Source organism: Nocardia sp. (assembly GCF_025465275.1).
Taxonomy (GTDB): Bacteria; Actinomycetota; Actinomycetes; order Mycobacteriales; family Mycobacteriaceae; genus Nocardia.
This window is the reverse complement of record NZ_JAODNK010000133.1, coordinates 1-51,996: the sequence shown is the minus strand read 5'-3', so window position 1 is coordinate 51,996 and position 51,996 is coordinate 1. Positions and strand designations below refer to the sequence as shown.

Below are 51,996 nucleotides of genomic sequence, written 5' to 3'. Positions count from 1 at the left end.
TGCACCACGTCGACGAGTGGGCCAAGGGTGGCAGGACCGATATCGACAACCTCACCCTGGTGTGCGACCACTGCCACGCCCAGGTCCACGACGGGCCCGGCGGGTGGAAAACCGTTGTCATGGGACCCGATTCGGGGTTTCCGGGGCGGACCGGGTGGATCGGGCCACCACACATCAACCCGACCGGGACACCGCAGGTGAACCATATTCACCACCCCCTCGAGCAGAAAGCCGCCGCCCTGGCACGTATCCGAGCCCGCAACGAACGGGAACTCAAACGCTTCCGCCAGTAGGTCTCCACCGACCTGTTCCACCGCCGGACTCCAGCCCGCCGGTGCTACAGGTCGTTGTGCGGGTCGGTTTTTCGGTTCTCGGTGTTGTGGTTCTTGTCTTTTCGGGTTTTGTTCTCGAGAACGGGACCACAGCCAGTCCTGCGGCCGGTACCGCAGGATCCCCCGGTACTGCGGAAGGTAGATCGGGTACCCCTCCTGACGTGCCCAGCACGGCCATCTCGGGCTCTGCCCGCACCCGCGAACCCAACACCTTCTTTCAACGCAAGTAACCCAGGTGCACCGACTTGTCGCGGCATCGAATCCCCCCAAAGCGGGCACCACACAACCCTTCTCCCAGACCACACAGCCGGTGTCTCCACAGCACAACCGGTAGTGGGTCTGCGCCGCTGAGACACCGGCTGTGCGGTTCCCGCGTTTGGGGAAGTTAATGCCCGCCACTGCCAGCCAATAACCCCTTACCAGTAGGTTCGATTAGGGCGGGAGGCGTGGGCCCGCTGTGGGACTCATCCCACCGAACCAGATTGGCGGGGTCGTACCCGGCCTCCTGTGCCGACGATGCGAGATAGCTCGCCTGGTCATATGGCTCGAGCAATCGCCGCCAAGAGTCCCAGTAGAACCGCAGACTTCGCGGATTGTGCAGCACCCGAAGGAAGTTCAGGACGCGGAAACCGGTACTCAGCGAATTGTGCAGCGTCTTAGGGGGATCCGGGCAGCACCTCTGGAGCACAGCGAGCCGTGTCTGATCGAAGGCCAGGCCCTCGGCTTCGGCTTCACGGATCATCCAGCCCAGAGTGATATCGGAGAGCCCGCAGTCGGGATAGCCGCCACCGATATCGCTGTGCACCCCTTCGAACCACACCTGCTTCACCCGGTCGGTGCGGCGGTACTTCTCGCCGATCTCCACGGGGACTTCCCACAGGCACGGCTCGAACGCCCGGCGGCGTTCATTGATGGCGAGGGCCTGCCGGGCGCAATGCACGATGGAGGACAACTGCACATCGTGGAAGCGGTGCCGCCGCGCCGTGATGCCCGGGATGCCCATGGCTCCGACCGTGTCGAAGACACCCAGGAAGTTGATGGTGACCGGATCGGGATAGCAATTGGCACTGCGGAATTCGGCCCAGGCGGGCGGGTCCGGATCGTCGGGATGCGCCTTGCGGGTCTGGTAGATCTTCAGTGCATCCGGGTATTTGCCGTCGATCATGGCGGTGTAGGTGAGGATGCCCAGCCGGTTGATCATCCCGGCCAGGCTGCGGGCGGTGAACGCGCCGCGGCTGAAGCCGAAGATATAGATCTCGTCGCCCGGCTCCCAGTTCAGCGCCAGTTGCCAGTAGGCAGCGGAGAGGTTGGCCTCCAGGCCGGTACCGAAGGCGCCGCCCAGGAGGCGATCGGAGGTGAAGCCGCGGGCTCCGGGCCCGGAGACGTAGTAGACGCGCTGGCCGATATGATTCCCGGCCGCGTCGGCGTCCGCCAGGGATACCGTCTGCGCGATCTTCACGATATTCGACACCGTGGTGGAAGACTCCGCCTTCCAGGTGCCGTCACAGCACACCACCAGTCTTTTCATGAACAGATTCTCCCGCCGCAACCGTTCGATTTCCTGGGTAGTGGACTACTCGACTCGTCGTACGACTATCGCTCATGATTCGTTCACAATTGTCGTGACACCGTGGGCGAATGCTCGACGATCGGATGAACCCCCGCAGCGTATGGGTACTGGTCTGCGAGGACGACGACGAGTTGGGCGAACGCGTCGCGGCCGGGCTGCGGGCCGCCGGATTCATTGTCGATCTGACCCGGAATCTCGCCGACGCCGGCCGTAGTTGCGGCACCCGCCGCTACGACTGCTTGATCGTCGATCGTGGACTGCCCGACGGGGACGGCCTGGATCTGATTCGGCGGCAACGGGAATCGGGGCAGCATATGCCCGCATTGATCATCACCGCTCGCGACAGCCCGGCCGATCGTACCGAGGGATACGCGAGCGGCGCGGACGATTATCTGGCCAAACCGTTCTCGCTCGGCGAGCTGGCCGGGCGGGTGCGGGCACTGTGCGCACGCCACCTGCGACCACCCGCACCGGTGCTGACCATCGGCGATCTGGTGGTGGATCGGCTGCGGCGGCGGGTGCAGCGCAATGGGGTGCTGCTCATCATGACGGCCCGGGAATTCTGTGCGCTGGAACTGCTGGCCGCACGCGCGGGCACCCTGGTCAGTTATGCCGAACTCGCCGAATACTGCAGTGAGACAACAACTGCCGCCACTATCGAGGAAGTGGTGCACCGGCTGGACCGGAAGCTGGGCGAACCTCAGCTCATCCACTCCACGGGCGCGGGATATCTGCTGCACATGTGAATCACCCAGACCCGCGGTCCCCTGTGGGGGTGGATCGCGTACGACCGTCCCGGGCAGGGCACTTCCCCGCTCTGCCCGGGATCGAGTCGATCAGGTCAGGTAGCGGTAGGCCGGCGAGCCCGGGTCCAGGCGTTCGCCGCGGATCGGGGATTCGTCCATCCGCTTCTGCAGCGATTCCAGGCCGTCCGGCGACCCCAATTCGATGCCGACCAGCGCCGCCCCGGTCTCCCGATTGTTGCGCTTGACGTATTCGAAGAGGGTGATGTCGTCGTCGGGACCGAGGATCTCGTCGAGGAAGCGGCGCAGTGCGCCCGGCTCCTGCGGAAAGTCCACCAGGAAATAGTGTTTCAGGCCCTGATGAACAAGCGACCGCTCGATGACCTCGCCGTAGCGGGAGACATCGTTATTGCCACCCGAGAGCAGGCACACCACGGTCGCGCCCGGCGTGAGCTCAACCTCCCGCAGAGCCGCCACCGAGAGCGCGCCCGCCGGTTCGGCGACAATGCCCTCGTTCTGGTACAGCTCCAGCATGGCGGTGCAGATGGCGCCCTCGTCGACGGTCATCATGCGGAAAGCGCCTGCGCCACTACCGGATTCGGTGGTGGTCAGTAAAGGCAGCGACGCGTGCGAACGCACCCCGCCGCCCAGCCGCGATACCGCGGTGTAGGGCACCGCGCCGATGCGGCGCACGGCGGCACCGTCGACGAACGGGTCGATCTCGGGCAGGGTGACCGGCCCCCCGGCGACCAAGGCCGCCGTCATGGAGGCCGCGCCCGCCGGCTCGACACCGAGAATCGCGGTGCGCGGCGAGCGTTCCCGCAGATAGGTGCTGATTCCGGCCAGGCAGCCACCGCCGCCCACCGGCACCACCACCAGGTCGGGGGCGCGATCGAGCTGATCCAGAATCTCGGCGGCAATGGTGCCCTGCCCGGCCGCGGTGCGCGGATCGTCGAAGGGCGGCACCATGGTCGCGCCGGTGCGCGCCACATCATCGACGGCGGCCGTGGCGGCCGCATCGTAGGTATCACCGATGGCGATGAGTTCCACGAATTCGCCGCCGTGCACGCGAATCCGGTCGCGCTTCTGCTTGGGAGTGGTGGTCGGGACGTAGATGCGACCCTTGATCCCCATCGCCTTGCATGCGAAAGCCACACCCTGCGCGTGGTTTCCGGCACTGGCGGCGACCACACCCGCGGCGCGTTCGCCGGCGGTGAGCTGGACGATGAGGTTGTAGGCGCCGCGCAGCTTGTAGGAGCGCACAGCGGTGAGATCTTCCCGCTTCAGGTAGACCTCGGCACCGGTCACGTCCGACAGCCGCGCGATTCGCTGCAGCGGTGTCGGCTCGATAATGTCGGAAATTCGCTTGGCGGCAGCATCGATTTCGTCCGCGCTCAATTGCGGCAACGGACCTGACACTTTCTCTGCAAACGCAAGCGGATCTGACACCCGACACATGCTACTGAGCCGGGAAACAGGACACTCCGCCGACCGGCAAAGCCAGTACGGCGGAGTGCGCCCGGGAGTGTCGTCAGCCGCGAGGTGTGAGAACGAAGAGCGGGATCTCGCGAGTGGTCTTCTTGGTGTAGTTGTCGTAGTCGGGCCACGCCTCGACCGCGCGCTCCCACCAGACCTTCTTCTCGTCGCCGGTGACCTCGCGGGCGTCGTAGTCCTTGACCACTTCGCGATCGCGCAGTTCCACGTGCGGGTCTGCCTTGATGTTCCAGTACCAAACGGGATGCTTCGGAGCGCCTCCCAGCGAGGCGACGACGGCGTACTCACCGCCGTGCTCGACGCGCATGAGCGGGGTCTTGCGGAGTTTGCCGGACTTGGCTCCGAGGGTGGTCAGCAGGATGATCGGCTTACCCTGCAGGGTGTCGCCCTCGGCGCCGTTCGATTCCTCGTACTTGTCTGCCTGACTGCGTGCCCAGTCGGAGGGGCTGGGTTCGTATTCTCCAGTAAGTGGCATGACCGAGCTAACACACCCGGATCTTGTTATGTTCCCGCCAGCAGAGTTCGGTAGACCGAACTTTAGGTCGTCGTATACCCTGAACAGATGGCAGTTGTTCACCCAACACAGGGAGCGCGTACCCGGTCGCACGTGCCGACCGTGAGTATCGCGGGCACCGCCTGGCCGGTGTACAAGCTCGAGGCGCTCGCCGCCGGGCTGATCATTGCGCTGGTATTGCTGCTGATCACCGGTTCCCCGCAGATTGCCGTGCTGGCGGCGGCGACCGTGGTGGCATTGCGCTGGATCGTCGCGGTCGTGCGGCACAGCGCGCGCAGCGTTTTCTGACACAGCGCGCGCAGCCTTATCTGAATCGCGACCACTCGGTCCGTGTCATGCGGGTCAGTTATGCGATTCCTCTATTACCTTGATTCCTATGCGGTCGAAACCGTTCGGAGTGCTACTTCTGTCCGTCGGAACCGCGCTGTGCGCTCTGCCGAGCGCCCATGCCGACATCACTGAGCTGACGGCGCACGAGCAGACCTACACCTCCGCCTTCGGCACCTTCACCGTCGGCGACCACTCGGAAACCATCAACCGGATTGCGCCGCTGAACGAAGTAGGCACCTCGCGCGAGGCGCTCGTCAGCAATATCGCCTACGGCAGGGTCAACGGTTTGGCCGGCGGCCAGCTCAAGACCGGATACCACGTCGGATGCGCGGTCACCCTGCTGAACGGAAATGCCGGGGCGATCCCCCAGGTCTACGTGCCCAGCGGCAATATCCCGCTACCTCCGGGACCGGGCGCCTTACCTTCGACAACGCTGATCGGGCCCAATATTCAGGTGCCGCTGAGCATCAACCTCGCCCCGGGCGAGGTCAAGGACGTTCCGGTAGCGGACAAGGACCTGATTCCGGGCAAGGAAGTCGTGATCGTCATCCGCGATTTCCATATCGCGGTGAACCAGTGCACCGGACCGGTGGCGATCCGCCAGTACACCTATCTCTACGCCAAGTCCGCCGAAGTGGACGACAGCGGCGCGGTTTTCGGCGACCCGACCTGGTTGTGACAGCAGACGACCCGAGGCCCCTCACCTAGCTGGGAGGGGCCTCGTTCATGCCGGGGTGGTTCAGCCCGCTAGGCAGCCGGGGCCGAGCAGTGCCTTCAGGTCGCCCATCAATGCCGAGGACGGCGAAACCCGCAGGTTGTCCGACACTTTCAGGAGTGTGGTGCGCTCCCGGGAACCGACGTGCCGAATGTGTACGTCGGCGGTGCCGGGATGACTGCTCAGTACCCGCTTGAGCGCGCCGATCTTGTCCGGGGTGCACAGCCGGGTCGGAATGATCACCGACATCGGCTTGTCCACGCCGATGGACGAAAGGTCCGGCACGATGAGGTCGTTCGCGATGAGCGAGATGCGGTCGTCGCGGGCGGAGACGCGGGCCTTCACCAGGACGATGGCGTCCTCGGTGACATCCATGCCGTAGACCGAATAGGACTGCGGAAAGAACAGCACCTCGATGCCACCGCTGAGGTCCTCCAGTTGCGCCGACGCCCAGGCCAGGCCGTTCTTATTGACGCGGCGGGTGACGCTGGCGAAGATGCCGCCGATGGTGACCTGCTGGCCGTCCTTGACGTCACCTTCCAGAATGGTCGGGATCTGCGTATCCGACTGTGCCGCAAGCACATGCTCGACGCCGTTGAGCGGATGCCCGGAGACATAGAGGCCCAGCATTTCGCGCTCGAGAGCCAGCTTGTGCTTGGTCTCCCACTCCTCGTCGGGCACCTTCACATTGAAGACGCTGGCCATGGAGTCATCGTCGTCCAAGCCGCCGAACAGGTCGAACTGGCCGATGGCCTCGGCCTTCTTGGTCGACATGACCGCGTCGATGGCATCGGAGTGGATCAGCAGCAGGCCCTTGCGCGGATGCCCGAGCGAGTCGAAAGCGCCTGCCTTGATGAGAGATTCGATGACCTTCTTGGAGCAGGCGGTGGCATCGACCTTGTTCAGGTAGTCGGAGAAGTCGGTGAACTTCGACTTCTCATTGCGCGCGGCAATGATCGAGCCCACCACGGCCGCACCGACATTGCGCACCGCGCCCATGCCGAAGCGGATATCGCCACCGACGGAAGCGAATTCGACCATGGATTCATTGACGTCCGGCGGCAGCACCTGAATGCCGAGGCGACGGCAGTCGGCCAGGTAGATCGCGGCCTTGTCCTTGTCGTCACCGACGGAGGTGAGCAGACCGGCCATGTACTCGGCCGGATAGTTGGCCTTGAGGTAGGCGGTCCAGAAGGAGACCAGGCCGTAGCCGGCGGCGTGCGATTTATTGAACGCGTAACCGGCGAACGGAAGGATGGTGTCCCACAGCGCCTTCACGGCGGGCTTGGAGAAGCCGTTCTCCACCATGCCCGCTTCGAAGCCTTCGAATTCGGCCTCGAGGATGGACGCCTTCTTCTTACCCATGGCGCGGCGCAGAATATCGGCTCGGCCGAGTGAGTACCCGGCGACCTTCTGCGCGATCTGCATGATCTGTTCCTGATACACGATCAGGCCGTAGGTATCGCCGAGGATGACCTTCAGGGGCTCTTCGAGCTCCGGATGGATGGGTTTGACCTCTTGCCGCTTGTTCTTGCGGTCGGCGTAGTCATTGTGGGCGTTCATGCCCATGGGGCCGGGGCGGTACAGCGCGAGCACGGCGACGATATCGTCGAAGCCGGTGGGCTGCATGCGGCGCAGCAGGTCCCGCATGGCGCCACCGTCGAGCTGGAAGACACCGAGAGTGTCACCGCGCGCGAGCAATTCGTAGGTGGCGGCGTCTTCGAGCGGCAGCGTGTCCAGGTCGAGGTCGATGCCGCGGTTGTTCTTCATATTGACCAGCGCGTCACCGATGACGGTGAGGTTGCGCAGGCCCAGGAAGTCCATCTTCAGCAGGCCGATGGCCTCACAGGACGGGTAGTCCCAGCCGGTGATGATGGCGCCGTCCTGCGCGCGCTTCCAGACCGGGATGGCGTCGGTGAGCGGTTCGGACGACATGATGACCGCGCACGCGTGCACACCGGCATTACGGATCAGGCCTTCGAGGCCGCGCGCCGTCTCGTAGATCTTGGCAACGTCCGGATTGGTATTGATGAGCTCGCGGACCTCGGCGGCCTCTTTGTACCGCTCATGCTCGGGATCCATGATGCCGGAGACCGAGATGTCCTTGGCCATGATCGGCGGCGGCAGCGCCTTGGTGATCTGGTCAGCGATGGCGAAACCGGGCTGGCCGAACTGCACACGGGCCGAGTCCTTCAGCGCCGCCTTGGTTTTAATGGTGCCGAAGGTGATGACCTGGGCGACCCGGTCGCTGCCCCACTTCTCGGTGGCGTAGCGGACCATCTCACCGCGGCGGCGATCATCGAAGTCGATATCGATATCGGGCATGGATACGCGCTCGGGGTTCAGGAAGCGCTCGAAGAGCAGCCCGTGCGGGATCGGGTCGATATTGGTGATGCCCATGGAGTAGGCGACCAGCGAACCGGCGGCCGAGCCACGGCCCGGTCCGACGTGGATGCCGACCGAGCGGGCGTAGGTGATGAGGTCGGCGACGATGAGGAAGTAGGCCGGGAAGCCCATTTCGATAATGACGTCGAGTTCGAAGTCCGCGCGCGGCATGTACTCCGGCGGAATACCTCTCGGGAACCGGCGATCCAGGCCCACCATGACCTCGTGCCGCAGCCAGCTGCCCTGGGTCTCCCCCTCGGGCACCGGGAAGATGGGCATGCGGTCGCGGTGCTCCCACACCTCGTCGTAGGACTGCACACGCTCGCCGATGAGGACCGTATTGTCGCAGGCCCCAGGGACTTCCGCGTCCCAGATGGCGCGCATCTCCGCGGCGGACTTGAGGTAGTAGCCGCTGCCGTCGAACTTGAAGCGGGTGGGATCCGACAGCGTCTTACCGGTCTGGATGCACAGCAGCGCTTCGTGGTTGGCGGAGTCGGTTTCGTGCACGTAGTGGCAGTCATTGGTGGCGATCGGCGGGATGCCCAGCTCGCGGCCGACCATGAGCAGGCCCTCGCGCACGCGGGTCTCGATGGAGAGGCCGTGGTCCATGAGTTCGAGGAAGAAGTTCTCCGGGCCGAAGATCTCCTGCCACTTCGCCGCGGCCTCCAGCGCCTCGCGCTCCTGGCCCAGGCGCAGACGGGTCTGCACCTCGCCGGAGGGGCAGCCGGTGGTGGCGATAATGCCCGCCGCGTGCTCGGCGATGATGTCGGCGTCCATACGCGCCCACTTGCCGAGCTGGCCCTCGATGGAGGCCAGCGAGGACAGCTTGAACAGGTTCCGCAGACCGGTCGCGTTCTCCGCGACCATGGTCATATGGGTGTAGGCACCCGAACCGGAGATATCGTCGCTCTTCTGCGACGGGTCGCCCCAGCGCACACGCTTGGTGTTGAACCGCGACTCCGGCGCGATGTAGGCCTCGATGCCGATGATCGGCTTGATGCCCTGCTTCTTGGCGGAGTTGTAGAACTCCGAAGCGCCGTACATGTTTCCGTGGTCGGTCATGCCGACGGCGGTCATGTCCAGCCGTTGCGCCTCTTTGAACAGTGGCGTGATCTTCGCCGCGCCATCGAGCATCGAGTACTCGGTGTGGTTATGGAGGTGAACGAATGATCCCGACACGAAGACACATGTTAGGTCCTGGCACCGACAACAGCTTCCGCGGGCGGCGTGGCGGGTTTGCGTGTCGTGGTGGATTTCACTGCGAGCGCTGTGAAACCGGCTCGGGATCAAGCGTTTCGAGAGGGTCACCGGCCTGGGCGCGGGACAGTACCACAGCGGCAAGACACATGGTGACCACAGCGATCAGGACAAATACGGTGCCGATCGGTCCGCTCCGCAGACGCTCATCGAGCACGGTGATGCCGACAAAAGCTGCGACCAGAGGTTCGGCGACTGTAAAGGCGGGGAGGCAGGCCGCCAGCGAACCTGCCTGATAACCGACCTGCTGGAGATAGACGCCGCAGAGTCCGGTGGCGATCAGCAGGTACAGCTCCCAGCTGGTGAGGGCATGGCCGACGCTCCGCTCGAACAGCTGGGTCACGTACTCGGTGAGCGCCGCCGAGACGCCGACCAGGGTGCCGCCCGCCGCACCCAGCATCAGTGCTCGAAGCGCAGAGGTTTTCGCCATGCGGGAGACCACCAGCGCCGCCGCGACCAGGAGAAAGATCACCAGCAGCGGCAGCACCCAGCGGTGCAGTCGCGCATGGGTGAGGCCCGGGGTGGGATCGCCCACAATAAGGAAGACGGCCAGCGCCATCGACAGCGCCAGTGCTGTCAACCACATGGCCGGGGTGGTCTTGCGGCCGCTGAAGCGCGCGGCCAGCGGCAGCGCGAATACCAGCGCGCTCACCAGGATCGGCTGCACGATGAGCACCGACCCCATGGCCAGCGCCGCGACCTGGAAGGCGAATCCGCCTCCGTCGCCGATCATTCCGGCCCACCACCGCGGACTGCGAATGAGCGAGCGCATGAGGGCGTCGCCGTCGGGCACTTCGGAGGCGGCCTGCTGCTGCGCCACCGCGGAGACCGCGAACAACAGGGCCGCCACGAAGGCACAGATCACAGCACCGAGAGGTAGTCCAGACACGACCCCAGTCTGCCGCGCCCCCGGCTCAGGCCGCGCGGCGGCTCGGTACTGCGATGGTTCGGCGCGCCGCGCGGGCGCCCCGGACAGCCAGCGGCAGTATCCAGGCCGCGGCGATCTGGTCGGAGGTGAGGGCGGCCAGCGACAGCCGATTATGGACGAAACCGACGGAAAGTCCCTGCTGAGGGTCAGCCCAGCCGAAGGAACCGCCAAGACCGATATGGCCGAAACCGGCGCGGGCGCCGGGCATCGGCAGTGAGTGGTAGCCCATATGCCAGAGCATGGGGAAATAGAAGAGCGCGTGATCGAGACGGTAGGTCTCGATGTGGCGCATGGTCTTGATGGTCTGCGGCGACAGGAAACGGTGGCCGTTGCTCATGCCGCCATTGGCCAGCGCGCCGTAGAGGGTGGCCAGACCGCTGGCGGTACAGACGCCATTGCCCGCGGGGAGCTCGGTCTCCAGAATCGGCGGATTGTCGCCGTCGACGAATTCTTCGAGGCCGGGCAGGAAGAGGGCACGGGTTGCCGCACCGAGAGCGCCGGGGAGACCGTAGGCGCGGCCCAGGAACAACGAGACATAGGTGGTGCCCACTGCGGCAAGTCGGGTGCCCTGTAGTTCGGCCGCAGTGGTGACGGCCCCGGCCGGCGGGCGGCCCAGATGGATGCCGTCGGTGCCGAGCGGTTCGGCGATCTCGGTGCGGAACAGTTCGGCCATGCCCCGGCCGGTGACGGCGCGGGCCAGACCCGCGAGCAGCCAGCCGAAGGTCAGGGCGTGATAGGTCGGAATGTTGAGCAGGTGATCGGGTTTCGCGGCGGCGAGGCGCTGCTCCATCAGGCGGTGATCGAGAATGTCGTCCAGGCCGCGGGCGATCTCGGGCAGGCCGGACAGGCCCGCGCGGTGGGACAGCAGCTGCCGCACCGTGATTCGCTCCTTGCCATTGGCCGCGAATTCGGGCCAGTAGGCGGCGACCGGGGTGTCGTAGTCGATGAGGCCGCGGTCGGCGAGACGGTGAATGACCGTGGCCGCAATGCCTTTGGTGGCGGAGAAGACGACGGCGCCGGTATCGGCGCCCCAGGCGGCGGCAGGCGTAGCGTCACCGATCCAGGCATCGACCAGCGGCTCGCCGTGCAGGTGCACCGAGAGCGCACCTCCGGCGCCCGGGTGACCGCCCATCAATCGCGCGAAAGTACGTACCAGGGGCCCGAATTCGGGGGTCGCGAACCCGCCCACACCGGTGGGTAGATCCGCGAGCGCCGGGGCGGTAGCGACATTGCTCACGGATCCAAGGTACGAGGCGCGCATGACAGAGGGCAATGGGATGAACGCGAGAGTTACCAGCCATGGCCCAGAGGTTATTTACGGTGTCGAATCGGTAATGCCAGTGTTACCCGCGCGTACTCTCGGAGGATGCGTGTGGTGCGGTCGCTTTCGCTGGGCCTGTTCGTTGTCGTCGTCCTCGTGGTGGCGGGCTGCTCGAGCACCGGGCCGGCGCAGACATACGTGACCGGGGACTGGCACGGGAATATCGAATTCCCTGGTCAGCCACTGGCGGTGGGCATCAACTTCACCACCGATGGCAAGGGTTCGATCGAGGTCCCGGTCCAGGGTATTGCGGACAAGCAACTGAGCGCGGTCCGCAATGAGGTGGATCGAGTCGAGTTCTCGATCCCGGAATTTCCCGGCCAACCGACGTTCGAGGGGAAGTACGACAAGGCCTCGGACAGCATCAAGGGCGACTTCACGCAATCCGGAAAGACCGTGCCGCTGAATCTGACCCGCGGGCAGGCGGCGACCCCGGCGCGGCCGCAGGAGCCCAAGCCGCCGTGGCCGTACAAGTCCGAGGACGTCAGCTACCACAGCGGGAACATCACCATTGCGGGCACGCTGACCGAACCACAGACCGGCGGGCCGCATCCGGCGGTGCTGCTCATCACCGGCAGCGGGGCGCAGGATCGCAATGAGGAAATCCTGGGGCACAAGTCGTTCCTACTGTGGGCGGACACCCTGACCCGCGCCGGATATGCGGTGCTGCGCACCGACGATCGTGGTGTCGGCGGTACCGGCGGGGATCTCGCCGATTCCAGCTATCAGGATCTGACCGGCGATATCGGCGCCGGTGTGGCCTTCCTGCACGGGCGTTCGGAAATCGATGGCAAACGCATCGGTTTGCTGGGGCACAGTGAGGGCGGATACCTTGCGCCGCTGTATGCCTCGCAGCCCGACAGCGGTGTGGCCTTCGCGATTCTGCAGGCCGGTCCGGCGGTGACCGGTGCGGATGTACTGCTCGAACAGAATCGGCTGATCCTGACCGCATCGGGTGCGCCGCCCGAGCAGGTGGCCGCGCAGGTCGGCTATATCTCGGGGCTGACCAGTGTTATTCGCAATGGTGATCTCGCTGCCGCGAAAGTCTATGCGCAACAGCACAATGACAGCCTGCCCGCCGATCAGCGTGCCTCGGGCGAAACCATCGACGCCATGGTGACGCCGTATATGGCCGCGCTCATCAATTACGATCCGGCCCCGGCGCTTTCGGCGCTGCGCGTTCCGGTGCTCGCCATGTTCGGCACCAAGGATCTACAGGTTCCGGCGGCACAGAGCGAAGGGCCGATGCGCAGTCTGCTGGCCGCCGATCCGGATGCCACCGTGCAAGTCTTCGACGGACTCAATCACCTCATGCAGCCCGCGACCACGGGACTGCCGAGTGAGTACGGCACCATCGAGACGACCATCGATCCGCAGGTGCTGGACTACGTCGCCGCGTGGCTGACCAAGCGCTTCCCGACGCACTAGTCGCTGGCGCACAGGATAATTCATGGAAAGAGTCGTGACGTGGGAATCTACGAAAACCAGGTGCTGCCCCGAATCATCGATGTGTCGTGCGGCGCCAAGTTCCTGGATCCGGTGCGGGAACGCGCCTGCGCCGGCCTGAACGGGCGCGTGGTGGAGATCGGATTCGGGTCCGGGCGCAATGTGCCGTTCTATCCCGCCGAGGTGAAATCGGTGAGCGCGGTCGAACCGGTGGGTCTCGGCTGGCGAATGGCAAGCGAGCGGATCGCCGCGTCCACGGTTCCGGTCGAGCGCTCGGGATTGGACGGGCAGGCATTGCCGTTCGCGGACAATAGTTTCGAATCGGCGCTGTCCACCTGGACGCTGTGCACCATCCCCGATGTGCGCGCGGCACTGTCCGAGATTCGCCGAGTCCTGGCGCCGGGCGGGACATTTCATTTCGTCGAACACGGGCTCGCGCCGGATCCCGGGGTGCAGGTGTGGCAGCACCGGTTGAATCCGGTCCAGAAGACGCTGTTCGGCGGCTGCCATCTGGATCGCGATATTCGCGGGCTGATCGAGGATGCCGGTTTCGAAGTTCGTGCGGTCGATCAGTTCTACGAGAAGGGGACACCGAGGTTCATGGGTGCGCTGTCACTGGGCGTGGCCGCTTCGGCGTGAAAGGCCAACGCCCAGTGCAGCACCGAGTGATTACCGCTGCGGCCAGCCACCGTACGGAACGGTGATCAGCTCCATATAGTGGCCGTTGGGATCCTGGAAATAGACGCCGCGGCCACCGTCGTTGTGGTTGATCTCGCCTTCGATCCGGCCGTGCGGATCAGCCCAATAGGTGATCCGGTAATCCGTGATCTTCTTGTAGGCCGAATCGAATTCGTCCTCCGAGACCAGGAAGGCGTAGTGCGTGGGGTGAATGCCACCGGGCAGATCCGGCGGAACATTCGCGAAATCGAAGGTGACGCCGTTCCCGACTTGCAACGGAATGAACGGCCCCCACCCGGTCCCCACCTCCAATCCGAGGATCTCCGCCCAGAATTCGGCGGTCTCCCGATTGGCCTTGCATCCGACAATGGTGTGGTTGAACTGAATAGTTATGGGAATTCTCCTGTGTGAGTGACGATCCCGACCCTGGACCGGTGCAAGTCGGCCGACAGGAGCATCGCCACCCCTTCGACGCTAGCCAAAGTCCCCCGGATTCGCCAATAATCGAGTGGCAGGGGTCACATTGCCTGGTTGGGCCTTCGTCTCCGGTCTTCGGAGGGTGCCATCATGACCCGATCGCACGACCGCACCGGCGAGCCCCGGTATTGGGCCCGGTTCCCCTCCGCGCGCGGCTGGGAATCGGGCGAGCCGCCCACCACCGTCGTGCGGCGGCGACAGCTGCCCGATCGTGTCTACGACGAGTCGTTCCGCACCTGTCTCGACGACATCCTGGCTCCCCTAGCCGAGGCTCACGGTGCCCGGCGCGCAGGCGAATTCGCTTCCGTGAAGAGTCTCGAAGCGCTGCAGCGGCAAGTCACGGTGTCACGCACGGAAGGCGTCTCGCTACCGGCGGCACTGTCCAGCATCAACGATGCCATTCGCTACGCGCTGATCTTCAGCACCGAGTCCTCACGTCCGGTATCGAACTGGTACTCGGACTGCTCGAACAACGCGGCTATCGCATCGTGCCCGGCTCGGCTGCCAACTCGTGGAGCCATCCCCGGTACAAGGACTATCGCGCAGTGTGGACCGCTCCGCATTCCGATCTCCGGATCGAAATCCAGTTCCATACGCCCGAGAGCCTGATTGCTCGCGAATCCAACCAGCACCTGCACGAGTTCGAGCGGCAATCCGAACTCTGGCCCGCCACCCCACATCCCGATGCGGCACGCTATGTCCGCCTGCACACTTGGTCGCATGCCCCCGAGGCTCCGGAGAACGGGCAGGTCGCCGCGATCCTGCTCGGCTTCCCCACCATCGAGGACGCACTGCGTGATCTGGCTGCCGCACCCACGCGCCTGGCGTATCTGGTGAATCTTCCGACCGGCGAGCTCTGCGGTCTGGTCCAATTACGGCGGCTGCTAGTGGATTTCGCCCATTCCGCCGCACTCCCCCAGGCATCCCGGGCCGCGGCTATCGCAGCGGTGATCGACGCCCTCGTTCCCGGCCTGGACGACGGTCCCCTGGATATTCGCCGCGCCGCACAGCTGCTGACCGCTGCGGCCGTGGTTCACCGCGGCGATCTGGACAATGCTCATCAGAAGTATCGACTGAATTGCAGCGCTCAGCGGGTAGGTCCGGCGGAGTATTCCTGTTCGGGGCGGCCGGTGCTGCCGTAGCGGAGTTGCATGCGGAGGCCGCCGGCGCCTACCAGGGCAGCCAGGTAGCGCTGGGCGGTGGCGCGGGAGATGCCGATGGCGACGGCTACCTGGGCTGCGGACATGGGGGTGTGCGCGTGTCGGACGGCCTGTAGGACGAGATCTTTTGTCGGGGAGGTGACGAGGGCGGCGGGTTGGGCTGCCGAACTGGAGGTTGTGGTGGGGCGTAGTGCGAGGAGGGCGGCGTCTACGTCGGACGCTGATATTTCGGCGGCGGAGAGGATGCGGCGGTAGCGGGCGTAGCCGGCCAGGCGGGCGGCGAGGGCGGCGTGGTCGAAGGGTTTCACCAGGTAGCCGAGGGCGCCGGCGGAGAGGGCTGCGCGGACCGTCTCGGATTCGGTTGCGGCGGTGAGGATCATGGCGTCGAAGGGGATTTCCCGGACCAGGTCTATGCCGGAGCCGTCGGGGAGGTAGACGTCGACCAAGGCCAGATCGAAAGTCGCGGCGGCTATCTCCGTGCGGGCGGCGGCGAGGGTGTTGGCGACCGCACCCACCGTGAATCCCGGTAGCGCCGCGACGATTCCGGCGTGCAGGTTGGCTACCCGGAAGTCGTCGTCGACCACCAGGATGTTCAATTCTCCGCTGCCCACGCGGGCTCTCCCTCTGTCAGCACGCCCGGCAACCGGGCAATGAATTCCGCTCCATGTAAAGGTTTTTCGGCTGCTTTGCCGGCACCGCCCGGATCGGCCAGTAGGACATCGCCGCCGCGCGCTCGGGCCACCTGTCGTGACAGGGCCAGGCCGACGCCCCGGCCGCCGGGGACACCGGCGGCCGAGCGAGTCGAAACACCCTCGGTGAAGACCGAATCCACCAGTTCGGGCGGTACCCCGTCACCGCTGTCCAGCACTGCAATGTGCAGGGTCTCCCCCTCCTGCACCAACTCCACCTCCACCAGCGCGGTGCCGGTTCCCGGTGCGGGCTCGACGCTCGGGGCTGTCGGCGCATCCCCGTGGGCAGGTCCGGGGGTGGTGCGGGCGCGGGCGGCCTCGATGGCATTGTCGATGAGATTTCCGAGAATCGTCGTGACATCCACGGGGGCAGCAAGATTCGCACTCACCCAGGTATTCGGCCCGAGGCGGAGGTGGACGCCCTGCTCCCGGGCGTGCGCGGCTTTTGCGGAGAGGAAGGCTTGCAGGTAGGGGTCGGCGACGACCTCCATGCCGGGCAGCATCGCTCCCAATGGGCCGGAGCCGAGCAGCTCCGCGAGGTACTGCGATGCCTCGTCGGCCCGGCCGGTGTGCAGCAATCCGTTCAGCAGGTGCAGACGATTCGCGAATTCGTGGCGCTGGGCGCGCAGCACGGTGCTCAGGGAGCGGACCGCATCCAGTTGGCGGGTAAGGGATTCCACGTCGGTGCGGTCGCGGACGCTGAGCACCGCACCGAGGGGGCGGCCATCGCGGATCACACTGCGGGCGGTGACCACAACAATGCGGTCGCCTACCGCCGCCTGCACCAGTTGGCCGTCGGCGGCGCGGAATGCTTCCAGCACGCGCGGAGTCAGTCCGAGATCATCGATATCGCGACCCGGGGCGGCGTCGATCCCGAGCAGCCGGCGGGCTTCGTCATTGATGACGGTGACGCGCCAGGCGGTGTCGGCGGCGACCACGCCCTCGCCGATGCCGTGCAGCACGGCATCCTGTTCGCGCACCAGTTCCGCCAATTCGGCGGGTTCCAGGCCCAGTGTCAAACCATGCCAGCGACGTGCCAGCAACACCGATCCGGCAATGCCCGCACACAGCGCTCCGACGATCAGCAGTCCGGACCGGCGTAGGTCGCGCAGCAGCTGTTCGCGCACTGCCGTCGTCGAGATGCCGACGCTGACCTCACCGACCACGCGGCCCGTACCGCGCTGCAGCACCGGCACTTTGGCGCGCACCGATTCGCCGAGGGTGCCGTGTTCACGAATGATCACCTCGGCGCCTGCGAGCACCTTGGAGGGGTCGGTGCTGACCATTTCGCCGAGCCGGGCGCGCTCCGGATGTGCCAGGCGCAGACCCGCATCGTCGGTGATGACCACGAACAATGCGTTGGTGCGCAGCCGCGCGTCATCGGCGATGCGCTGCAATTGGCCGTCGGCGAGATCGTCCTGCAGCTGCGGCCCGGGTTGCAGTGCGAGGTCGGCGTAGCGCGCGACCTCGGCGCGCACGTCGGGTTCGGAGGCGACGGTGCGGGCGATGGCGAGGGCGCGCTCACCGTATTCGCCGGAGAGGCGCTGATTGCCGATATAGGCGAACACGCCGAAGGCCAGGCCGACGGTCACACCGACCACCGCGACCTGCAACAGCACGATCTGGGTTCGGAGGCGAACCGAGCGGGGGCCGAGCGAGAACACGGACCACAGTGTAGAGAACGCCCCGCAAACGCTCGAGCAGAACGCGCAAAACAGGCGAATCGCCACTTGTGCGGGTAGCGCGCACAACACTCTGCGGTGTGACCCGGGCCACGTAACTTCTCTCCAATGCCGCAGCACACACCCCGAGCGGCACGAAAACAGGAGCAACCGATGACCCCACCGCCCCTCGACCGCGGCGAGCCATTGATCGAACTGAGAGGCGCGACCAAGCGCTTTCCGGGTACCAATGGCGGCATTCACACCGCGGTGCGCGACCTGAACTTCACGGTCGCCCCCGGCGAGTTCGTCGCCGTGGTCGGACCGACCGGCTGCGGCAAGTCGACCACCCTCTCACTGGTCTCCGGACTCGAGCCCGCCTCGGCCGGACGCACCCTGGTGCGCGGCGCGGATGTGCGCGGCATTCCGGACGGCGTCGGCTACATGTTCCAGCAGGATGCCGTGCTGCCGTGGAAGAGCGTGCTCGACAATGTGGCGCTGGGCCCGCACTTCCGGGGCGCATCGAAGAAGGAGGCGCGGGCGCGGGCCGCCGAATGGGTGCACACGGTAGGCCTGGGCGGGTTCGAAGGTTACTACCCGCATCAGCTCTCCGGCGGTATGCGCAAACGGGTTTCGCTGGCGCAGACGCTGGTCAACAATCCCGAGATCATTCTCATGGACGAGCCGTTCAGCGCGCTCGATGTGCAGACCCGGCAGCTCATGCAGGACGAGTTGCTTCGCGTGTGGTCCGGCACTGATGCGGCGGTCATCTTCGTGACTCACGATCTGGAAGAGGCGATTTCGCTCGCCGATCGGGTTGTCGTCATGACGGCTTCGCCCGCCACCGTGTGCGGCGACTTCAAGGTCACCCTGCAGCGGCCGCGCAATGTCGAGGAGGTGCGGCTCACCGAGGAGTTCCGCGACCTCTACAAGGAAATTTGGGAAACGCTGCGCGATCAGGTCGAGGCAGCTCGCAGTAAGGGAGCCTCCCGTGTCGCTTGATGTCATACCGCAAACCGCCACCTTCACACCGGAATTCGAGACCGAGGCGCAGATTCTGGCCCGGGTCCGCACTCAGGCGCGCAAGGAGAAGATTCGCACCTGGGGCCTGCGCGTTCTGCTGATCGCGCTATGGCTGGGCTCCTGGGAACTGACCGCTTCGCTGTGGATCGACCCGTTCTTCTACTCCAAGCCTTCGCTCATCTGGGATCGGCTCTACGAATGGTTCACCGACGGCACCCAATTCGGGTCCATCTGGCTGCAGCTCTACACCACCGTGCAGGAGGCGGTGCTCGGGTTCGTCATCGGCACCGTAGCGGGTGTGGTGCTGGGTGTACTGCTGGGTCGTAGCCGGTACTGGGCTGATGTGCTGGCACCATTCATCAAGGCGCTCAACGCCGTTCCGCGCATTGTGCTGGCGTCGCTGTTCATCATCTGGTTCGGGCTCGGGCTCAGCTCCAAGGTGGCGACCGTGGTGGTGCTGGTGTTCTTCGCGGTGTTCTTCAATGCCTTCACCGGCGCTCGTGAAGTGGACGGCAATGTCATCAACAATGCGCGAATCCTGGGCGCGTCCAAGCGTCAGGTGCTGACCTCCATCGTGCTGCCGAGTGCCACGACCTGGATTCTGTCCAGCCTGCACACGGCCTTCGGCTTCGCGCTCATCGGTGCGGTCGTCGGTGAATATGCCGGTGCCAGCAAGGGTTTGGGGCTGCTCATCTCCAATGCGCAGGGCACCTTCGATGCGGCCGGCATCTATGCGGGCATGATCATCATCACCGTGGTGGCGCTGGTGGCCGAATGGCTGATCGGGCTGGCCGAGAACCGGCTGCTGAAATGGCGTCCGTCGCAGGCTTCTTCGGGCCACGGGGTGTGAACATGAGACACCGCAAAACCCTCGCGCTGGTGCTGCTCGCCGTTTCCTCGCTACTGCTGATGACCGGTTGCCGCGATTCCCGGTCCATTCCGGTGGCGAACGGGCGGCCGCAGCTCACCATTATGGTCGGCGGCCTGGAGAAGGTGATTTATCTGCCCGCCATGCTGACTCAGAAGCTGGGCAATTTCGAACGCAATGACATCGATGTGCAGCTGCTCGGCGAACAGTCCGGCGCGACCGCCGAAACCGCGCTGCTCACCGGCGATGTGCAGGCCGTGGTCGGGTTCTACGATCACACCATCGATCTGCAGGCCAAGGATCAATGTCTGCGCACGGTCGTGCAATTCGCCGATGTGCCGGGCGAAGTGGAATTGGTTTCCAAGTCGGATGCGGCGACCATCCGCTCCCCCAAGGACTTCAAGGGCCGCAATCTCGGCGTCACCTCGCTGGGTTCGTCCACCGACTTCCTCACCCAGGCGCTGGCCGGGCAGGAGGGGCTGGGCACTTCCGACTACACCCGGGTGAAAGTCGGTGCGGGACAGACCTTCATCGCCGGCATGAATCACAATGGCATCGATGCGGGCATGACCACCGATCCGACCGTCGCCAAGATGGTCACCTCCGGTGATGCGCAGGTGCTCGTCGATATGCGCAATGAGCAGGGCACCCGCGCGGCACTCGGCGGACTGTATCCCGCTGCCTCGCTGTACATGCGGTGCGAGACCGTGGACAGCCATCCCGAGATCGTGCAGAAGCTGGTCACCTCGTTCGTGCAGACCCTGCAGTGGATCAAAACGCACAGCCCCGAGGAGATCGCCGCCAAGATGCCCTCGCAGTACGCGGGCGGCGATCCCAAGCTATACGTCAAATCGGTACGCGATTCCATCAGCATGTTAAACGGTGACGGACTCATGAAACGCGAAGGGGCAGAGAATGTCCTGCGCATCCTGAGTCAGTACTCGCGCAATGTGCAACCGGTGCGCGACCGCATCGATCTGAATGCGACCTATACGAATCAGTTCGTCGAGCAGGCACTGAAGCGGGGGACGCAGTAGCCCCCGGCCCGCCGAGGATGCCTGGCGTGGCATTCCGCATTCGATGAGGGGATGCGGAATGCCACGCGGAGGAGCGGCATTCTCGGTCGGGCTCCGGAAGCGTCGAGGCTCCGGCCAGCGCATCGCGCACGAGCTGAACAGCGCCGACGGATTCGACGGCATGATCGCGTGGCTCGGCGAGCACGGGTTCGACAGCTGGATATGACGTGTCACCGGGCCGGTATACCGATCGGTGTGTCGGCAACTTTGTGGCGAATGGGCATGAATAATTCGGCGGATGGCGGTTAGTCGAAGGTTCGTACTGGCTTTGGCGGGGAGTGTGCCGCTGTACGGGCTGGCTTCCGGGCGTGCGGTGAGCGATCCGGGGCTCACTCAGCCGGGCCGGACGACGGTGCGGTACACGATGACGGCGTTCACCAATGCCAGTGAAACCGATCTGTACGTCTACGAATCCACTGATGCGACCAACTTCCAGCTGCTGCGGGGATCCGCCTATCAGCCACCGAGTGGGCTGCTGCGGGATCCGAGTCTGATCCGGCATACCGACGGGCGCTACTACCTCACCTACACCACCGGGTGGGAGGGCCAGACAGTCGGATTCGCGCACAGCGATGACCGACTCGCGTGGACTCACCTCTACGACTATCCGGTCGACGTGTCCGGTGTGACCTCGACGTGGGCTCCGGAATGGTTCGTCGATCCGAATGGTGAGGTCAATGTGCTGGTCTCGCTGTCGGACGGAGTTCGCTTCACCCCACATCTGATGACCGCCACCGATCCCGGGCTGCAATCGTGGACTCCGCTGACCCCGATGGTGGGACTCGGCCCGAAGCCCGACACCGGGTACGGCTATATCGACACCACCGTGGTGCATCACCGCGGTCAGTACTACGCCTTCACCAAGGACGAACAAACCAAGTACGTCGAACTCGCGGTTTCCGATCAGCTCCGCGGGCGGTATGCCTTTGTGCAGACCGAGGATTGGGCCGGGTGGGGTACGCCGCGGGAAGGCCAGTGCGTCATCCCACTGCCCAATAGCGGCTGGCGCATCTTCTTCGATGCCTATGAGGACGGCAAGTACCTCTACAGCGACAGCCACGACGACTTCCGCACGTGGACGCCGCCCGCCGAACTTCCCGGGCTGTCCGGCACCGTCCGGCATTTCACGGTGCTGCCCGAGCGCGGCTGACCGTCGATACCGGATCAGCGGGAAGCCCCGGGCGGTAGCGCGGCGTCATCGCACGTGGTGTCGGTAGGTATCGGTAGCGTCTGTGCTGTGGAAACTGGGGAACATATCCAAGAGCTCGCGGACCGTATCGTGGCGCTGCGTGACGCCTACTACCAGGGCTCGCCGCTGGTCGCGGACGCCGAATACGACACGATCGAGGACGAGCTGCGTGGTCTGATCGAGGCGCATCCCGATCTCACGCCCGACCCGAATCCGCTGGAGCAGGTCGGCGCGCCCGCGGTGCTGCACGCCCCGACCCGGCACTCGCGGCCGATGCTGTCACTCGAGAAGTCGACCAAGCCTGAGCAGGTCGCGGCGTTCTTCGGCCGCTTCCCCGGCCAGTCGGTGGTGGTGATGCCGAAGCTCGACGGGTTGTCCCTGGCCCTGGTTTTCGAGGACGGGCGGCTGGTACGTGCCGTGACCCGGGGTGACGGCACCACCGGTGACGACGTGACCATGCTGGTCCGCGCGTTGGTCGATGGTGTCCCGGAGCGGATCGACGTTCCCGGGCGGGTGGAGGTGCGCGGCGAGGCGGTGATGCTGCGTTCGACCTTCGTCGCCTACAACACGGCGCATCCGGACAAGCCGCTGATCAATCCGCGCAATGCCGCGGCGGGCACGCTGCGGGCGAAGGATCCGGCCACGGTCTCCGAGCGCCGGCTGCAGTTCTTCGGCTTCGATTTGGATACCTCCGATGGCGGCGCCGCGGTCGATCTCGGGGAGGGGCTGCGGGCGCTGGGCGTCGCGGGCGCGGCGATGCGGCTCTGCGCCGACGCCGAGCAGGCGCAGGCGGCCATCACCGCGATCGAGCAGGGTCGCAATGCGCTGGACTACGACCTCGACGGCGCGGTGTTGCGGCTGGCCGATCGTAATGCCTACGCGGCGGCCGGGATTCGGTCGAATTCCCCGCGTGGCGCGCTGGCGTTCAAGTTCGCCGCTGAGGAGAAGACCACCCTGCTGGCCGACGTGGTCTGGGACGTCGGCAAGACCGGCAAGATCGTCCCGGTCGCGTGGCTGGAGCCGGTGTTCGTCGGCGGCACGACGGTCACGAAGGCGACGCTGGCCAACCAGGAGGTGATCCGCGCCCGCGATATCAAGGTCGGTGACACCGTGCTGGTGCGCCGCGCGGGCGATGTGATCCCGTTCGTGGCGGGCGTGCTCGACGCCGCCAAGCGCACCGGCGAGGAGCGCGAGATCGTGCCGCCCACCGCCTGCCCCTCGTGCGGGCAGCCGGTGACCGAGCAGGGCAATAGCCGAGAGCTGTTCTGCACCAACGTCTCCTGCCCCGCGCAGACGGTGCGGAGGCTGATCCACTGGGCGTCGCGGGCGGCGGCGGATATCGACGCCATCGGCGGGGTGTGGATCGAACGCCTGGCCGAGGCGGGCATCCTGGAGAGCCCGTCGGACTTCTACACGCTGACCAAGGAGCGCCTGCTCGAATTCGACCGCATGGGCGAGGTCTCGGCCGCGCGCATGATCGACTCGATCGATGCCAGCCGTGAGGTCGGCCTGCGCCGCGCGCTGATCGGCCTGGCTATCCCCATGGCCTCCGACGGCACCGCCGCGCGCCTGGCCCGAGCGGGCTTCGGCTCCCTCGAAGAGGTCGCCGACGCGGGCGAGGAAAAGCTTGTGGCGGTAGAGGATATCGGACCGAAGGTCGCCGCCTCCCTGGTCGCGCACCTCACCCGCCTGCGACCGGAACTCGAGCGGCTACGAGCAGCAGGCGTCTCCCTGGACGTGCGCGAGGAAGACCTCCCCCCGGTCATCGCCGCCGGCGCACCCCTGGAAGGCAAGTCGATCGTGATCACCGGCGCCATCAGCGACCCCCGCTCCGGCGAAAAGGTCGCCCGCCCAACCTTCCAACGCCTATGCGAAAAGGCAGGCGCAACAGCAGCATCCTCGGTCTCCGCGAACACCGACCTACTCATCACCGGCGCAGGAGTCGGCGACAGCAAACTGACCAAGGCCGAAAAGCTCGGCGTAGAGGTCATCGACCAGGGCGAGATCTGGAACCTGCTGATCGCCGCCAACATCATCTGAACCGCCGCGCCCCCAGCTGCGACTCCGGCTACGCCCCACCAGCCTGTCGCCTCGCAGTACCCGGCGTGGATCGGACCGCGCTGACCGGAAATGGTTCGGCATTGCCCGAAGTAACGTGAGCGCAGTGTGATTCGTGCTCACCCACGATCCGCCATGTAGCGGCCCATGATACCGGTGGGCTCGCGAGTTGTCGGGCCTCTTCGGAACCAGCCCACCGGACCGGACCGGTGTCGAGCATCCGGCGCGCGCACCAGCGGCAATATGCCCCCCGACTTGCGCCTGAGCACCACGACCAAGAGGTCGCCGACTACAGCAAGTTGATCATGTATCCCGGCGACGCCATCGTGCTCGACAACTCCGTCTCGAAGTTCGACGCCTTGGTGCGCGCCGCTCGGATCTGATCACTTCGAATGCGGTTCTCTCGAGGTTCACGGTGGGTGTGGATGTACGTTCGGAGCATGGGGAGTTCGACTGGCGCGGGGCGTCGAATACACAGGTTTCGCCGCTTGCTCGCGATCTTGGTTGGTGTTGTGGTGGCGGGGCTCGTTGTGGGGTTGTTGCCGAGGTGGTGGTGTGGTCGGGACGCCGATCGGTGGTTCGACGGGGATGCGGGGCGGGTGCATGCGCTTGCTGAGGAGTTGGTGGCGTTCGAGGCTGATGACGATCATCGGCGGGCGAGCGGCGCGGGCGGGGAGCTTGACGGCATGTGGGGGCTGCTTGCCCATCAGATGACGGCGCTGGGACTGGCGCAGGTGTGTTTGGCGCATCCCGAGTGGCGGGATCGCTACGCGCCGATCGTGACTCGCGCGGCAGCGAAGAGTCTGCTGCCCGAGATGCGCGCCGAGTTCACCGCAGCCTGGAAGGGCGAGGACGGGTCGGCGGATCTGAGCAACCCGCACGCGCACGCCTACCTCTCCTATCCCGCTCTCGCGCTCGGGATGGCGCGGCTGGTCGATCCGGCGTTCCCGCCCGGCCTCGCCGCACAGCATGACGCAATGATTTCCGCCTTCCAGCGGCAACTGCTCGCCTCGCCGACGGGGTTGCTGGAAACCCTTCCCGGCGAGGCCTATCCGACCGATGTGGCTGCCGTCGCCGCCGCGATCGCGGTGCACGGCCGCGCGACCGGCATCGACCACTCGGCGGTTCTCGCGCATTGGGCGCAGCAGGTGCGCGCGGTGCAGATCGATCGAGGTACGGGACTTGTGGTGCAGCGCATGGGTGTCGACGGGCAAGCGCACGACGCACCACGCGCCTCGGGAACCGGGCTGGCGGCCTACTTCGCAGGGTTTGCGGATCGGGGGCTCGCCGACAAGTTGGCGACGGGGTTGTTTCACCAGGAGCGCAGCGTCCTCGGCTTCAGTGCGATCCATGAGTACGGCAAAGGCCATGACGGTCCCGGGGATATCGACAGCGGTCCCGTAATTCTCGGAATATCGGTGTCGGCCACCAGCTTTGCGCTCGCCCCGGCCCGCGCCTTCGGTCACCGCGACATATTCACCCGCCTGTTCCGCACCGCCGATCTCGTCGGTCTGCCACTGCGGAGCGGGACCCGCTTGCGCTTCGCGACCAGCGGAGTAGTCGGCAATGCCCTACTGCTCGCATTCCTCACCTCCGGACCGGAGCTGGCACGATGAAACGTCCTGACACCCGTCAACTGCTCGCCTGGTGGCGTCTGGTCCGCATACCGGTGGTCCTGGTCGTGCTGTACCTCGCCCTGCGTCCGGTCTTGGCAGCACTGTCGGAGCGACACGGCTTCGGTTCACCCGACGGCATGGGCCTGGGCTACCTAGCCGTCGCCGCCGCACTGGTAGCGCTGCGCATAACGCTCCTGATCATCGTGCCGGCCATCCTCACCTATCGCCTTGCGGCATGGGCGGTTACGCGCATCCTGTACCGGTTCGCTTCGCCAACCCCGCCCGATGGCGTGGCTAGCTCAACTGTCCACGAGCAAGACGCGTCGAGTAAGACCTGACCCGATTCCCGGTTGGGACATGATCAGATCCTCTGCGCTGGTGGCACACCCGTTCACCGCGTGCAGCCTGTCGGCTACAACCTAACTGCACCACGGGGTGTTCGGCGCGGCACTACTTGATCGACCTCATGGCCAGTTGGAGGGTGGCGAGGACTCCCACTGCGACGACGAGGGGGTAGTGGCCCGAGGATTTGGCGTAGTCGTAGGTCGAGGCGATGAGGAGGATCGCCAGGATTAGGAACAGAAGGTGTCTCACTGGTTGCTCCCTTGACTGGACTCAAGGGTAGGAGATGCTGAATCTCTTGTGCCACAGATGAACTCGCCGGAGGGCAGCACGACGCCAGCAGAGAGGCAGCGGATTGGCGGCGAACGTCCGAGAAGAGCCGAGCCTGGCGCTTTCGACTGGTCTAACTGCTCGGCTTCGGGCGGGAGCGGCGGAGGGCGTCGATGGTGAAGATGGCCAGGGCCAGCCAGATGAGGGCGAAGCCGGCCCAGCGGGAGGCGGGCATGGGTTCGTGGCCTACTGCTACGCCCCAGGTGAGCTGGAGGGCGGGGGTGAGATATTGGAGAATTCCCATGGTGGACAAGGGGACTCGGGGGGCGGCGAGGGCGAAGAAGAGGAGGGGGACGAGGGTTACCGGGCCGGTGATCATGAGTAGGGCGGAGTGGGCGGTGGTGGAGCCGAAGGTGGCGCGGCCGGTCAGGGCGAGGACTACGACGGCGATTATCGCGAAGGGGGCGGCGGAGATGCCTTCGGCGGCCAGGCCGGGGAGGGCCTCGAGGCGGATGACCTTTTTGATCAGGCCGTAGGTCGCGAAGGAGCACGCCAGGATGAGTGCGATCCAGGGTGGGCGGCCGTAGTCGATGGTCAGGACGATGACGGCGGTCGCGCCCAAACCCAGTGCGAGCCACTGCACTCGGCGCAGCCGCTCGCGGAAGATGAGGACGCCGAAGGCAACTGTCACCAGCGGGTTGATGAAGTAGCCCAGGGCGCACTGCACCACCTGCTCGGACATGACGCCGTAGACGTAGACACCCCAGTTGATGGACAGCGCCAGCGATGCCGCCGCGGCCAGTCGCCAGGTGCGGGCGTCGATGCCGCGCAATTCGCGAATCTTGCCGGTCACCAGCAGGAGCAGCATCGAGACGACCAGGGTCCAGAGAATTCGCTCGGCCAGCACCTCGACCGGAGTAGCGAAGGTCAGCAGTCCGAAGAAGGCCGGGAACATGCCCCAGACGAAGAAGGCACTCGCGCCGAATGCCACACCCACTTCCCTGCCGGAACGGCTCCGCCTACCGGTGGCGCGAGAAGTCTCGTCGGCGGCGGCAGCAGGTCTGTCTGACACCGTTCAACGTTAGCCTGCGCAACGACCAGGCGACTATCGGATATCCGCCCTCGAGTTCGTGGCCCGCCCGGGTCTGGACTGCGGCTCCATAAGCCTGCGCCTTGGAGCGGGGGAGCGAAGCGGAGGAGCGGAGGAGGGAAGAACCGGGTAACAGGGCCACGAACCGCCGGAGCGCAGCGGAGGCAAATTGGACACAGCAAACATCTAGGCTGTGAATCATGTCGATCACCGCGCAGGATGAGAAACCCGCGATCGGACTCACCTCGTCAGAGGTTGAGCAGCGCCGTCGCGACGGGCTCACCAATGATGTGCCGGAGCGAGCCAGCCGCTCGGTGCGAGACATCGTGAAGGCCAATATCTTCACGCGCATCAATGCGCTGCTCGGGGTGCTGTTCATTCTGGTGATCGCGACCGGATCGGTGATCGACGGCATGTTCGGCCTGCTGATCATCGCCAACAGCGGAATCGGCATCATCCAGGAGCTGCGCGCCAAGAAGACGCTCGACGAACTCGCGATCGTCGGACAGGCGCAGCCGGTGGTGCGCCGAGAGGGCAGAACGCAGGCGGTCGCTCCGCAGGAGATCGTGCTCGACGACATTATCGAGCTGGGCCCCGGCGACCAGATCGTGGTCGACGGCGAGGCGGTGGAGTGCGAACTGCTCGAGGTCGACGAGTCGCTGCTCACCGGCGAGGCCGACCCCATCGACAAAACCATTGGCGCACAGATCATGTCGGGCAGCTTCGTGGTCTCCGGCAGCGGCGCCTACCGGGCCACCAAGGTCGGCAAGGACGCCTACGCCGCCAAACTCGCCGATGAGGCCAGCAAGTTCACTCTGGTCAAATCCGAACTGCGCAGCGGCATCGACACCATTTTGCGGGTCATCACCTACCTGCTGATTCCGGCGGGCCTGCTGTCCATCTACAACCAGCTGGTCTCCAGCAAGGAGTCCTGGCGGCCCGCGGTCAACGGCATGGTGGCGGCACTGGTGCCGATGGTGCCCGAGGGCCTGGTGCTGATGACCTCCATCGCCTTCGCGGTCGGTGTGGTGCGACTGGGGCGGCGGCAATGCCTGGTGCAGGAGCTGCCCGCCATCGAGGGACTGGCGCGGGTGGATGTGGTGTGCGCGGACAAGACCGGCACCCTCACCGAAAACGGTATGCGGCTGAGCGAGATTCGGCCCATCGGCGATCAAAGCCAGCACCGCGAAGGCGAATTGAAGCAGGTGCTGGCGGCCCTGGCGGGCGGCGATCCGCGGCCGAATGCCAGTGTCGCGGCCATTGCCGAGGCGCTCCCGGACACCCCGGGATGGAAGCAGACCGGGCTCGCACCGTTCTCCTCCGCCAAGAAGTGGAGCGGCGCCTCCTACGGCGAGCACGGCAACTGGCTGCTCGGCGCACCCGATGTGCTGCTGGATCCTGAATCCGAAACCGCCGCTGTCGCACAGGAAATCGGGTCGAAGGGTCTGCGGGTACTGCTGCTGGCGAGCAGTGACCGGCCGGTGGACGCGGCCGATGCGCCCGGCGAGGTGACGCCCGCGGCGCTGGTGGTGCTGGAGCAGCGGGTGCGGCCCGATGCCAAGGAAACCCTCGAGTACTTCGAATCGCAGCATGTCGCCACCAAGGTCATCTCCGGTGACAATGCCGTCTCCGTCGGCGCGGTGGCATCCTCGCTCGGGCTGGCCGGCGGCGACAATCCCGTCGACGCGCGCACCCTGCCGACCGATCAGAACGAGCTCGCCGATGTGCTGGAGAGCAAGACCGTCTTCGGCCGCGTGCGCCCGGATCAGAAGCGCGCCATGGTCTCCGCGCTGCAGTCGCGCGGGCATACCGTCGCCATGACCGGTGACGGCGTGAACGATGTACTCGCGCTGAAGGATGCCGATATCGGCGTCGCCATGGGCTCGGGCAGCCCCGCCACCCGCTCGGTGGCGCAGATCGTGCTGCTGGACAATAGGTTCGCGACACTGCCGTATGTGGTCGGCGAGGGCCGGCGGGTGATCGGCAATATCGAGCGGGTCTCCAATCTGTTCCTCACCAAGACCGTGTACTCGGTGGTGCTGGCGTTCCTGGTCGGCATCGCGGGCATCGGCTCGCAGATCTTCCACTACAAGGCGATCGGATATCCGTTCCTGCCACGGCATGTGACGATCGCGGCGTGGTTCACCATCGGCATTCCGGCGTTCATCCTGTCGCTGGCGCCGAACAATGAACGCGCGCGCACCGGATTCGTCGGCCGCGTCATGCGATTGGCGATTCCGTCCGGTCTGGTGATCGGCGTGATGACCTTCATCTCGTACCTCATCGCCTACAAGGGACCGGACGCCGGGGACACCGCGAAGGTGCAGGCGGGCACCACCGCGCTCATCACCCTGCTGATCATCGCGGTGTGGGTGCTGGCCATTGTGGCGCGGCCGTGGAACTGGTGGAAGCTGCTGCTGGTCGCGGGTTCCGTTGCCGGCTACCTGATTCTGTTCGCGGTGCCGTTCACGCGCCACTTCTTCAAGCTCGATCCGAGCAATATCGCACTCACCACCTCGGCCATTATCTGCGGCGCGATCGGTGTGGTACTGGTGGAGGTGGCGTGGTGGCTCAGCGCCAAGTTCTACGGCGGTGAGGCACACCTGCTGCGCGCATCGGCCCGCGAAAGCGACTGATCCCAGCGGTATTCCGTACTTCGGCGGCGGCGCCCCACACCGGTGCGCCGCCGCCGCTGTCACATCCAAACTGGTCGCATGGTTTGGCTCGCCGGTGAACTACCTTGTCCCGGACCTTCTTTGACCGACGGGGTACCTTGGCCCCCATGGAGGTCCTGCTGCACCAGATCGACGCGTTCGCCGACGCACCGTTCTCGGGCAATCCGGCGGCGGTGATGCCGCTGCTGTCATGGCTGCCGGATGAACTGCTGCAACACCTGGCCGAGGAGAACAATCTCGCCGAGACCGCCTTCTACACTTCGGCGCTACCGCCGGACGCCGGTGCGCCGCCGGATAACTCGCCCGCCTTCCATCTGCGCTGGTTCACTCCGGCCACCGAGGTGTCGCTGTGCGGGCATGCCACCCTCGCGGCCGCGGCGCAGATTCTGGACGATATGCATCCGGGCGCGGATCGTGTGCACTTCTACACCCGCAGTGGCTGGTTGCGTGTCGACCGGGACCGCGATGATCTGGTGCTGGATCTGCCGACGGTGTCCTCGGTGGAAATCGATGTGCGCGGCGAGGTGCCGCGCGCACTCGCCGCGGCATTGGGCGTGCGGCCGCTGCGCGCCTTCGACGGCACCGATGTGGTGCTGGTGGTCACCTCGGAAGCGGAAGTGCGAGAAGTACATCCGAACTTCTCGGCCTTCCCGAAGCTTCATCGCGCCGCCATCGTCACCGCGACCGGTGACGAGGTCGACTTCGTCTCCCGAGTCTTCGCGCCGGGTGTAGGCATCCCCGAGGACCCCGTAACCGGTTCCGCCCATGCACAACTGACGCCGCTGTGGAGTCGTGAGCTCGGGCGCAATGCCATGTCGGCCCGGCAGCTGTCCGCGCGCGGCGGCACGCTGAGATGTACGCTGGCGGGCAGCCGCGTCCGGTTGGCCGGACGCTGCCGCCGCTATCTCGACGGAGTAGTTCGACTGCCCGACTGAGGGTTTCAGCGATCGAGGGTTGTCAGCGATTGACGATGCGTTCGGTGAGGGCCGTCAGATCCTCGGCCCGGTAGCCCGGATAGCCGTGCAGCATGGTCCGCCACTGCTCCGGAACGGCGGACGCGCCCCAGCGCGCACCCAGCAGGCCGCCGGCAATGGCGGCCGTGGTATCGGTATCACCACCGGCGCGCACCGCGAGTTCCAGTGCGGCGGGCAGGGAATCGGTGTGGGTAATGGCCCACCAGGCCGTCTGCAGGGCGTGTACCACCCAGCCGTTCTTCGGGAAGTCCTCGGGCGCACCGGTTTCGGCCTTGTCCAGCAGCGGTCCCCAGAATCCGGCGTCCACCATCGAAAGCGATTGCCGCACACCGTCATAGGTGCCGTACAACACGGCGTGCCGGATGGCCAGGGTCCACAGCTTGCACGCCTGCATGGCCTGCATGTCGTAGTGGGTGAGGGAGCTTACGACGGCCGCGGCCTTACCGCAGTGCGCCTCGTCGTCGAGATAGGCCAGCGCCACGGGGGCGGTACGCATGAGCGATCCGTTACCGGCCTTGAGGCCACCCAGTTCATGCGCGTGTATCTGCATCTGACGGCCGGTAGGGCTGCGCCACTGCAAGACCTGACCGGTCTGCGCGCCGACATCGGCGGGTTTGGAATCCCACCAGGTAATGAATTCGGCGGCCACCGCGTCGAGCCCGGGCTCCTCGTGCAGGTTCACCGACTCCGCGGCCGCACGCGCCACCGCGACGGCCATGGAGGTGTCATCGGTCCACTCCCCCGGCGCCCAGTCGAAGGCCCCGCCGCCCTTCATCTCGATCACGACCTGTGGCCCGGGGTGCGTGAACTCGTAGCCCGCGCCGAGCGCATCGCCCGCCGCCGTGCCCAGCAGCACCCCCGCCGCTCGATCCGCCTGCTCCGCCGTCAGTTCCATCCGAGCTCAGCCCCTCTCGATCCGCACGCCTGAAGACCATCCTCCACGACGTTACGACAGCGCGTAGGAGCCCGCCGCGGGCCCCCGGTGTGTCCGGGGGCCGTCGGCAGCGCTGCTAGACCTCCAACTCCTCCTCGATGCCCTTGAGGCGGTGCCGGGCCATGGCGAGATTGGCGCGGCCGCGGTCCAGGGCGAGATAGAGGAACAGGCCCTTGGACTTACGACCGGTCATCGGCCGGATGATGTGGTACTGGCTGGAGAGCGTGATGAGGATGTCCTCGATCTCCTCATTGATGCCGAGCTGTTCGATGGTGCGCATCTTGGCTCGCACCACCTCGGTATTGCCGGCGGAGGCGACCTGCAGATCCAGGGCCTTGGAGCTGCCGAGCATGCCGAGCGCCATACCGCTGTTGTAGTCGACCACGGCGGCGCCGAGCGCACCGTCGACAACCATCATGTCCTTCAGCGCAATATCCATGTTGGACATGGCCGTTCCTTTCAATCGGTGTTCTTCTTCGGGGCTTTCCTGGCCTCGTCGGCCAGGGCCGTCAATTGGTCTGCGATGGCGCGGGCGACCGGACGCGACTCCAGGTGCAGGCGGCCCACATTCACCTCCGGGCCCGCCAGCACCGTCAGCGAGGCCGTCCAGCCGGCCGCGTAGATCACCACGTATCCGCCGGAGCCGTGCACCACGACCTCGTGGAAGCCGCCGCCGTGTGCGGTGGTGGCCAGCCGGTGCGACAGCGACAGTTGCGACGCGGTGAGCGCGGCCATGCCACTGGGCTCGATATGAGCCGGTAGATCGTGCGCGATCAGCAGTCCGTCGGTGGATGCGACCAGAGCGCCGGTCAGTCGGGGGATGCTGTCCCGCAACGATTTCAGCTGCGCCAGTAGCATCGTGTTCGGTTCGGGTCCGGACATCGCCACCTTTGTCGACCTTCTTCCCATCAGTTCGCCGAGCCGCTTCTTTCGCGCGCTCACACCAGCTCCTCCAAGGCCGCCTCCCGCTCCGTCCGCCGAGCCGTTTCCTTTGTGAAATCGGCCTTCGTGAAATCGGCTCTCGCGCGCTCACGCCAGCTCCTCCAGTGCCGTCCGGACCCGGACGAGCACCTCGCGGTCGATGGGTTTCCAGCGGTCCGGAGCGGAAGTCATGGCAGCCGTACGCACGCGGCGGCGCGGGAGCGGCGCCGGCGGCAGAGCCACCCGCCGCTCGGTCTGCGCGTCTGCGGGCGACTGGATCTGCACTGCCGTAGGCGGCCGGATCTGCACTGCCGTCGGTGGCTCGAGCTGCCACTGCGGAGGCAGCTGGATCTGTACTCGGGCAGGCCGTTCGGGTTCGGCCTGCGGCACGACCGGGGCCTCGATGAGCCCCGCCGCGGTCAGCTCACGGACCGCTGTGAGGCAGCCGAATGTGGTGCGGCCCAGCTCATCAGCGATACCGGTAATGCTGCGCTGCGCATCGGCGGCGGCCAGCACCTCGGCCTGACTACCGGTGAGCACCACCCGCCGCCGTCGTATCCGGCGGGCCGGGATCACCGGCGCGCGGTCGATGAGCGTGATGGGCCACGGGCCCGCCTGCGGATCGCCGCGGCGGGCGCACTCCGCGACCAGCGCGCGGGGCGCGATGCGGCAGACCGGGGCCAGCCAGTGCGGCGGCGCGGGCCGGAATTCCGGGACCACGGGTGAGGACAGCAGGAAGTAGGCGGCGTCGAAAATCGAGAGCACGGCCAGGGTTTCGAATTGCGGACGAGCCAGCAGCGGGCCGGGGTCACCGGCGGCGGCGAGCTGCCACTGTTCGGCGGTCGCCACACCCGCCTCGACCACCAGCCGATCGAGTCCAGTAGTCCGCCGGCAATCGGCGCAGGCGATAGCGCCTTCGGCGAAGTGAAACGCGCCATCCCCTGCGCGCAGTACTCCGGTCGAGCCTTCGTCTTCCAATCTCCGCAATTCACTTGCGACTTCAGCGCTCATGCCCGCCCTCGCCCAATTCTGCGAGTATTCCCCGCAGCCGGAATCGAGCCATACCGAGATTGCCGGTCTCATCATCGAAGAGCACATGCACGAACAACCGGCCGTCGAAGTCGCCCTTGATCAAATTCAGCAGGTGGTACCCGCCGGTCCCGCAGACGATGATCTCGGAGATGTCATCGTCCTCGCGGCCACTGGCCAGCGCCGGACATCCGAGCACCGCCCGCACCACATCGGTGCTAGCTGCGGCGTCTTCGTGTTGATCGAGTGGATCCTGCCGTCCCGCACCGGCAATCGCCAAGCCGCTTGCACCATCCACCAGCGTCACACTGCGCGCACCGGGGATATCCATGATGCGCTGCAGGCAGCCGTCAATACCGATCACCGCGCCACCGCTTTATCTAATAAGCCTTTACGAATTCAAGACGCTACACATGCCTGTCACCCGATGTACCCAGAATGCGCGAGAATTCAGGGGCATACAGCATTTCCCCCGGCTACCGGCCAAGAATACCTTTCGGTATTCAATACCTTTTGGTACAAACAACTTTCGGAATGCAATACTCACCGATAAAAGATAGCCAGAATGGTCGTCCCAGCAAACCTGATGCGGGGCAATAGCCGAGACCGCGCGGACTCAGTTGTCCGGCACCGGACCGTCATCGGCGCCGAAGTCGGCGAGGTCCTGCTGCTCGGGCAGCAGCGGCGCCAGCGCGAAGACGCCGGCGGACGCATCGGCGGGCAGGGCCTCGATCGCGCGAACTCCGGGCAGGGCGGCCAGGTTTCGCAGCTGCGGCAGCGTGGCTTGAACCACCAGGCCGACCAGACAGGGGCAATTCGCGGACAGGCGCGCGTAGGTCACCTGCTGGACGCGCTTGGAACGGTCGTCATCGGCGCGCATGGCCCAGACATTGTCTGCCGCCGCCCGCTGCGAGGCCACGGCGACCGGTCCGCCTGCGGGGAGTGGGATCTGCACGATCAGCGTCATCACCCGGTCGATCGGCACGTGGTAGAGCGCCTCGGAAACGCGCAGGTGGCCGCTGAATTCCGGGATGCGGTCCGAGCTGATGCCCGCAGTGAAGGAGATCAACGCCCAGTGCGCATCGGTATCGCCGGCCGCCAGGGTGTTTCGCGCACGCGTCAGGTACTCGGCCACCGGCTCACCGTTCTCCGGACCGAGACGGTCGGAGGAGATGACGGCCGGGCGGGGTGGGATCGCCCAGCCGAGCAGCACGATCAAGACCGCGAAAGCCGCTGCCGCGACCACGAATCCGATACGCCGCCGCCGAGCGGCAGCACCCACACGAGTGGAGTCGGCCGCATCATCCAGCCCACGCCCAGCTTCAGGGCCCAGCCCGAGCCCAGCGTCGGTATCCAGCCCGCGTTCAGCGTCGGTATCCAGCCCGCGTTCAGCGTCGGCATCCAGCCCGAGCCCAGCGTCGGTATCCAGCCCGCGTTCAGCGTCGGCATCCAGCCCGAGCCCAGCGTCGGCATCCAACCGGGGCTCCTGCGCCGGGGCCCGGCCGGGCTCGTGCTCACGGGCCGGACCCGGCTCGTGTTCGGGGGCCGGATCGCGCTCCGCCGCAGTGTCCTGCACGCGCTCCTCCTCGTACCGCGGCCGACGTCCCACTCCGTATTACAGCCCGCGAACTAGGCGCGCAGAACTGCCAGCGCGTGCGCGAGGTCGGCGGGGTACTCGCTGGTGATCTCGATCCAGCGGCCGTCGGCGGGATGGTTGAAGCCGAGCTGTTTGGCGTGCAGCCACTGCCGTTCCAGGCCCAGGCGTTCCGCGATGGTCGGGTCCGCGCCATAGGTGAGGTCACCGCAGCAGGGATGCCGGACGGCGGAGAAGTGCACGCGAATCTGGTGTGTGCGACCGGTTTCCAGGTGCACGTCGAGCAGGCTCGCGGACTGGAAGGCCTCGATGGTGTCGTAATGGGTGACACTGGGGCGGCCGTCCGCGGTGACCGCGAACTTCCAGGCGTTACCGCGGGCCCGGCCGATCGGCGCATCGATGGTGCCGCTGCTCGGATCCGGATGCCCCTGCACCAGAGCGTGATAGCGCTTGTCCACGGTGCGCTCCTTGAAGGCGCGCTTGAGCACCGTGTACGCACGCTCGGACTGCGCGACCACCATGACACCGGAGGTACCGACGTCCAGGCGGTGCACAATGCCCTGGCGTTCGTGGGCGCCGGAGGTGGAGATGCGGTAGCCCATGGCGACGAGCCCGCCGACCACGGTGGGGCCGGTCCAGCCGACGCCGGTGTGCGCGGCCACGCCGACCGGCTTGTCCACGGCCACGATGTCGTCATCGGCGTAGAGGATATTCATACCGTCGACGGGAGTCGCCTCGATGGCGAGTTCCCGCTTGGGCTCGGGGAATTCGACCTCGAGCCAGGAGCCCGCGTTCAGCCGATCGGATTTGCCTGCCGCTACCCCGTCGAGCTGTACCGAGCCGTCCTCGGTCATGGCGACCACCGCCGTGCGCGACAGGCCGAGCAGCCGGGACAGTCCGGAATCGACACGCATTCCGTCCAGTCCATCCGGCACCGGCATACTGCGGGTTTCCCTCATACGCTTTTCTCCTCCGCGTTGTCGTCCTCCAAGTGCCGCTGCATGCGCGTGCCGTCCGGTTCGAAACCGAAGACCGTCAACGCCACCAGCAGGGCCGCGCCGCAGACGATCGACGAGTCGGCGATATTGAACACCGGCCACCAGCCGACGGCCACAAAATCCACCACATGCCCCTGCAGCGGGCCCGGTGCCCGGAACAACCGGTCGATCAGATTGCCGAGCGCACCGCCGAGCACCAGACCCAGGCCGATGGCCCACGGCAGCGAGCGCATGGTGCGGCCGATCCGGATCACACCGACCACCACCGCAGCGGCCACCAGCGTGAGCAGCCAGGTCATACCGGTCGCCATCGAGAACGCGGCGCCCGGATTGCGCACCAGCGCCAGGCGCACCGAATCGCCGATCAGATAGATCGGGTGACCCGGGGTCAGCTTCGCGACCACAATCGTCTTGGTCAGCAGATCCAATCCGAGCGCCACCACCGCGACGAGCAGTAGGGTGCGCAGACGTAGCGGTCGAGCGGTCGCCTCCGGCTCGGACGCGGCGACCGGATCAGCTGCGGCGACCGGCTCCTCGGGGGTGCCGGCGGGTGCGCTGTCGGCGGGCGACTCGTCTGGTTCCTCTATGCCGGATTCGCGCGGCCGGTCGGTACTCACGGGTCACATCATTCCCTATGACGATCGAGCGCCCGATGGCCGGACGGCGCGGCCGCTTCCCAAGCTGATTATCAGGAAGTGGTCGTAACCTGTTCGACGTGACGGTGTTGTCTTCATCCCCCAGCTCGGCGAACGCCACCGCACCCTGTTCCGGCTCACCCGGCCGGCCCCGGCCGGGACTGCGCAGCACTCGATCCGGAGTCCTGCTGCTCGTACTCGCGGTGACACTTTCCGCCTTCGGAGTCGGCTGCAGCGATCGGACGGAAAGCGCCGCCGAGTCCGACAGCGCGGAACCGCTCGGCATCGGCAAAGAGGTCACCATGCCCATCGCGGCGGTGACCACCACCATCGTCGATCCGGGCGTCGAACCGCGCTCCGCACTGCGGCCCGCTCTCGAACCGGGCACCACCCAGCAGGTGACGCTGCGTACCGACCATCACATCGAACAGCAGATCAATGCGCAGGCGGTGCGTGATTTCTCACCGCCCGCCGTGACCATTCCGCTCACCGCGCAGGCGGGCAGCGACGGTGTGGAACTGACCCTCGGCACTGTCACCTCGCCCGATCCGGCGCTGGCCAAGGCACTGCTGCCCGCGGACGGGTCGCATGCCGGTTTCGATATCAGTGACGTGGGCGCGATCACCGCGCTGCGGCTCGCACCCAAGCCCGCCACCTCCGATGCCGCGCGCGCGGCGCTGGAGCAGGCGTTCTATCAGGCCGTCTATCAGTCCATCGCCTTCCCGGACGATCCGGTCGGAGTGGGCGCGGTGTGGACGGTGCGCCAGCAGGTTTCCGGCAGTGTGCCGCTCGAACAGGTGACCACCGCGACGCTCACGCACCGCGACGGCAATCTGCTCACCATCGAGCTGGATGTGGTGCAGACGCCGGAAACGACGGTGTGGCGACTGCCCAATCAGGCGGGGCAGCTGGAGATCATCGACTACCTCATGCACGGCACCGGAACCATCGGGGTGGATCTCGGTCTGCCGCTGCCCGTTTCGGGACAGGTCGAAGTCGGCGGCAATCAGACCTACCGGGATCCGAACAGCTCCGTGACGCTGAGCCAGACGCTGCGCACCCAGGTGCAGTGGGGATCCTGACACGCGTGGCGGCGGCGACCACCGCGCGACCTGCCGGGCTGCCCGGGCATGATGTCGCCGTGACCGCATCCACCACTACACCCCGGCGGCGGCGCGGGCGGACCGCGCTGCTGTTGCTGCTCGGTACCGTTGCCGTATCCGCCTGTGGTTCGCATGATTCCGCCGCGCCCGCGCTGCCTACGCTGGGGCCGACCGTGCAGCCCAAGGCGACGAACGCCCCGGCGGTACCGGATGTGATCACGCTGCGCGCCCAGCTGCTCGATGTACCGCAGCTGCCCAGCGGGTACTCCTCGCTCGGTGATCCCGCACCGGGGAGCACCACCGGCGCGGGTGCGCGCACCACTCCCGCGCAGTGCGCGAAAGTGCTGGCGCCCATTGCCGAACAGGCGCCGAACGCCGTCACCCGGGCGGCCGCGCAGTACGGCGGACCGGACTTCGACAGTATCGATATCGATTCCGCGGCCTATGCGAATGACGGTGCGGCGCAGGCCTTCTCGACGGCGCAGGCGCTGCTGCGGCAGTGCGGAACGTATTCCAGCACCGATACCGACGGGTCCAAGGTCCAATTCCAGGTCGGCGGGCTGGATCAGCCGACTGCCGGGGACGGGTCGTTCGGGTTCCGGGTGCACACCACCAGTCAGGGGCTGACGCTGTACACGGCGGTGAGCATCACCGTGGTGGGGTCCACCGTCGTCCAGCTCGCCATGTCCGGCACGAATGAGCCTGATCCACAACAACTCAGCGCGCTGACCGACGCACAGGTGCACAAGCTGCGCGGCGACGCCGGACCGTAACGTCCGTAACAGACTGCGCCCGCTTCGAGATCGAAACGTCCACATGCGACCGTGCCCCGCCGTCCAGATAACGACCGCGCCCCCGCCTCGAATTCGAAGCGGGGGCGCGGCGTTTCCGGCTACTGCCAGCCGGTCACATTGATCGGACCGGGACTCGACAGGGCCGAGTGGGTTTCCGGGGTGACCACCGGGAGCGCGCGGATGGCGGTGTCGTCGATCCGCGAGAACTGCTGCAGCTCACCCCAATCCCGGCGCCAGTCCTGGTTCAGGTACGTCGCGAGGGTGTGCGGGCGCAGCAGCATGGAGCTCCAGCCCAGCGGGCCGCCGCCCTCATGACTCTCCCACGCGTTCGTATCCTTCGCACCGCCGCGATCGGGCAGGATCCGGTAGCTCGGAACCTCGGCGATCCCGTCCTTGTGGTCGAACGGCCGCTGGCACGGGAATTGCAGGCCGACAGCCCAATCCAGCAGCACCGGCTGCTTGGCACCGATCAGATCCTCGAGCACGCGGGTCTGCGGGACGCGCGGCGGGGTCAGGGCGACCCACTGCTTCGGATCACGGTCACGATCGGTGGCGACCAGGCGGACCACCGTGGCATCGGCCGGGATATCGGTGAACGGCACCCGCAGATTGCGCCAGGTCGGCGACGGGCCGATATCGATCGGCGTGACCCTGCCCTGCGGCTGCGCCTCGCCCGCGGGATCGGCTGTGCCGTATTCGATCTCGACAGACTGGCCGGGGGTCACTACTCCGTCCTTGTCGACGGAACGAATGCGGCCGGCGGCGGCCATGGAGATGATGCCGCCGCGATGGGCGCTATCGGGCAACCGGTACCAGCCGGTGGTGAGGGACGCGATCGATTCGGCGGTCCCGCTGCTGCCCAGGACCGGGACCCTGGCCGGATCCAGTCCGAAAGGCAGTGCGGTGGTGGTGGTTCCGGATTCGCCGGTGGTGGACTTATTGTTCAGCGCGGTCGTGATGGCACTGGAGTCGACCTCGTCGTCGGCGGTCAGATCGCTGGAGACACCGGTCGGCGTGAAGCCCTTCGCGTCAGCGGAGAAGGTACCGAACGCGTCGCCGGTGAGCGGCTGGAGCAGACCTGCGTTCGGGTCGGTCTCGACCAGAACGTCCCGGGCAAGGCCGCACGGTTCACCCAGTACCGCAGCGACATTGGAGCGGGCCAGCGAGAAGGCCGGGTACTGCGAAGCCGCCGCCTTCGCGAACGAGGCCACCTCGAACAGCACCATGAAAGCCGCTACCACGGTCAAAGGCGGGACAGCCGTCAGCCGCCAAGCCTGCCGGGAAACACGGTGCGGGGCGGTCGCGGGATCGGGGGCCCGCACATGCCACCATCCGGCCAGGGCGAGCAGGGCCAGCGCGGCGAGCAGGAAGATCTTGTTCAGGCCGATGCCCGCGATCACCACCGGCTTGTCGTTCCAGGAAATGCCGTAATTGGAGACGTACCACCAGCCGTTGATACTCGAGAAGGTGATCGCCATCGCGAAGGCCACCACCGAGGCGAAAAGCGCACGGTTACGGGGCGAGCGCATGACCTTCGGGCCCAGCGCCACCGCCGCCAGCACTCCGACCACACCGGCCAGCCCGGCGTAGATGCCGTTGTGGTGCGTCCACTTGGTGGGTGTGGTCATCATCAGCAGAATCACGCCGATCGTGCTGCCGAGCACGCGTCGTGCCGGACCGGAGGCGACGGTGGGAATCCGGCCGCCCTTGCGCAGCAATACGAGTGCGACGGCCGCCAGACCCAGCCAGAGCATGAACATGCCGAAGCGGCGGGCCACCGAACCGTCGATGGTGTCCATGAACAGATACTGGTAGCGCAGGTATTCGTCCGGCCACTTCACATCCGGGCCGACGATGGAGTGCACCCGCTGCATCTCGAACATGGACGAGAGCGGCTGCACGCCGAACATGGCGACCAGCACCACTGTTCCGGCGGCGACCAGCGGGGCCGACAGGGTGAGATACGCGACGGAGCGGGCACGTATTACGGCGAACACTCCGGCGTTCTCGGCTGTCGGCTTGCTCAGTGCGGCGGCCCGGGTATCGAGCACTCGCCACACCGGGCGGATGCCGGCCAGCAGCGGTGCGAAACAGATCACACCCGACGGGCCGACGGTACAGGCGAAGGCGCCGATGGCAATGGCCACGCCGTAGGGCAGCAGTCGCCGGGTCGCGATCGCGCGCTCCACCGAGACCCAGGTCAGCAGGACTGCCAGACCCACCATCGCCTCGGGGCGCAGGCCGTTGTTGTACGGCATCCAGACCGCCAGGAAGCCCAGGGCACCCGTCCACACCGCGACACGATTGCGGCTGATGCGCGCGCCCAGGCGGGGAATGACCTCTTTGCTGATCGCCAGCCAGCAGACGAAACCGGCCAGCAGCGCGGGTAGTCGTACGAACGGGCTCGCGACGCTGATCTCGGCCAGGCGGCCGATCAGGTCGTAATACGGTGTGCCGACCGGGTTCTCGGGGACGCCGAAATAGGCGAAGTAGTTGGCCATATAGCCGGCGCCTATGGACGTGCGGGCCATGCCGAACTGGTAGCCGTCATCGGAGGTGGTGGATCCGATGAAATGCCACAGCACCAGGGTGCCCAGCACCGTGGCGTCCGCGGCGGTGAAGCTCCACCAGCGCTGCGGCAGGAAGCGGCGGGCGCGGCGGCCGTCGCGGCGATCCAGGCGATAGAGGGCGAACAGTGCGAGCAGCGTGCCCAGCACCGCCGTCCACATGGCTGTGCGCTTCACCAGGGTCGGATGCGCCGAGAAACGACTGTCCACCTGCGCGGTGACCGCGGCGCCGTCCGGTGCGGTCAGATCGCTGAAAATGCCGACCAGCTGCGGGCGGTAGTCACCGGTGAGCGTGACCGGGGTCACGCTGGAACCGGTGAGAGCCAGTGTGGCCTTGGCCATTTCGGTGTGCACGGTGAGTGCGCACCCGGCCGGGAGCTCGTCCACCGGAACACTCAGCAGCGACTGGTTGTGCAGTACCGCTTCGAGTTTGCTGGGCGTGGTCGTTCCGTCGGCAGCGGTGGTGACCGCGGTCACTCGCGCGACAAAACCGTATCGCTCCAGATTGGGGGCGCCATTGGGACCGGTCGCGATCAAGGTCCCACCGTGCGAACCGAGCTGCGCCACAGCCGAACACGGAATGGTGGCGTCGAAAGTCAAGGGCGCGTACGAGACCAGCGGGGCCTCCATGCTGCGCGCCGAATCACCTTGCGGCCAAGAGAGTGTCGCGGCATCCACCCGCACCGGCAACAGTGGCACGGCCACCGCGCACAACACTGCGATCAGACCTGCGATCAGGGCAAGCGGCCGTTCCCATCCCCCGGGTCTGCCTCGCACGGTTTCGGGTCCAGCTCGTCCGGCGGAATCCTGCCCCGCCTTCTCCATCACGTCGGTCACGATCGCCGATCCTAAGCGGCGCCCCGCGCCTTCCGCGCCACGGTCACCGAACCACCCAAACCGCCCAGGTCACGGCCGGGGTCCGATTACTCGCCTACGCAAAACGGGCCCGGCACTCCAGTGGAGTGCCGGGCCCGTCCGGGAAGATTTAGGTGCAGGCCGGGGAGGTCTGGTTCGCGAGGGACAGCGTGTTGCAGATCCACTCCTTCTGGACCTTCCACACTCCGTCTTCGGCCACGAACGGCACCACCATCTGCTGCGGCGCACCACCGTTGATCGACGCCTGGGCGTCGGCGGTGATGGTGCCGTTGCCGAGATCGGTCACATTGGTGACGGTGATGGTGGCGTTGTTCTGCTTGTAGGCGTCGGCCAACCGGTTCGGGAGGCTCGGGTCCGCCGCCACGCCCTGCATCATGTTCAGCTTCTCGGAATCCGGGATGGACGGATCGAGCGCCTTCTGCAGCTGCGCGTTGAGGTCCGCCGCGGTCGGAGTCGCCGGATAGTTCTGGGCGGCCGTCGTGCTCGCGGCGGAGGTGGTGTGGGTGGTCTTGGTCCCCGGCTTGTCACCACTGCCACATGCCGACAGCCCGAGTACGGTCACGACTGCCAGCGTGGCGACCGCGATGCGTCCAGTCTTCTGAAGCTTCAACTGCTCGTCCTTTGCGTTCGAGTAGGTCCGTTCGACAACGTGACAGCCGCAGCCGACCGGCGACGCTGCACGACGACACAGAGGCTACCAACGACATCCGTGAGAAGCCGCCTCCGAACACGCTGCAAGGGCACTTTCAGTCCGAATCCTCATAGTTGACGCATTCGCCCCTTATTTCCGGGTCGAAAAGCGTTGGTAAGCCTCAGTGCACGCTGTCGAGCGACTCAGCGCAGACTGTCGAGCGGATCAGCGCAGACTGTCGAGCGGATCAGCGCGGGTCAGCGCCGAATCGGTGGCCGCGAAGGTGCGCGCCGGACCTGCTCCGGTGGAGCGGGTCTCAAAGCGGACCGTCACCACCCCGTGCCCCGCACCCTGCACCCAGCCGTGGCCGAATTCGGTATGCGCCACATCCAATCCTGGATACCAGCTCGCGGTGCCGTAGGAACGAGCCGCGGGCGGCACCACCGGCTCCGGTGCGACAGCCAGTCCGAGCGTGGGCTCCTCGGACACCGATTCGGCGATGGTGTCGACGGCCTGATCCAACTCCGGGAACAGCGATTCCTGCCGAATCTCCGACAATCCGGCAAAACCCACACCCACGAGGCGGATAGACCCCAATTCCGCCGGGTCGATGGCCGAGCGCTGCGCCGCCGCGGTGAGCGTGGCCAGTTCCTCGGTGGCATACGGCAGCGTGGACGAACGGGTCACAATGCTCATATCCGCCTTCTTCAGCTTGAGCACCACCGTGCGGGCGGCGCGGCCGTCCGCGATGAGCCGCCGGTGCGCGGACACCGCCATGGCCTCGATGGCCGGGCGTAGCTGAGCCAGCGTGACGATATCGGTCTCATAGGTGGTCTCGGCGCTGATCTGTTTGGCCTCCGCGCGCTCGGCAACGGGCCGATCGTCGATGCCGCGCGCCAGCCGGTGCAGCGCAATACCCACGGCGCTACCGAGAATCGAGGCCGCCTCCATCTCGGGCAGTGCCGCGAATGCCCCGACGGTCTCGATTCCCATTGAGCGCAAACGACTTTCGGCGACCGGGCCGATGCCCCAGAGCCGCCGCACGGGTAGCGCGGCCAGAAACTGCAGCTGCTCGGCGGGCGAGACCACCCGCACCCCATCGGGTTTCGCCATATCGGAGGCGATCTTGGCGAGCTGCTTGCCACTGCCCGCACCCACCGAGGCCACCAGTCCGGTGCGTTCGCGCACCAGGGCGCGCAGCTCCTCGCAGAATTCGAGTACCTCGGCGGACGTGGCCCCGGCCAGCTCGGCGGGCTCCCCGAACGCCTCGTCGAACGAGAGCGTCTCCAGCACCGGGATACGCGACCGCAGCGCCTCGAACACCAGACCGCTGAGTTCCGCGTAGACGACTCCGCGCGGCGGCACCACGACCCCGTTCACACCCACCAGACGGCGAGCCTGATGCATGGGCATGGCCGAGCGCGCCCCGAACACCCGCGCCTCATAACTGGCGCCCGCCACCACCCCGCGGCCGCCCATTCCGCCGACGAGCACCGGCCGTCCGCGCAGGGTCGGCCTGGTCAGCTGTTCGACCGAGGCGTAAAACGCGTCCATATCCATGTGCAGCACCCACCGCCGGCCCCGGCGGGCATCGGCATTCGCCCGGTCAGTGGCCTGGTTTGTCAAGGGCACAGTCGGACGCTGACTGTTGACTGAGAGGCTGCTGCCGGTCTGCTGCGAAACCGGCTCCCCCGCCGATAACCCGCCACCGACCCGACTCACCGCCGATGGCCCACTGTGACCAGGCACAATGCGCTCGTCTGCGGAATAGGCAGCGGTGTTCACGATCCGGAATCTACGCGTCACTACCGACAAGTTCGGACATCGCCGTGTGTGATGATCGGACTATGACGATTCGCAAGGCCGTGATTCCGGCCGCCGGCATCGGTTCCCGCCTGCTGCCACTGACCAAAGCGATTCCGAAGGAGATGCTCCCGGTCGGCGACAAGCCGGTCATCGAGCACACCGTCCGCGAGCTGGTGGCCTCCGGGATCACCGATATCACCATTGTGGTGAGCAACGGAAAGTCATTGATCCAGGACCACTTCCGGCCCAACCCGCAACTGGTGGCGCAATTGCGCGCCGATGGCAAGGCCGCCTACGCCGATGTGGTCGAGGAGGTCGGCGAGCTGAGCCGCCGCGGTCACATCACCTATCTGGACCAGCACGGCCCGTACGGCAACGGCACTCCCGTGCTGAATGCCGCCCGCAATCTGGGCGACGAACCGATGCTGGTGCTGTGGCCGGACGATGTCTTCGTCGCCACGGTGCCGCGCGCGCAGCAGTTGATCAACGCCTACGAGAAGACCGGCGCCCCGGTGCTGGCGCTCATGCCCATGGACCCGTCCGACTCGCAGCGCTACGGCGTTCCGGTGGTCGAGGAGACCGCGGGCGACGGACTCATGCGCATCAGCGGATTGAAGGAGAAGCCGAAGCCCGCGGATGCGCCGTCACAGTTCGCCGCCGTCGGCGGCTATGTGGTGACGCCCGGCATCATCGCGGAACTGCGCTCCCAGGTGGACAACTGGTACACCCACCGCACCGGCGAGGTGTACCTGACCGATGCCATCAATATCTTCGCCGCCTCGAACCCGGTCTACGGCCAGGTGATTCAGGGCCACTGGTACGACACCGGCAACCCGGCCGACTACCTGGTGGCCCAGTTCGCCTCCGCGCTGGCGCATCCCGAGTACGGCCCGCTGCTGCGGCAACTCGTCGCGGAGTAGCTCCACCAGCAGAAAGTCACAAATGCGCCAAAACGGCGCCAGCACGCCAAGATCTATTTCGTCAAAACCCGAAACATAGGGGCAACATTCGGCGATCATCCGTGCGGGAGATACGGCTAGTACGGGAGTTCGGTTTTGCTTTGCGGATATGGCACACGGGCGATGGCGCTCGCAGCCACAGCCCTCTCTTTCATCGCTTCACTCACGGCCCTGACGGCAACGGGCACGGCGCTCGCGGCACCACCCGACCCGATCACCAGTACCGCAACCCTCGCCGGCACACCGGTTTCCGATGACGGTTCCAAGATCTCAGCCTTCGAGGTGCGCGATAAGCACAACCTCACGCTGCACGTGCACTCCGCGGCCATGAACGACGACGTCACCGTCGACATACAGCGACCGGCCGACGCCTCCGTGGCCCGGCCGGTGCTGTACCTGCTCAATGGCGCGGGCGGCGGCGAGGATACGGCCACCTGGAAGCGCAATACCAATGCCACGCAGTTCTTCTCCGACAAGAACGTGAACGTGGTCATGCCCATCGGCGGCGCGTTCAGCTACTACACCGACTGGCGCGCAGTCGATCCCAAACTCGGTCTCAATATGTGGAAGACCTTTCTCACCGAGGAGCTACCGCCGCTCATCGACGGCGCCTTGAACACCAACGGATTACGCGCCATCGTCGGCATGTCCATGTCGGGCACCTCGGTGCTGCAGCTGCCGATCGCCAAGCCCGGGCTGTACAGGGCGGTCGCCTCGTACAGCGGCTGCGCGCAGATCAGCGATCCGATCGGGCGCAATTTCGCCCAGCTGGTGGTCTCCATCGGCGGCGGCAATCCGGTCAATATGTATGGGCCGGTGGATGATCCGGAGTGGGCCGAGAACGACCCGTACCTGCACGCCGACGCACTGCGCGGCCTCGACCTCTACATTTCCAACGGCAGCGGGCTGCCCGGGCGGCACGACAATGTCGCCGATACCCGCAGCCTGGGCCCGGCCGACGGCGGCATCATGCAGCAGCTGCTGGTCGGCGGCATTCTGGAGGCGGCCAGCGACTGGTGCGCACGGAATCTGCAGACCAAGTTGACGCAGTTGAACATTCCCGCCACCTTCGATATCAATCAGGCGGGCACCCATTCGTGGGGCTACTGGGAGGACGCACTGCGCGCCTCGTGGCCGGTGCTCGCCAAGGGCCTCGAGTTGTAATCCCCTACGGCAGCGGGACTATCACCACCCGATTGTCCCGCATCGCAGGAATCCAGAGATTGCGCCCGGCAGGGTCGACGGCGAAATCAGCAGGCCCGTGCAGACTCTCGGGCAGATTCACCACCGTGACCTCGATGCCGTCCGGGCGGTAGATCGTCACCCTGCCGGGCTGATCGCCCTGCCCGGACGCCCAATCGGAGACGACCAGATTTCCGTTGGGCAGCACCGAGATTCCGTCGAGCACCCCGTGCACGGCGCCCACCCGCTGCGGTATGGCCGGATGCTGCGTCAGATCTATCCGCCAGAGGTCACCGCCGGTGAAGGACACACCCTCGCCGACGACGTAGGCGACCTGCCCGGTCCGGTCGAGGGTGATTCCGGTGGCGCCCGGAATTCCGGTGGCCACCGGCTCGAACGTTCCGGCATCCAGGTCGAGCCGGTCCACCGCGCCGCGCAGGGTGTCGGTGATCAGCAGTGTGCGCGGATCCTGCAGCGCCATATCGTCGAGCAGCGCGGGTGCATTGTCACCGAGGCGGGCTTCGAAGACCTGCCCGTGGGTGTCCATATCGAAGCCGACCACTCGATCGATATCCGCGACGAAGACCCGATTGTCGGTGTACGCCAGCCCCTTCGGTGCGTTCAGCGGCGGATCGCCGGGGCGTGGCATGGCATGGCGAGCCGTCACCGTGCCGACCGAGTTCAGTTCGGTGAGATAACCGTCGCCGTCCTGGGTGGGCTCCCGGTCGGCCCCGATATTGGAGATAAACCACCGGTCCCCCGCGAACAGCACGCTCTCCGGAGACGAGAAGCCCTCGAGTGAACCGGGTTTCGGGACGATGCCGGGTGCGTGAGCAGCGACGGGACCGGCGGTGCGGATGGTGCCGCCGTCCCACGTACCGCATCCGGTGGCGGCCACCAGCAGCAGTACGCCGACTCCGGTCGCTACTATCCTGCGACCACTCTCGGCTGCGAAACCGTTCGACCCATGGGACATGATGCCCACCCTCCGACGGGAGGTCCCGCCGACCTGCGGGACCGGCTCAGTGTAGCCAGCAACCGTCGCGCGAATGAGCGAAATCGATTGAACTCCAGCCTGTTTCAGTACACGTCAACTACTCGTCGGCGGCGTTGTACCGGACCAAATAGTCCGCCATGCGAGCAATGTCGGCATCGTCCCAATCGCGCAGACGTTCCGCGAAGGCCTCGGCCCGGCGGCGCGCAGCGGCTCCAGCAACCCGCCGGCCGCCGCGATCGCCTGCAGCACATGATTGCGCCGATCGGCCGGATCGATCTCCTTGGTGAGATAGCCGAGATGTTCCAGGGCCGCCACCTGCCGGCTCACCGTGGACTTGTCGAGGTGGAAGTGCCCGGCCAGATCGCTGGCCAGGCAACCGCGGACACGGGCGGCAATGCGCTCGACGTCATTACCGTGCCCAGCCGGGACGCGGCCATCACCCAGCTGCGCAATCGCGATCTCGCGGGCGCTTACGTCCCCGACGCCCAGCAATCCGAGGTACTGGTCGCCAAGGCCGGATCCGACACCACCGCCATGGCCGCCGAGGCGGTCTTCGGACAGGTCGCCGCGAAACAGGGTGTGCCGATGACGGTCACCGATATCACCACCGCCGCCTCCGGCGATCCCACCGGTCAGGGCATCTTCTTCCCGAGAAGCGCCAGGCAGCGAGCGCACCCCGGCACGAGGCGGTCGCCGAACCCGTCGCCGAGGCCGAGGAGGAGATGGAGGAGACCGTCGGCGTCTGACGGGTCAGCCGTGGGTTACCAACTGTGCCAATGCAATTCGAATACCTGCCTGCACCGTTTCGTTGTCGCCCAGGCCCCCACTGAGGGCCACTCCGTCCCGAGTCAGCAGTAGTGCGCGCGCCGCACGGTCCGGATCATCGTGACCGGCGGCGCGCAGCCGCGTGGCCATGAGGTCACGGAACCAGCCGCGGTAATCGTCGACGACCTTGCGCACGGCATGCTCGGGATTCGGAAACTCCACGGCCGCATTGAGAAACGGGCAGCCCCGGAAGCCGGGGCCGCAGCTGAGCTCGCCGAGCCGTTCGAAAATGGTGACGATTCCGTCGGCACCCTGGCCGGGCACCGACTCCAGAACGTCGCGCTGCCGGTCGTATTCGCGCACCAGATACGCGACGACCAGGTCTTCCTTGGTCTTGAAGTGGCGATAGAAGGTGGCCTTGGCGATTCCGGCCTCCGCGATGATCCGGTCGATACCCACGGTGTGGATGCCCTCGGCATAGAACAGCCGAGTGGCCGTATCGAGGAGACGTTCGCGGGCTTCGCTCATATCCTTGACTCTAGCAGACAGATCTGTCTACTCTTAGGTTCGGAAGTACAGACAAGTCTGTCTAGGAGGACGCAATGCCTGCTCTTTACACCGCGGTAGCCACCTCGGTCGGCCGCGACGGCCGTTCGCTCAGCGATGACGGCGTGCTCGACCTGAAGCTGGCCCGGCCGAAGGCCATGGGCGGCGTCGGCGACGGCACCAATCCCGAGCAACTCTTCGCCGCCGGCTACTCCGCCTGCTTCGCCAGCGCGCTCCAGGTGGTCGCCAAGCGCAAGAACATCGAGGCCAGCGAGGCCGCGGTCACCGCCGAGGTCACCCTGAACACCCAGGAGGGCGGCGGTTTCGGGCTCTCGGTCGTGCTGCGCGTCGAACTCCCCGAGCACCTGCAGAACGAGCAGGGCCGTGAGCTCGTTGAAGCCGCGCACCAGGTCTGCCCGTACTCCAACGCCACCCGGGGCAATATCCCGGTGGAACTGGTTGTGGAGTAACAGGATTCAGTAGAACCGGCGGATGGTGTAGATGTCGAACTGCGCCAGCGGGGTCAGGCCGACCGGCACACCCCAGTCGTAGGCATTGAGCACATTGCCACCGCCGGCATAGATGCCCACATGCGAGGCGTCGTCGTTCAGAATGATCACATCACCGGGCTGCAGCGCGCCGAAGGGGACCGCCAGGCCCACTTCGGCCTGCTGCCAGGTGGTGCGCGGCATATCGATGCCGACGCTACGGAACGCCCACTGCACCAGACCGGAGCAATCCCAGGCATCCGGGCCGACCCCACCCCACAGGTAGGGCTTCCCGGTCTGGGTTTGCGCCAGACTCAGCGCGATCATGGCGCGCGGGCTGGCCATCGGCATTTGCGCGGAGCCACTGGCACTTCCGGAGGCGGAGCCGCTCGCACTCCCGGACGCCGAACCCGAGGCCGCCGAACCGGTGTCGGCGTATGCCGTGCCCGCCCAGAGCGCCCCCGCCAGTAGTAGAGCCGCCGCTGTCGTCAGATACGACGCGAACCGTCGTAGCAGCCTTCGTGTCATGCACTCGCCCTTCAGCTCAACGGCGCCGACCGGGCAAAGACACATAGCTCTAGCAACCATTCCGCATTCAGAACGATCACCAGGGAGACTGCACACGATCTCCGTAGCCGGTACTGCATGTCGTGACGTTCAGCGCTTTTCGTCTGGAACTAGCGAAACAACTCGAAATGGCGGTAAAGCTTTACGTTAGCTCTACAGTTGCTGTTTTATCCCATCCGAAACACGCTTCACAAGGGCTTCGCCACGGGCGAGTCTCGAGACCCACGTCACTCCCCCCGCTGCCGAGAGCCCGGATTCAGCGCTCGTCGCGGGCTGCGAAGACCTCCCGAGCGGCGGTTATACCGTTGAGCGCGGCCGGGAATCCGGCGTAGCCCGCCATCTGCGTAATGGCCTCCACGGCCTCCTCGCGGGTGCCGCCGACATTCAGCAGGCCGTGCAGGTGGACACGCAGCTGGGGCGCCGCGGTGCCCATGGCGGTACAGGCGGCGACGGTCGCGAGTTCGCGGGTCTTCAGGTCCAGGCCGGGGCGCGAGTAGACGTCGGCGAAGGCGAATTCGACGAGGTAGCGCGCCAGATCGGGCGCGGTATTCGCAAGGGTTTCGAAGATGTGATCGGCGGCGTCGCCGTCGACCTCGGCGAGTGTGACCAGTCCGCGCTCGTAGCGCTGCTGGGTGGTCTCCTCGGGCCGAATCTCACTATTGCCCACGGGACTTCCGACCTCGGGGCGATCGGCGAAGGCGGCGCGGGCGATGGCCAGTCCGTTCAATGCAGCCGGGAAACCGGCGTACACACCGATGTGGACGATGGTCTCCACGACCTCGGCCGGAGTGACACCGACGGTCAGCGCGCCGTCGATGTGGAAGCGCAGCTGCGGGGCGGCCGTGCCGAGTGCGGTCAGGGCGGCGATATTGATGATCTGCCGCTGCGGCAGGGTCAGGCCCGGCCGCGTGTAGATGTCGCCGTAGCCGAATTCGACAACATAGCGGCCCAGATCGGGAGCGATATCCGCGAGGCTGTTCACCACGGCGCGACCGGTCGGGCCACCGACCTGATCCAGCACCGTGAGACCGCGGTCGTAGCGGGTATCGGAGGTGTCGGGAGTGGCGTTCATGTGTGGACTTCCTTCGAGCGAGGAGCGAGACGGTCCGTCTCGTCTCATGACGCTAAGCGGCCACAGTACCTCCTGTCAAGACGAGACGTTCCGTCTCGTAGTGCGCTACGCTGAGAACGTGACTCCACCGAATCCAGAACTCCGCAATCCGCGCTCACACCGGGCGATCCTGGATTCGACTTTCGAGCTGGCCGTCAGCAAGGGCTACGGCAAGCTGACCGTGGAGGCCATTGCCACCGCGGCCGGGGTGGGCAAGCAGACCATCTACCGGTGGTGGCCGTCCAAGGGCGCCATCGCGCTGGACGCGATCAACGAGCGGATGGGCCACCTCACCGACTTCCCCGATACCGGGGATATCGAGGCGGACCTGCGCAGTCAGACCACCGCACTGGCCGGACTGCTCAGCAGCGATATCGGCATCGTCTACCGCGGGGTCATCGCCGAGGCGCAGAGTGATCCGCAACTGGCGGCGAATGTGCGCGAGGCGATTGTCGGGCCCCGGTCCAAGCTGTGCCGGGATCGGCTCGAAAGGGCCGTCACCGCAGGACAACTCCGCGGTGACATCCCGACGCGCGCCATGGTCCAGCTGCTGTACGGGCCGCTGTACTACCGGTTCCTGCTCGGCACCGACGAGGTGCAGGACGCGCCGGA

General features: G+C 66.2%; 52 protein-coding genes. 25 read left to right on the top strand and 27 right to left on the bottom strand.

Annotation, left to right across the window (positions count from 1 at the left end):
* Positions 1-293, top strand: a 293-nt coding sequence (locus tag JWN03_RS29485) for an HNH endonuclease signature motif containing protein (RefSeq protein ID WP_297621878.1), incomplete at its 5' end; no start/stop codon positions are given.
* A gap of 424 nt (positions 294-717) precedes the next feature.
* On the opposite strand, the gene JWN03_RS29480 is transcribed toward JWN03_RS29485, so the two are convergent.
* Positions 718-1,860: a DUF2235 domain-containing protein gene (locus JWN03_RS29480; RefSeq protein ID WP_297621877.1), complete on the bottom strand. Its 1,143-nt coding sequence runs from the start codon at positions 1,858-1,860 to the stop codon at positions 718-720.
* 110 nt (positions 1,861-1,970) lie between these two features.
* On the opposite strand from JWN03_RS29480, the gene JWN03_RS29475 reads away from it, so the two are divergent.
* Positions 1,971-2,648, top strand: a complete 678-nt coding sequence (locus JWN03_RS29475; RefSeq protein ID WP_297621876.1) for a response regulator transcription factor — start codon at positions 1,971-1,973, stop codon at positions 2,646-2,648.
* Between the two features lie 90 nt (positions 2,649-2,738).
* Here JWN03_RS29475 and ilvA read toward each other — a convergent pair whose 3' ends face one another.
* Together ilvA and JWN03_RS29465 are read right to left on the bottom strand one after the other, a co-directional pair.
* Positions 2,739-4,103 carry a threonine ammonia-lyase IlvA gene (gene ilvA, locus JWN03_RS29470; RefSeq protein WP_297621875.1) on the bottom strand — a complete coding sequence of 455 codons (1,365 nt, stop codon included), beginning with the start codon at positions 4,101-4,103 and terminating at the stop codon, positions 2,739-2,741.
* Between the two features lie 73 nt (positions 4,104-4,176).
* Positions 4,177-4,614 (bottom strand): nitroreductase family deazaflavin-dependent oxidoreductase, encoded by a 438-nt coding sequence (locus tag JWN03_RS29465; RefSeq protein WP_297621873.1) that lies wholly within the window; start codon positions 4,612-4,614, stop codon positions 4,177-4,179.
* A gap of 87 nt (positions 4,615-4,701) precedes the next feature.
* On the opposite strand from JWN03_RS29465, the gene JWN03_RS29460 reads away from it, so the two are divergent.
* On the top strand, positions 4,702-4,941 hold the full coding sequence (locus tag JWN03_RS29460) for a hypothetical protein (RefSeq protein WP_297621871.1): 240 nt from the start codon (positions 4,702-4,704) through the stop codon (positions 4,939-4,941).
* A gap of 88 nt (positions 4,942-5,029) precedes the next feature.
* The gene (locus JWN03_RS29455; RefSeq protein ID WP_297621869.1) at positions 5,030-5,662 is read left to right on the top strand and encodes an MspA family porin; all 633 of its coding nucleotides are present in this window, start codon (positions 5,030-5,032) and stop codon (positions 5,660-5,662) included.
* Between the two features lie 60 nt (positions 5,663-5,722).
* Here JWN03_RS29455 and dnaE read toward each other — a convergent pair whose 3' ends face one another.
* The 3 genes from dnaE to JWN03_RS29440 form a co-directional block, all read right to left on the bottom strand.
* Positions 5,723-9,262, bottom strand: coding sequence for a DNA polymerase III subunit alpha (gene dnaE / locus JWN03_RS29450; RefSeq protein WP_297621867.1), 3,540 nt, complete (start codon positions 9,260-9,262; stop codon positions 5,723-5,725).
* A 76-nt stretch (positions 9,263-9,338) separates the two neighbouring features.
* Positions 9,339-10,229, bottom strand: coding sequence for a DMT family transporter (locus tag JWN03_RS29445; RefSeq protein ID WP_297621865.1), 891 nt, complete (start codon positions 10,227-10,229; stop codon positions 9,339-9,341).
* A 25-nt stretch (positions 10,230-10,254) separates the two neighbouring features.
* The gene (locus tag JWN03_RS29440) at positions 10,255-11,505 is read right to left on the bottom strand and encodes a serine hydrolase domain-containing protein (protein ID WP_297621863.1); all 1,251 of its coding nucleotides are present in this window, start codon (positions 11,503-11,505) and stop codon (positions 10,255-10,257) included.
* Positions 11,506-11,634: 129 nt separating this feature from the next.
* Between JWN03_RS29440 and JWN03_RS29435 the strand changes: the two genes are divergently transcribed.
* Both JWN03_RS29435 and JWN03_RS29430 read left to right on the top strand, forming a co-directional pair.
* Positions 11,635-13,017 (top strand): alpha/beta hydrolase family protein, encoded by a 1,383-nt coding sequence (locus JWN03_RS29435; protein WP_297621862.1) that lies wholly within the window; start codon positions 11,635-11,637, stop codon positions 13,015-13,017.
* A gap of 39 nt (positions 13,018-13,056) precedes the next feature.
* On the top strand, positions 13,057-13,674 hold the full coding sequence (locus JWN03_RS29430; RefSeq protein ID WP_297621861.1) for a class I SAM-dependent methyltransferase: 618 nt from the start codon (positions 13,057-13,059) through the stop codon (positions 13,672-13,674).
* 30 nt (positions 13,675-13,704) lie between these two features.
* On the opposite strand, the gene JWN03_RS29425 is transcribed toward JWN03_RS29430, so the two are convergent.
* A complete protein-coding gene (locus tag JWN03_RS29425) occupies positions 13,705-14,082 on the bottom strand; it encodes a VOC family protein (protein WP_441343079.1) in 378 nt (125 codons plus the stop codon).
* Between the two features lie 198 nt (positions 14,083-14,280).
* On the opposite strand from JWN03_RS29425, the gene JWN03_RS29420 reads away from it, so the two are divergent.
* Positions 14,281-14,799 carry a hypothetical protein gene (locus JWN03_RS29420; RefSeq protein WP_297621860.1) on the top strand — a complete coding sequence of 173 codons (519 nt, stop codon included), beginning with the start codon at positions 14,281-14,283 and terminating at the stop codon, positions 14,797-14,799.
* Positions 14,736-15,332: a hypothetical protein gene (locus tag JWN03_RS29415; protein ID WP_297621859.1), complete on the top strand. Its 597-nt coding sequence runs from the start codon at positions 14,736-14,738 to the stop codon at positions 15,330-15,332. Before JWN03_RS29420 ends, JWN03_RS29415 begins: the two co-directional genes overlap by 64 nt.
* Here JWN03_RS29415 and JWN03_RS29410 read toward each other — a convergent pair.
* Both JWN03_RS29410 and JWN03_RS29405 read right to left on the bottom strand, forming a co-directional pair.
* Positions 15,278-15,961 (bottom strand): response regulator, encoded by a 684-nt coding sequence (locus JWN03_RS29410; RefSeq protein WP_297621857.1) that lies wholly within the window; start codon positions 15,959-15,961, stop codon positions 15,278-15,280. The genes JWN03_RS29415 and JWN03_RS29410 overlap by 55 nt on opposite strands.
* The gene (locus tag JWN03_RS29405; RefSeq protein ID WP_297621856.1) at positions 15,943-17,703 is read right to left on the bottom strand and encodes a sensor histidine kinase; all 1,761 of its coding nucleotides are present in this window, start codon (positions 17,701-17,703) and stop codon (positions 15,943-15,945) included. Before JWN03_RS29405 ends, JWN03_RS29410 begins: the two co-directional genes overlap by 19 nt.
* 171 nt (positions 17,704-17,874) lie before the next feature.
* Between JWN03_RS29405 and JWN03_RS29400 the strand changes: the two genes are divergently transcribed.
* The 9 genes from JWN03_RS29400 to JWN03_RS29360 all read left to right on the top strand — a co-directional run bounded on the left by JWN03_RS29400 (position 17,875) and on the right by JWN03_RS29360 (position 25,868).
* Positions 17,875-18,702, top strand: a complete 828-nt coding sequence (locus JWN03_RS29400) for an ABC transporter ATP-binding protein (RefSeq protein WP_297621854.1) — start codon at positions 17,875-17,877, stop codon at positions 18,700-18,702.
* Positions 18,692-19,573, top strand: a complete 882-nt coding sequence (locus tag JWN03_RS29395; RefSeq protein ID WP_297621852.1) for an ABC transporter permease — start codon at positions 18,692-18,694, stop codon at positions 19,571-19,573. Before JWN03_RS29400 ends, JWN03_RS29395 begins: the two co-directional genes overlap by 11 nt.
* Before the next feature lie 2 nt (positions 19,574-19,575).
* Positions 19,576-20,628 (top strand): ABC transporter substrate-binding protein, encoded by a 1,053-nt coding sequence (locus tag JWN03_RS29390; RefSeq protein WP_297621850.1) that lies wholly within the window; start codon positions 19,576-19,578, stop codon positions 20,626-20,628.
* Positions 20,629-20,686: 58 nt separating this feature from the next.
* Positions 20,687-20,833, top strand: coding sequence for a hypothetical protein (locus JWN03_RS29385; RefSeq protein ID WP_297621848.1), 147 nt, complete (start codon positions 20,687-20,689; stop codon positions 20,831-20,833).
* A gap of 72 nt (positions 20,834-20,905) precedes the next feature.
* Positions 20,906-21,817, top strand: coding sequence for a glycoside hydrolase family 43 protein (locus JWN03_RS29380; protein WP_297621846.1), 912 nt, complete (start codon positions 20,906-20,908; stop codon positions 21,815-21,817).
* 87 nt (positions 21,818-21,904) lie between these two features.
* Complete coding sequence (gene ligA, locus JWN03_RS29375; RefSeq protein WP_297621844.1) at positions 21,905-23,896, top strand: NAD-dependent DNA ligase LigA; 1,992 nt, start codon at positions 21,905-21,907, stop codon at positions 23,894-23,896.
* A 227-nt stretch (positions 23,897-24,123) separates the two neighbouring features.
* Positions 24,124-24,297, top strand: a complete 174-nt coding sequence (locus JWN03_RS29370) for a hypothetical protein (protein ID WP_297621842.1) — start codon at positions 24,124-24,126, stop codon at positions 24,295-24,297.
* Between the two features lie 216 nt (positions 24,298-24,513).
* Positions 24,514-25,530: a hypothetical protein gene (locus tag JWN03_RS29365; protein ID WP_297621840.1), complete on the top strand. Its 1,017-nt coding sequence runs from the start codon at positions 24,514-24,516 to the stop codon at positions 25,528-25,530.
* Entirely contained in the window at positions 25,527-25,868 is a 342-nt protein-coding gene (locus JWN03_RS29360) for a hypothetical protein (RefSeq protein WP_297621838.1), read from the top strand. The genes JWN03_RS29365 and JWN03_RS29360 overlap by 4 nt, the downstream gene beginning before the upstream one ends.
* A 112-nt stretch (positions 25,869-25,980) precedes the next feature.
* On the opposite strand, the gene JWN03_RS29355 is transcribed toward JWN03_RS29360, so the two are convergent.
* A complete protein-coding gene (locus tag JWN03_RS29355) occupies positions 25,981-26,124 on the bottom strand; it encodes a hypothetical protein (protein ID WP_297621837.1) in 144 nt (47 codons plus the stop codon).
* A gap of 151 nt (positions 26,125-26,275) precedes the next feature.
* Complete coding sequence (rarD, locus tag JWN03_RS29350; RefSeq protein ID WP_297621879.1) at positions 26,276-27,139, bottom strand: EamA family transporter RarD; 864 nt, start codon at positions 27,137-27,139, stop codon at positions 26,276-26,278.
* Between the two features lie 293 nt (positions 27,140-27,432).
* Between rarD and JWN03_RS29345 the strand changes: the two genes are divergently transcribed.
* Positions 27,433-29,868 (top strand): cation-translocating P-type ATPase, encoded by a 2,436-nt coding sequence (locus JWN03_RS29345; RefSeq protein WP_297621835.1) that lies wholly within the window; start codon positions 27,433-27,435, stop codon positions 29,866-29,868.
* Positions 29,869-30,014: 146 nt separating this feature from the next.
* The gene (locus tag JWN03_RS29340) at positions 30,015-30,842 is read left to right on the top strand and encodes a PhzF family phenazine biosynthesis protein (RefSeq protein ID WP_297621833.1); all 828 of its coding nucleotides are present in this window, start codon (positions 30,015-30,017) and stop codon (positions 30,840-30,842) included.
* Positions 30,843-30,864: 22 nt separating this feature from the next.
* On the opposite strand, the gene JWN03_RS29335 is transcribed toward JWN03_RS29340, so the two are convergent.
* The 8 genes from JWN03_RS29335 to lspA form a co-directional block, all read right to left on the bottom strand.
* Complete coding sequence (locus JWN03_RS29335) at positions 30,865-31,776, bottom strand: ADP-ribosylglycohydrolase family protein (protein ID WP_297621831.1); 912 nt, start codon at positions 31,774-31,776, stop codon at positions 30,865-30,867.
* Positions 31,777-31,891: 115 nt separating this feature from the next.
* Positions 31,892-32,263 (bottom strand): hypothetical protein, encoded by a 372-nt coding sequence (locus JWN03_RS29330; RefSeq protein WP_297621829.1) that lies wholly within the window; start codon positions 32,261-32,263, stop codon positions 31,892-31,894.
* Positions 32,264-32,274: 11 nt separating this feature from the next.
* Positions 32,275-32,757 (bottom strand): roadblock/LC7 domain-containing protein, encoded by a 483-nt coding sequence (locus JWN03_RS29325; RefSeq protein ID WP_297621827.1) that lies wholly within the window; start codon positions 32,755-32,757, stop codon positions 32,275-32,277.
* Positions 32,758-32,844: 87 nt separating this feature from the next.
* Positions 32,845-33,747 (bottom strand): hypothetical protein, encoded by a 903-nt coding sequence (locus JWN03_RS29320; protein WP_297621826.1) that lies wholly within the window; start codon positions 33,745-33,747, stop codon positions 32,845-32,847.
* Positions 33,737-34,129, bottom strand: coding sequence for a hypothetical protein (locus tag JWN03_RS29315; protein WP_297621824.1), 393 nt, complete (start codon positions 34,127-34,129; stop codon positions 33,737-33,739). Before JWN03_RS29315 ends, JWN03_RS29320 begins: the two co-directional genes overlap by 11 nt.
* A 252-nt stretch (positions 34,130-34,381) precedes the next feature.
* Positions 34,382-35,341 (bottom strand): hypothetical protein, encoded by a 960-nt coding sequence (locus JWN03_RS29310; RefSeq protein WP_297621822.1) that lies wholly within the window; start codon positions 35,339-35,341, stop codon positions 34,382-34,384.
* Between the two features lie 53 nt (positions 35,342-35,394).
* On the bottom strand, positions 35,395-36,318 hold the full coding sequence (locus tag JWN03_RS29305; RefSeq protein WP_297621820.1) for an RluA family pseudouridine synthase: 924 nt from the start codon (positions 36,316-36,318) through the stop codon (positions 35,395-35,397).
* Positions 36,315-36,974, bottom strand: coding sequence for a signal peptidase II (gene lspA, locus JWN03_RS29300; protein WP_297621818.1), 660 nt, complete (start codon positions 36,972-36,974; stop codon positions 36,315-36,317). The genes JWN03_RS29305 and lspA overlap by 4 nt, the downstream gene beginning before the upstream one ends.
* Before the next feature lie 179 nt (positions 36,975-37,153).
* Between lspA and JWN03_RS29295 the strand changes: the two genes are divergently transcribed.
* Complete coding sequence (locus tag JWN03_RS29295) at positions 37,154-38,074, top strand: hypothetical protein (protein WP_441343078.1); 921 nt, start codon at positions 37,154-37,156, stop codon at positions 38,072-38,074.
* Positions 38,062-38,868, top strand: coding sequence for a hypothetical protein (locus JWN03_RS29290; protein ID WP_297621814.1), 807 nt, complete (start codon positions 38,062-38,064; stop codon positions 38,866-38,868). The genes JWN03_RS29295 and JWN03_RS29290 overlap by 13 nt, the downstream gene beginning before the upstream one ends.
* A gap of 119 nt (positions 38,869-38,987) precedes the next feature.
* Here JWN03_RS29290 and JWN03_RS29285 read toward each other — a convergent pair whose 3' ends face one another.
* From JWN03_RS29285 to JWN03_RS29275, 3 genes are all read right to left on the bottom strand, one after another.
* Positions 38,988-42,281 (bottom strand): arabinosyltransferase domain-containing protein, encoded by a 3,294-nt coding sequence (locus JWN03_RS29285; RefSeq protein ID WP_441343077.1) that lies wholly within the window; start codon positions 42,279-42,281, stop codon positions 38,988-38,990.
* Positions 42,282-42,441: 160 nt separating this feature from the next.
* Positions 42,442-42,942 (bottom strand): hypothetical protein, encoded by a 501-nt coding sequence (locus tag JWN03_RS29280; protein ID WP_297621810.1) that lies wholly within the window; start codon positions 42,940-42,942, stop codon positions 42,442-42,444.
* A 246-nt stretch (positions 42,943-43,188) separates the two neighbouring features.
* A complete protein-coding gene (locus JWN03_RS29275; protein WP_441343076.1) occupies positions 43,189-44,523 on the bottom strand; it encodes a DNA polymerase IV in 1,335 nt (444 codons plus the stop codon).
* 287 nt (positions 44,524-44,810) lie between these two features.
* On the opposite strand from JWN03_RS29275, the gene JWN03_RS29270 reads away from it, so the two are divergent.
* Together JWN03_RS29270 and JWN03_RS29265 are read left to right on the top strand one after the other, a co-directional pair.
* Entirely contained in the window at positions 44,811-45,689 is an 879-nt protein-coding gene (locus JWN03_RS29270; RefSeq protein WP_297621806.1) for a UTP--glucose-1-phosphate uridylyltransferase, read from the top strand.
* 162 nt (positions 45,690-45,851) lie between these two features.
* Complete coding sequence (locus JWN03_RS29265) at positions 45,852-46,892, top strand: alpha/beta hydrolase (RefSeq protein ID WP_297621804.1); 1,041 nt, start codon at positions 45,852-45,854, stop codon at positions 46,890-46,892.
* Between the two features lie 4 nt (positions 46,893-46,896).
* Here JWN03_RS29265 and JWN03_RS29260 read toward each other — a convergent pair whose 3' ends face one another.
* The 3 genes from JWN03_RS29260 to JWN03_RS29250 form a co-directional block, all read right to left on the bottom strand.
* A complete protein-coding gene (locus JWN03_RS29260) occupies positions 46,897-47,886 on the bottom strand; it encodes an SMP-30/gluconolactonase/LRE family protein (protein ID WP_297621802.1) in 990 nt (329 codons plus the stop codon).
* A 114-nt stretch (positions 47,887-48,000) separates the two neighbouring features.
* Positions 48,001-48,582 (bottom strand): MarR family winged helix-turn-helix transcriptional regulator, encoded by a 582-nt coding sequence (locus JWN03_RS29255; protein WP_297621800.1) that lies wholly within the window; start codon positions 48,580-48,582, stop codon positions 48,001-48,003.
* 75 nt (positions 48,583-48,657) lie between these two features.
* Entirely contained in the window at positions 48,658-49,200 is a 543-nt protein-coding gene (locus tag JWN03_RS29250; protein WP_297621798.1) for a TetR/AcrR family transcriptional regulator, read from the bottom strand.
* Positions 49,201-49,274: 74 nt separating this feature from the next.
* On the opposite strand from JWN03_RS29250, the gene JWN03_RS29245 reads away from it, so the two are divergent.
* Positions 49,275-49,688, top strand: coding sequence for an organic hydroperoxide resistance protein (locus tag JWN03_RS29245; RefSeq protein ID WP_297621796.1), 414 nt, complete (start codon positions 49,275-49,277; stop codon positions 49,686-49,688).
* 6 nt (positions 49,689-49,694) lie between these two features.
* Here JWN03_RS29245 and JWN03_RS29240 read toward each other — a convergent pair whose 3' ends face one another.
* Both JWN03_RS29240 and JWN03_RS29235 read right to left on the bottom strand, forming a co-directional pair.
* A complete protein-coding gene (locus JWN03_RS29240) occupies positions 49,695-50,234 on the bottom strand; it encodes an NlpC/P60 family protein (protein ID WP_297621794.1) in 540 nt (179 codons plus the stop codon).
* 295 nt (positions 50,235-50,529) lie between these two features.
* Entirely contained in the window at positions 50,530-51,345 is an 816-nt protein-coding gene (locus JWN03_RS29235; protein ID WP_297621792.1) for a carboxymuconolactone decarboxylase family protein, read from the bottom strand.
* 118 nt (positions 51,346-51,463) lie between these two features.
* Here JWN03_RS29235 and JWN03_RS29230 point away from each other — a divergent pair.
* A partial coding sequence (locus JWN03_RS29230; RefSeq protein WP_297621790.1) for a TetR/AcrR family transcriptional regulator occupies positions 51,464-51,996 on the top strand: 533 nt, incomplete at its 3' end.

Excerpts from the sequence above, each read along its gene's own strand:
- JWN03_RS29480 (WP_297621877.1), bottom strand. The coding sequence starts at position 1,860 with ATGAAAAGACTGGTGGTGTGCTGTGACGGCACCTGGAAGGCGGAGTCT.
- JWN03_RS29475 (WP_297621876.1), top strand. The coding sequence starts at position 1,971 with ATGCTCGACGATCGGATGAACCCCCGCAGCGTATGGGTACTGGTCTGC.
- ilvA (WP_297621875.1), bottom strand. The coding sequence starts at position 4,103 with ATGTGTCGGGTGTCAGATCCGCTTGCGTTTGCAGAGAAAGTGTCAGGT.
- JWN03_RS29465 (WP_297621873.1), bottom strand. The coding sequence starts at position 4,614 with ATGCCACTTACTGGAGAATACGAACCCAGCCCCTCCGACTGGGCACGC.
- JWN03_RS29460 (WP_297621871.1), top strand. The coding sequence starts at position 4,702 with ATGGCAGTTGTTCACCCAACACAGGGAGCGCGTACCCGGTCGCACGTG.
- JWN03_RS29455 (WP_297621869.1), top strand. The coding sequence starts at position 5,030 with ATGCGGTCGAAACCGTTCGGAGTGCTACTTCTGTCCGTCGGAACCGCG.
- JWN03_RS29435 (WP_297621862.1), top strand. The coding sequence starts at position 11,635 with ATGCGTGTGGTGCGGTCGCTTTCGCTGGGCCTGTTCGTTGTCGTCGTC.
- JWN03_RS29420 (WP_297621860.1), top strand. The coding sequence starts at position 14,281 with ATGACCCGATCGCACGACCGCACCGGCGAGCCCCGGTATTGGGCCCGG.
- JWN03_RS29400 (WP_297621854.1), top strand. The coding sequence starts at position 17,875 with ATGACCCCACCGCCCCTCGACCGCGGCGAGCCATTGATCGAACTGAGA.
- JWN03_RS29390 (WP_297621850.1), top strand. The coding sequence starts at position 19,576 with ATGAGACACCGCAAAACCCTCGCGCTGGTGCTGCTCGCCGTTTCCTCG.
- JWN03_RS29385 (WP_297621848.1), top strand. The coding sequence starts at position 20,687 with ATGCCACGCGGAGGAGCGGCATTCTCGGTCGGGCTCCGGAAGCGTCGA.
- JWN03_RS29380 (WP_297621846.1), top strand. The coding sequence starts at position 20,906 with ATGGCGGTTAGTCGAAGGTTCGTACTGGCTTTGGCGGGGAGTGTGCCG.
- JWN03_RS29360 (WP_297621838.1), top strand. The coding sequence starts at position 25,527 with ATGAAACGTCCTGACACCCGTCAACTGCTCGCCTGGTGGCGTCTGGTC.
- JWN03_RS29345 (WP_297621835.1), top strand. The coding sequence starts at position 27,433 with ATGTCGATCACCGCGCAGGATGAGAAACCCGCGATCGGACTCACCTCG.
- JWN03_RS29340 (WP_297621833.1), top strand. The coding sequence starts at position 30,015 with ATGGAGGTCCTGCTGCACCAGATCGACGCGTTCGCCGACGCACCGTTC.
- JWN03_RS29335 (WP_297621831.1), bottom strand. The coding sequence starts at position 31,776 with ATGGAACTGACGGCGGAGCAGGCGGATCGAGCGGCGGGGGTGCTGCTG.
- JWN03_RS29330 (WP_297621829.1), bottom strand. The coding sequence starts at position 32,263 with ATGTCCAACATGGATATTGCGCTGAAGGACATGATGGTTGTCGACGGT.
- JWN03_RS29320 (WP_297621826.1), bottom strand. The coding sequence starts at position 33,747 with ATGAGCGCTGAAGTCGCAAGTGAATTGCGGAGATTGGAAGACGAAGGC.
- JWN03_RS29305 (WP_297621820.1), bottom strand. The coding sequence starts at position 36,318 with ATGAGGGAAACCCGCAGTATGCCGGTGCCGGATGGACTGGACGGAATG.
- JWN03_RS29285 (WP_441343077.1), bottom strand. The coding sequence starts at position 42,281 with ATGGAGAAGGCGGGGCAGGATTCCGCCGGACGAGCTGGACCCGAAACC.
- JWN03_RS29275 (WP_441343076.1), bottom strand. The coding sequence starts at position 44,523 with ATGGATATGGACGCGTTTTACGCCTCGGTCGAACAGCTGACCAGGCCG.
- JWN03_RS29270 (WP_297621806.1), top strand. The coding sequence starts at position 44,811 with ATGACGATTCGCAAGGCCGTGATTCCGGCCGCCGGCATCGGTTCCCGC.
- JWN03_RS29265 (WP_297621804.1), top strand. The coding sequence starts at position 45,852 with ATGGCGCTCGCAGCCACAGCCCTCTCTTTCATCGCTTCACTCACGGCC.
- JWN03_RS29260 (WP_297621802.1), bottom strand. The coding sequence starts at position 47,886 with ATGTCCCATGGGTCGAACGGTTTCGCAGCCGAGAGTGGTCGCAGGATA.
- JWN03_RS29250 (WP_297621798.1), bottom strand. The coding sequence starts at position 49,200 with ATGAGCGAAGCCCGCGAACGTCTCCTCGATACGGCCACTCGGCTGTTC.
- JWN03_RS29245 (WP_297621796.1), top strand. The coding sequence starts at position 49,275 with ATGCCTGCTCTTTACACCGCGGTAGCCACCTCGGTCGGCCGCGACGGC.
- JWN03_RS29240 (WP_297621794.1), bottom strand. The coding sequence starts at position 50,234 with ATGACACGAAGGCTGCTACGACGGTTCGCGTCGTATCTGACGACAGCG.
- JWN03_RS29235 (WP_297621792.1), bottom strand. The coding sequence starts at position 51,345 with ATGAACGCCACTCCCGACACCTCCGATACCCGCTACGACCGCGGTCTC.